The 56780-nt window shown below is 63.9% G+C and carries 51 protein-coding genes (2 of these 51 only partly in view); 27 read left to right on the forward strand and 24 right to left on the reverse strand.

Annotated elements, in window-relative coordinates; genetic code table 11:
* A protein-coding gene (locus tag AC1RUK_RS24850; RefSeq protein WP_436170594.1) for a GFA family protein crosses the window boundary here: on the forward strand, window positions 1-50 show its final stretch. Its footprint begins 367 nt before the window's first position; only the last 50 of its 417 coding nucleotides appear in the window; its start codon lies off the left edge, out of view; the stop codon is at window positions 48-50.
* Between the two features lie 204 nt (window positions 51-254).
* Here the strand turns inward: AC1RUK_RS24850 and AC1RUK_RS24855 are convergent, their stop codons facing one another.
* Window positions 255-2060 carry an IlvD/Edd family dehydratase gene (locus AC1RUK_RS24855; RefSeq protein ID WP_436171854.1) on the reverse strand — a complete coding sequence of 602 codons (1806 nt, stop codon included), beginning with the start codon at window positions 2058-2060 and terminating at the stop codon, window positions 255-257.
* A 149-nt stretch (window positions 2061-2209) separates the two neighbouring features.
* Here AC1RUK_RS24855 and AC1RUK_RS24860 point away from each other — a divergent pair, with 149 nt between their 5' ends.
* Entirely contained in the window at window positions 2210-2659 is a 450-nt protein-coding gene (locus AC1RUK_RS24860; RefSeq protein ID WP_481838538.1) for an SRPBCC family protein, read from the forward strand.
* 12 nt (window positions 2660-2671) lie between these two features.
* Here the strand turns inward: AC1RUK_RS24860 and AC1RUK_RS24865 are convergent, their stop codons facing one another.
* Window positions 2672-3841: an Mrp/NBP35 family ATP-binding protein gene (locus AC1RUK_RS24865; RefSeq protein ID WP_481838537.1), complete on the reverse strand. Its 1170-nt coding sequence runs from the start codon at window positions 3839-3841 to the stop codon at window positions 2672-2674.
* Between the two features lie 197 nt (window positions 3842-4038).
* On the opposite strand from AC1RUK_RS24865, the gene AC1RUK_RS24870 reads away from it, so the two are divergent.
* From AC1RUK_RS24870 to AC1RUK_RS24900, 7 genes are all read left to right on the forward strand, one after another.
* A complete protein-coding gene (locus AC1RUK_RS24870) occupies window positions 4039-4416 on the forward strand; it encodes a VOC family protein (protein ID WP_481838536.1) in 378 nt (125 codons plus the stop codon).
* Window positions 4417-4476: 60 nt separating this feature from the next.
* Window positions 4477-5376, forward strand: a complete 900-nt coding sequence (locus AC1RUK_RS24875; protein WP_481838535.1) for a LysR family transcriptional regulator — start codon at window positions 4477-4479, stop codon at window positions 5374-5376.
* A 134-nt stretch (window positions 5377-5510) separates the two neighbouring features.
* Window positions 5511-5990: a formate dehydrogenase subunit gamma gene (locus AC1RUK_RS24880; RefSeq protein ID WP_481838534.1), complete on the forward strand. Its 480-nt coding sequence runs from the start codon at window positions 5511-5513 to the stop codon at window positions 5988-5990.
* Window positions 5987-7543: a formate dehydrogenase beta subunit gene (locus AC1RUK_RS24885; RefSeq protein WP_481838533.1), complete on the forward strand. Its 1557-nt coding sequence runs from the start codon at window positions 5987-5989 to the stop codon at window positions 7541-7543. The genes AC1RUK_RS24880 and AC1RUK_RS24885 overlap by 4 nt, the downstream gene beginning before the upstream one ends.
* Window positions 7544-7553: 10 nt before the next feature.
* Window positions 7554-10463, forward strand: a complete 2910-nt coding sequence (gene fdhF, locus AC1RUK_RS24890) for a formate dehydrogenase subunit alpha (protein WP_481838532.1) — start codon at window positions 7554-7556, stop codon at window positions 10461-10463.
* A gap of 2 nt (window positions 10464-10465) precedes the next feature.
* Window positions 10466-11296, forward strand: coding sequence for a formate dehydrogenase accessory sulfurtransferase FdhD (gene fdhD, locus AC1RUK_RS24895; RefSeq protein ID WP_481838531.1), 831 nt, complete (start codon window positions 10466-10468; stop codon window positions 11294-11296).
* Window positions 11286-11594 carry a formate dehydrogenase subunit delta gene (locus AC1RUK_RS24900; RefSeq protein ID WP_481838530.1) on the forward strand — a complete coding sequence of 103 codons (309 nt, stop codon included), beginning with the start codon at window positions 11286-11288 and terminating at the stop codon, window positions 11592-11594. Before fdhD ends, AC1RUK_RS24900 begins: the two co-directional genes overlap by 11 nt.
* A 68-nt stretch (window positions 11595-11662) precedes the next feature.
* Here AC1RUK_RS24900 and AC1RUK_RS24905 read toward each other — a convergent pair whose 3' ends face one another.
* The 7 genes from AC1RUK_RS24905 to AC1RUK_RS24935 form a co-directional block, all read right to left on the reverse strand.
* Window positions 11663-13090 carry a gamma-aminobutyraldehyde dehydrogenase gene (locus AC1RUK_RS24905; RefSeq protein ID WP_481838529.1) on the reverse strand — a complete coding sequence of 476 codons (1428 nt, stop codon included), beginning with the start codon at window positions 13088-13090 and terminating at the stop codon, window positions 11663-11665.
* Between the two features lie 26 nt (window positions 13091-13116).
* On the reverse strand, window positions 13117-13932 hold the full coding sequence (locus AC1RUK_RS24910) for an ABC transporter permease (RefSeq protein WP_436170583.1): 816 nt from the start codon (window positions 13930-13932) through the stop codon (window positions 13117-13119).
* Window positions 13922-14827, reverse strand: a complete 906-nt coding sequence (locus tag AC1RUK_RS24915) for an ABC transporter permease (protein ID WP_436171853.1) — start codon at window positions 14825-14827, stop codon at window positions 13922-13924. Before AC1RUK_RS24915 ends, AC1RUK_RS24910 begins: the two co-directional genes overlap by 11 nt.
* Before the next feature lie 59 nt (window positions 14828-14886).
* On the reverse strand, window positions 14887-15885 hold the full coding sequence (locus AC1RUK_RS24920; RefSeq protein ID WP_481838528.1) for an ABC transporter ATP-binding protein: 999 nt from the start codon (window positions 15883-15885) through the stop codon (window positions 14887-14889).
* Between the two features lie 217 nt (window positions 15886-16102).
* Window positions 16103-17257: an ABC transporter substrate-binding protein gene (locus AC1RUK_RS24925; RefSeq protein WP_481839402.1), complete on the reverse strand. Its 1155-nt coding sequence runs from the start codon at window positions 17255-17257 to the stop codon at window positions 16103-16105.
* A 141-nt stretch (window positions 17258-17398) separates the two neighbouring features.
* The gene (locus AC1RUK_RS24930) at window positions 17399-18310 is read right to left on the reverse strand and encodes a LysR family transcriptional regulator (protein WP_481839401.1); all 912 of its coding nucleotides are present in this window, start codon (window positions 18308-18310) and stop codon (window positions 17399-17401) included.
* A gap of 68 nt (window positions 18311-18378) precedes the next feature.
* Window positions 18379-19155 (reverse strand): DeoR/GlpR family DNA-binding transcription regulator, encoded by a 777-nt coding sequence (locus AC1RUK_RS24935; protein WP_481838527.1) that lies wholly within the window; start codon window positions 19153-19155, stop codon window positions 18379-18381.
* Between the two features lie 415 nt (window positions 19156-19570).
* On the opposite strand from AC1RUK_RS24935, the gene AC1RUK_RS24940 reads away from it, so the two are divergent.
* Both AC1RUK_RS24940 and AC1RUK_RS24945 read left to right on the forward strand, forming a co-directional pair.
* Window positions 19571-20455, forward strand: coding sequence for a phosphotransferase (locus AC1RUK_RS24940; protein WP_481838526.1), 885 nt, complete (start codon window positions 19571-19573; stop codon window positions 20453-20455).
* Entirely contained in the window at window positions 20452-22893 is a 2442-nt protein-coding gene (locus AC1RUK_RS24945) for a GcvT family protein (protein WP_481838525.1), read from the forward strand. Before AC1RUK_RS24940 ends, AC1RUK_RS24945 begins: the two co-directional genes overlap by 4 nt.
* Window positions 22894-22910: 17 nt before the next feature.
* Here AC1RUK_RS24945 and AC1RUK_RS24950 read toward each other — a convergent pair whose 3' ends face one another.
* Window positions 22911-23543, reverse strand: coding sequence for a class I SAM-dependent DNA methyltransferase (locus AC1RUK_RS24950; RefSeq protein ID WP_436170578.1), 633 nt, complete (start codon window positions 23541-23543; stop codon window positions 22911-22913).
* Between the two features lie 103 nt (window positions 23544-23646).
* Between AC1RUK_RS24950 and AC1RUK_RS24955 the strand changes: the two genes are divergently transcribed.
* On the forward strand, window positions 23647-24549 hold the full coding sequence (locus AC1RUK_RS24955) for a phosphotransferase (RefSeq protein WP_481838524.1): 903 nt from the start codon (window positions 23647-23649) through the stop codon (window positions 24547-24549).
* 12 nt (window positions 24550-24561) lie between these two features.
* Here AC1RUK_RS24955 and AC1RUK_RS24960 read toward each other — a convergent pair whose 3' ends face one another.
* The 3 genes from AC1RUK_RS24960 to AC1RUK_RS24970 form a co-directional block, all read right to left on the reverse strand.
* Entirely contained in the window at window positions 24562-25485 is a 924-nt protein-coding gene (locus tag AC1RUK_RS24960; protein ID WP_481838523.1) for a DMT family transporter, read from the reverse strand.
* 127 nt (window positions 25486-25612) lie between these two features.
* Entirely contained in the window at window positions 25613-25864 is a 252-nt protein-coding gene (locus AC1RUK_RS24965; RefSeq protein ID WP_481838522.1) for a hypothetical protein, read from the reverse strand.
* Window positions 25865-25980: 116 nt separating this feature from the next.
* Window positions 25981-27273, reverse strand: coding sequence for an amidohydrolase family protein (locus AC1RUK_RS24970; RefSeq protein ID WP_481838521.1), 1293 nt, complete (start codon window positions 27271-27273; stop codon window positions 25981-25983).
* A 177-nt stretch (window positions 27274-27450) separates the two neighbouring features.
* Here AC1RUK_RS24970 and AC1RUK_RS24975 point away from each other — a divergent pair, with 177 nt between their 5' ends.
* Complete coding sequence (locus AC1RUK_RS24975) at window positions 27451-29205, forward strand: ABC transporter ATP-binding protein (RefSeq protein ID WP_481838520.1); 1755 nt, start codon at window positions 27451-27453, stop codon at window positions 29203-29205.
* Window positions 29206-29250: 45 nt separating this feature from the next.
* Here AC1RUK_RS24975 and ilvD read toward each other — a convergent pair whose 3' ends face one another.
* Window positions 29251-31095 carry a dihydroxy-acid dehydratase gene (gene ilvD, locus AC1RUK_RS24980; protein ID WP_481838519.1) on the reverse strand — a complete coding sequence of 615 codons (1845 nt, stop codon included), beginning with the start codon at window positions 31093-31095 and terminating at the stop codon, window positions 29251-29253.
* A 197-nt stretch (window positions 31096-31292) separates the two neighbouring features.
* Between ilvD and AC1RUK_RS24985 the strand changes: the two genes are divergently transcribed.
* From AC1RUK_RS24985 to AC1RUK_RS24995, 3 genes are all read left to right on the forward strand, one after another.
* Window positions 31293-31637 carry an ArsR/SmtB family transcription factor gene (locus tag AC1RUK_RS24985; RefSeq protein ID WP_436170571.1) on the forward strand — a complete coding sequence of 115 codons (345 nt, stop codon included), beginning with the start codon at window positions 31293-31295 and terminating at the stop codon, window positions 31635-31637.
* A gap of 112 nt (window positions 31638-31749) precedes the next feature.
* Window positions 31750-32277, forward strand: a complete 528-nt coding sequence (locus AC1RUK_RS24990) for an SRPBCC family protein (protein WP_481838518.1) — start codon at window positions 31750-31752, stop codon at window positions 32275-32277.
* A gap of 35 nt (window positions 32278-32312) precedes the next feature.
* The gene (locus AC1RUK_RS24995; protein ID WP_481838517.1) at window positions 32313-32783 is read left to right on the forward strand and encodes a VOC family protein; all 471 of its coding nucleotides are present in this window, start codon (window positions 32313-32315) and stop codon (window positions 32781-32783) included.
* Between the two features lie 213 nt (window positions 32784-32996).
* Here the strand turns inward: AC1RUK_RS24995 and AC1RUK_RS25000 are convergent, their stop codons facing one another.
* Entirely contained in the window at window positions 32997-34589 is a 1593-nt protein-coding gene (locus tag AC1RUK_RS25000; protein ID WP_481838516.1) for a peptide chain release factor 3, read from the reverse strand.
* A 141-nt stretch (window positions 34590-34730) separates the two neighbouring features.
* On the opposite strand from AC1RUK_RS25000, the gene AC1RUK_RS25005 reads away from it, so the two are divergent.
* A complete protein-coding gene (locus AC1RUK_RS25005; RefSeq protein ID WP_481838515.1) occupies window positions 34731-35813 on the forward strand; it encodes an NAD(P)/FAD-dependent oxidoreductase in 1083 nt (360 codons plus the stop codon).
* Window positions 35814-36002: 189 nt separating this feature from the next.
* Window positions 36003-37340, forward strand: a complete 1338-nt coding sequence (locus AC1RUK_RS25010; protein ID WP_481838514.1) for a DUF1963 domain-containing protein — start codon at window positions 36003-36005, stop codon at window positions 37338-37340.
* Between the two features lie 85 nt (window positions 37341-37425).
* On the opposite strand, the gene AC1RUK_RS25015 is transcribed toward AC1RUK_RS25010, so the two are convergent.
* The 3 genes from AC1RUK_RS25015 to AC1RUK_RS25025 form a co-directional block, all read right to left on the reverse strand.
* Window positions 37426-38799, reverse strand: a complete 1374-nt coding sequence (locus AC1RUK_RS25015) for an amidase (protein ID WP_481838513.1) — start codon at window positions 38797-38799, stop codon at window positions 37426-37428.
* Window positions 38800-38918: 119 nt separating this feature from the next.
* Complete coding sequence (locus tag AC1RUK_RS25020) at window positions 38919-39719, reverse strand: class II glutamine amidotransferase (protein WP_481838512.1); 801 nt, start codon at window positions 39717-39719, stop codon at window positions 38919-38921.
* 16 nt (window positions 39720-39735) lie between these two features.
* On the reverse strand, window positions 39736-39987 hold the full coding sequence (locus AC1RUK_RS25025; protein ID WP_006206866.1) for a DUF6356 family protein: 252 nt from the start codon (window positions 39985-39987) through the stop codon (window positions 39736-39738).
* A gap of 115 nt (window positions 39988-40102) precedes the next feature.
* Here AC1RUK_RS25025 and AC1RUK_RS25030 point away from each other — a divergent pair, with 115 nt between their 5' ends.
* The 5 genes from AC1RUK_RS25030 to AC1RUK_RS25050 all read left to right on the forward strand — a co-directional run bounded on the left by AC1RUK_RS25030 (window position 40103) and on the right by AC1RUK_RS25050 (window position 43609).
* A complete protein-coding gene (locus AC1RUK_RS25030) occupies window positions 40103-40573 on the forward strand; it encodes an Lrp/AsnC family transcriptional regulator (protein WP_436170563.1) in 471 nt (156 codons plus the stop codon).
* Between the two features lie 84 nt (window positions 40574-40657).
* Window positions 40658-41143, forward strand: coding sequence for a dUTP diphosphatase (dut, locus tag AC1RUK_RS25035; protein WP_481838511.1), 486 nt, complete (start codon window positions 40658-40660; stop codon window positions 41141-41143).
* Entirely contained in the window at window positions 41143-41799 is a 657-nt protein-coding gene (locus AC1RUK_RS25040) for an HAD family hydrolase (RefSeq protein ID WP_481838510.1), read from the forward strand. The genes dut and AC1RUK_RS25040 overlap by 1 nt, the downstream gene beginning before the upstream one ends.
* Window positions 41800-41875: 76 nt before the next feature.
* A complete protein-coding gene (locus AC1RUK_RS25045) occupies window positions 41876-42727 on the forward strand; it encodes a hypothetical protein (RefSeq protein WP_481838509.1) in 852 nt (283 codons plus the stop codon).
* Window positions 42728-42805: 78 nt separating this feature from the next.
* Window positions 42806-43609 (forward strand): isocitrate lyase/PEP mutase family protein, encoded by an 804-nt coding sequence (locus AC1RUK_RS25050; RefSeq protein ID WP_436170559.1) that lies wholly within the window; start codon window positions 42806-42808, stop codon window positions 43607-43609.
* Between the two features lie 41 nt (window positions 43610-43650).
* On the opposite strand, the gene AC1RUK_RS25055 is transcribed toward AC1RUK_RS25050, so the two are convergent.
* Both AC1RUK_RS25055 and AC1RUK_RS25060 read right to left on the reverse strand, forming a co-directional pair.
* Entirely contained in the window at window positions 43651-44349 is a 699-nt protein-coding gene (locus tag AC1RUK_RS25055) for a sulfate transporter family protein (protein WP_481838508.1), read from the reverse strand.
* Between the two features lie 156 nt (window positions 44350-44505).
* Window positions 44506-45402 (reverse strand): DMT family transporter, encoded by an 897-nt coding sequence (locus tag AC1RUK_RS25060; protein WP_481838507.1) that lies wholly within the window; start codon window positions 45400-45402, stop codon window positions 44506-44508.
* A 286-nt stretch (window positions 45403-45688) separates the two neighbouring features.
* On the opposite strand from AC1RUK_RS25060, the gene AC1RUK_RS25065 reads away from it, so the two are divergent.
* The 3 genes from AC1RUK_RS25065 to AC1RUK_RS25075 all read left to right on the forward strand — a co-directional run bounded on the left by AC1RUK_RS25065 (window position 45689) and on the right by AC1RUK_RS25075 (window position 48996).
* Window positions 45689-46681, forward strand: a complete 993-nt coding sequence (locus AC1RUK_RS25065) for an adenosine kinase (RefSeq protein WP_481838506.1) — start codon at window positions 45689-45691, stop codon at window positions 46679-46681.
* A 291-nt stretch (window positions 46682-46972) separates the two neighbouring features.
* Window positions 46973-47590: a hypothetical protein gene (locus AC1RUK_RS25070; RefSeq protein ID WP_481838505.1), complete on the forward strand. Its 618-nt coding sequence runs from the start codon at window positions 46973-46975 to the stop codon at window positions 47588-47590.
* Between the two features lie 323 nt (window positions 47591-47913).
* A complete protein-coding gene (locus AC1RUK_RS25075) occupies window positions 47914-48996 on the forward strand; it encodes a porin (RefSeq protein ID WP_481838504.1) in 1083 nt (360 codons plus the stop codon).
* A 98-nt stretch (window positions 48997-49094) separates the two neighbouring features.
* Here AC1RUK_RS25075 and AC1RUK_RS25080 read toward each other — a convergent pair whose 3' ends face one another.
* Both AC1RUK_RS25080 and AC1RUK_RS25085 read right to left on the reverse strand, forming a co-directional pair.
* On the reverse strand, window positions 49095-50168 hold the full coding sequence (locus AC1RUK_RS25080) for a sensor domain-containing diguanylate cyclase (RefSeq protein ID WP_481838503.1): 1074 nt from the start codon (window positions 50166-50168) through the stop codon (window positions 49095-49097).
* A 192-nt stretch (window positions 50169-50360) separates the two neighbouring features.
* Window positions 50361-52640 (reverse strand): NADP-dependent malic enzyme, encoded by a 2280-nt coding sequence (locus tag AC1RUK_RS25085; RefSeq protein WP_481838502.1) that lies wholly within the window; start codon window positions 52638-52640, stop codon window positions 50361-50363.
* Between the two features lie 239 nt (window positions 52641-52879).
* Here AC1RUK_RS25085 and mutS point away from each other — a divergent pair, with 239 nt between their 5' ends.
* Entirely contained in the window at window positions 52880-55615 is a 2736-nt protein-coding gene (mutS, locus tag AC1RUK_RS25090) for a DNA mismatch repair protein MutS (RefSeq protein ID WP_481838501.1), read from the forward strand.
* A 24-nt stretch (window positions 55616-55639) separates the two neighbouring features.
* Here the strand turns inward: mutS and AC1RUK_RS25095 are convergent, their stop codons facing one another.
* Both AC1RUK_RS25095 and copM read right to left on the reverse strand, forming a co-directional pair.
* Complete coding sequence (locus tag AC1RUK_RS25095; protein ID WP_481838500.1) at window positions 55640-56485, reverse strand: aldo/keto reductase; 846 nt, start codon at window positions 56483-56485, stop codon at window positions 55640-55642.
* A gap of 86 nt (window positions 56486-56571) precedes the next feature.
* A protein-coding gene (gene copM / locus AC1RUK_RS25100) for a CopM family metallochaperone (RefSeq protein ID WP_481838499.1) crosses the window boundary here: on the reverse strand, window positions 56572-56780 show its 3' portion. It continues 184 nt past the right edge of the window; 209 of the gene's 393 nt are visible here — the last part of the coding sequence; its start codon lies beyond the right edge, outside the window; its stop codon occupies window positions 56572-56574.

A 56780-nucleotide genomic window follows, 5' to 3' on the forward strand; every position in this document is an offset into this window, starting at 1 on the left:
GCAAACGCAACCGGCAGGACCAGCCGCCCGAGATCACCGGATATTTGTGAGCGGTCCCGGACCAACCCAGGAGGCCCGTCGTCAGGCTTAGAGCGGTTCAGCTTTTGGTAGAATCGCCGACCCGCTCTAAGTATTTGTTTTTACGCAATTCCGGACGGAAAACCGCCGCGCACTTTTCCTGGAGTTACTCTAGATCAGGCGTAAATGGCGGCTTGATCAGATCAAGCCGCCATTTGTCGTCCGCGATGGGCCGCTCAGTGGTTGTCGCGCGGCACACCCCTGGTGTGCGCCACATCCTGGTATTTCACCGCCGGCTTCAGCACCATTCCGGCCGAGAACTGGTCGACCATGCCGCGCTGGATCTCCTGCCACGGCGTCTGGTGTTGCGGGTAGTGAAAGCCGCCATTGTTCTGCAGCGCCGCACGCCGCTGCGCGATCTCTTCGTCGCTGACGAGGATGTTGGCGGTGCCCTTGTTCAGGTCGATGCGGACACGGTCGCCGGTCTTGAGCAGCGCCAAGCCGCCGCCGATCGCCGCTTCCGGCGAAGCGTTGAGGATCGATGGCGAGCCCGACGTGCCCGACTGGCGGCCGTCGCCGATGCAGGCCAGCGCGTGGATGCCCTTCTTGATGAGATAGGCCGGCGGCTGCATGTTGACGACCTCGGCACCGCCCGGATAGCCGATCGGGCCGGCACCGCGCATGAACAGGATCGTGTGCTCGTCGATGCCTTGCGCCGGATCGTCGATGCGCGCGTGGTAATCCTCCGGTCCGTCGAAAACCATGGCGTTGCCCTCGAAGGCTTCCGGGTCCTTCGGATTGGACAGATAGCGCTCACGGAATTCCGGCGAGATGCCGCTGGTCTTCATGATCGCCGAATCGAACAGATTACCCTTGAGGTTGATGAAGCCGGCATTGGCCTTGAGCGGCTTGGCGACGGTGTGGATGACGTCGGCGTTCTCGTTGGCCACGCTGCGGCAATTGTCGCCGATCGACTTGCCATTGGCGGTCACGGCGTCGGGGTGCGGCAACAGTCCGGCCTTCAGCAGTTCGGCCACCACGGCCGGCACGCCGCCGGCATGGTGATAGTCCTCGCCGAGATATTCGCCCGTCGGCTGCAGATTGACGATCAGCGGCACATTGAGGCCGACCGTCTGCCAGTCGTCATTGTCGAGCGGCACGCCGAGATGGCGGGCGATGGCGTTGAGATGGATCGGCGCGTTGGTCGAGCCGCCGATGGCCGAATTGACGACGATGGCGTTCTCGAACGCCTGCCGCGTCATGATGTCGGACGGCTTCAAATCCTCATGCACCATCTCGACGATGCGCCTGCCCGTCTCGTAGGAAATCTGGCCGCGCTCGCGATAGGGCGCCGGAATGGCGGCCGAACCCGGCAACTGCATACCCAGCGCCTCGGCCAGCGAGTTCATGGTGGTGGCGGTGCCCATGGTGTTGCAATAGCCGGTGGACGGCGCCGAGGAGGCGACGATGTCCATGAACTCGTCATAGTCGATCTCGCCGGCCGACAGGCGCTGGCGCGACTCCCAGACGATGGTGCCGGAGCCGGTGCGCTTGCCCTTGTGCCAGCCATTGAGCATCGGGCCGACCGACAGCGCGATGGCCGGAATGTTGACGGTGGCCGCCGCCATCAGCATTGCGGGCGTGGTCTTGTCGCAGCCGATGGTGAGCACGACGCCGTCGAGCGGATAGCCGTACAGCACCTCGACCAGGCCGAGATAGGCAAGGTTGCGATCGAGTGCCGCGGTCGGGCGCTTGCCGGTCTCCTGGATCGGATGGCACGGGAATTCGAAGGGGATGCCGCCCATCGAGACGATGCCTTCGCGCACGCGCTTGGCCAGTTCGATATGGTGACGGTTGCAAGGCGACAGATCCGACCCGGTCTGAGCGATGCCGATCAGCGGCTTGCCCGACATCAGCTCGGCCCGCGTCAGGCCGTAATTCAGGTAGCGCTCCAGGTACAGCGCCGTCATGCCGGGGTTATCAGGGTTGTCGAACCACTCCTGCGAGCGAAATTTCTTCTTATCTGTGGGGGCGCCGGCCATCATGGTCTCCATATTTGTAGGACAAATCGATATGGCAACGCGCGGAAGCAGGCAAGAGGCATGCGCGATCCGAACCAACACTTTGGTGCGATAGACACAACGGCGCCCCTGCGCTAGGGCTTCGGGCCAATCTTTCCGGGAGGTTTTTGATGGCTTTGGTGATCGAAGGCGAGGAACGCATCGCCGCACCCCTGCAAAAAGTGTGGGAAGCGCTGAACGACCCCGAGATACTGAAGGACACCATCCCCGGCTGCCAGAGCCTCGAAATGAAGTCGGCCACCGAGATGGCGGCGACCGTGGTGCTGAAGATCGGGCCGATCAAGGCGACGTTCAACGGCGAAGTGATGCTGAAAAACCTCAAGCCGCCGCATTCCTACACGATCCAGGGCGAGGGCAAGGGCGGCATCGCCGGCTTCGCCAAGGGCGGCGCCGACGTGACGCTGACTGCCGATGGGCCGGACACGACGGTGCTCAAATACGCTGCCAAGGCCGATGTCGGCGGCAAGATCGCCCAGCTCGGCAGCCGGCTGATCGAATCGACCTCGAAGAAGCTGGCCGGGCAGTTCTTCTCGAGCTTCGGCGAGAAGGTGGGCGGCTGAGCCGCGCCCGCCTTACTCGAACACGATGCTTGGCACCGCAGCCTCGGCAGCGCCGCGCTCCTCATTGACCCTGTCCCAGACCTTCGCCGCGATATCCCGATAGATCTTCGCCTCGGCGCCCTCCGGCTTCGACACCACCACCGGCGTGCCGGCATCCGAGCTTTCGCGGATACCCATTTCGAGCGGCACTTCGCCGAGGAAGGTGACGCCGAGGCGTTCGGCCTCGCGGCGGGCGCCGCCATGGCCGAAAATGTCGTAGCGCTTGCCGGTGTCGGGAGCGAGGAAGTAGCTCATGTTCTCGACGATGCCGAGCAGCGGCACGTCGACCTTCCTGAACATGTTGAGGCCTTTGCGCGCGTCGATCAGCGCCAGGTCCTGCGGCGTCGAGACGATGACGGCGCCGGCCAGCGGCACCTGTTGGGCCATGGTCAGCTGGGCGTCGCCGGTACCGGGCGGCATGTCGACGACGAGCACATCGAGCGCACCCCACTCGACCTCGCGCAGCATCTGCGTCAGCGCCGACATCACCATCGGGCCGCGCCAGATCATCGGCGTCTCCTCGTCGACGAGGAAGCCCATTGACATCACCTTGAGGCCGTAATTCTCCATAGGCTTCAGGATCTTGCCGTCGACGGTCTGCGGCCGGCCATGAATGTTGAGCAGCCGCGGCATGGACGGGCCGTAAATGTCGGCATCGAGCACACCGACCTTCAAACCATTGGCGGCAAGCCCAAGCGCCAGGTTGACGGCGGTGGTCGACTTGCCGACGCCGCCCTTGCCGGAAGCAACCGCGATGATCGCCTCGATGCCGGGCACGCCGCGCTTGCCATGGCTGTGCGAGGCCGGTGCCTGCGGCGCGGGCCGCGCGGGTGCTGCCGGCGGTGCCGGCCGTGGTGCGGGACGCGGCGGAACCGGAGCCTCCATGCCGCCGCCCTTCTTCTCAGCCGTCAGCGCGACGATGGCGCCGGCAACGCCGGGGATCGCCTTGACCACCCGCTCGGCGGCGGCGCGCAGCGGCTCCATCTCCTGCGCACGGGCGGCGGGAACGGTGATCGAGAAGAACACCTTGCCATCGGCGATGAAAATCTCGGAAACCATGCCGAGGTCGACGATGTTGCCGGTGAAGTCCGGCCCGTTGACCGTCTTCAGGCGCTCGATGACGATTTCCTTGGTAACGGACATCAGGTCTTCCTTATGCAAGCTTGCGCCTGAGATAATGCAGTTTCCGGGCAGAACCAAGCCGTGGAGCAATAGCCGGCCTGGTGTGCCTCGAAAAACGACCGGGGCTGTCGGATTTGCCTGATCGATGGTCGCCAACCATCCGCTGCGACCTATCTCAATGACCAGCATGAGCACGATATCAAGGGAAGGTGACGATCATGCTCGCAAACAGCAATGCGACGGCCAATCTGGCGGTGAAAAACCTGGCGAAGGCAAAGGCCTTTTATGAAGGCACGCTGGGCCTCAAGCAGGTGGACGATATGGGCGACGAACTGGTCGTCTACAAAAGCGGCGACACCGTCATCAACGTCTATCATTCCGAGTTCGCCGGAACCAACAAGGCGACGGCCGTGACCTGGACGGTTGGCGACGAGATCGGCAATGTCGTCAAGTCGCTGAAATCGAAGGGTGTCGCTTTCGAGCACTACGAGATGCCCGGCCTGACGCTCGAGGGCGATATCCATGTCGGCTACGGCATGAAGGTCGCCTGGTTCAAGGACCCGGAAGGCAACATCCTGAACCTGGTCGACAAATAGGCAGCTAGGCGGCGCGGGCATGATCTGGCGCAGCTGCCTTGCGCCGGTTAGCTTGCGCCGATGATCGACAAGCTGGAATTCTTCATCGCGCTGGCCAAGGAGGAGCATTTCGGCCGGGCCGCGGAAGTGTGCGGCGTGACGCAACCGACGCTTTCGGCCGGGATCAAACAGCTGGAAGGCCAGCTCGGCGTGATGCTGGTGCTGCGCGGCTCGCGCTTCCAGGGGCTGACACCGGAAGGTAAGCAGGTGCTGGTGTGGGCACGACGCATCGTCGGCGACAGCCGCGCCATGCGCGAGGAAATGCGGGCGGCGCGGCATGGCCTTTCCGGCAGCATCCGCATCGCCGCCATCCCGACGGCACTTGCCATGGTGGCGCGGCTGACGACGCCGTTTCGCGAGAAACACCCGGGCGTCACCTTCTCGGTGCTGTCGCGAACCTCGATCGAGGTGCTGTCGCTGCTCGGCAATTTCGACATCGATGCCGGCATTACCTATCTCGACAACGAGCCGCTGGGGCGGGTGATCAGCGTGCCGCTCTATGACGAGCGCTATCAACTGATAACGGCGGTCGGAAACCCCTATTCCGACCGCGACAAAGTGACATGGGCGGAAATCAGCCGGTTGCCGCTCTGCCTTTTGACGCCGGATATGCAAAACCGCCGCATCATCGACCAGCATCTGGCGGAGGCCGGCGTGCAGGTGCGGCCGACGCTCGAATCCAACTCGATGATCGTCTTGTTTTCGCATATCCACACCGGCAAATGGTCGTCGATCATGCCGCTCAACCTTGCGGAAACATTCGGCTTTTCCGAGCCGATCCGGGCCATTCCGATCGTCGAGCCTGATGCCAGCCATACCGTCGGGCTGGTGGCGACGCCGCGCGAGCCGCACACGCCGCTGGTGCAGGCGCTTCTGGACGAGGCGATGGCGCTGGCGGACGATTTCCACACCCGCCGCTGAGCTAGACAGTGCTGGCTGAGTGAGCTTGATAGAAAATTTCTATCAAGCAACGGATCAGCTTTATTGATTTCAGGGGTTTCCTCTGATTTTGTAAAGACTTAGCGATAAAAGCTATCGACCAGGGAGGGCGCTGCATGACGATGCAGCCTGCAAGTACCGAGATCGCATCGCGCACGGCGGCGATCGTCCAGGAGTTGAAGGACCTCGAAGGTCCGCTGCTGCCGATCCTCCACGGCATCCAGGAAGAGTTCGGCCATGTGCCGCACGACGCGCTGCCGGTCATTGCCGATGGGCTGAACCTCTCCAGGGCCGAAGTGCACGGCGTCGTCACCTTCTATCATGATTTCCGCGCCAAGCCGGCCGGCCGGCACGTGCTCAAGCTCTGCCAGGCGGAAGCCTGCCAGTCGATGGGTTCGGATGCCGTCGCCGCCAAGATCAAGCAATTGCTCGGCATCGATTTTCACGAGACCACCCACGACGGATCGGTTACACTGGAACCGGTCTATTGCCTCGGGCTTTGCGCCTGTTCGCCGTCGGCAATGCTGGACGGCGAGGTGATCGGGCGGCTCGATGACGAGAAGATCGAAGAGATCGTCGCGGAGGTACGCTCATGATCCCGCGCATCCACATTCCTGGTGACTCCGGCGCTCTGGCGCTCGGCGCCGAGAAGGTCGCAAAGACGATCGCCAAGGAATTGGCCGAACGCGGCATCGAGGCCAAGATCGTGCGCAATGGTTCGCGCGGCGCCTATTTCCTCGAACCGATGGTCGAAGTGGCGACCGCCAATGGCCGCGTCGCCTATGGACCGGTCAAGCCTTCCGACGTGAAGAGCCTGTTCGACAGCGGCTTCCTCACCGGCGGCCCCCACAAGCGCTGGCTGGGCGCGCCGGACAAGATTCCGTTCCTGGCCAAGCAGACCAGGTTGACATTCGCGCGCTGCGGCATCAACGACCCGCTGTCGCTCGATGCCTACAAGTCGCTCGGCGGGCTGAAGGGCCTGCAGAACGCGGTGGCCATGGCGCCGGCCGACATCGTCAAGCAGGTCACCGAATCCGGCCTGCGCGGCCGCGGCGGCGCCGGCTTCCCGACCGGTATCAAGTGGAAGACGGTGCTCGATACCGCTGGTGAGCGCAAATACATCGTCTGCAACGCCGACGAAGGCGACAGCGCCACTTTCGCCGACCGCATGATCATGGAGGGCGACCCCTTCGTGCTGATCGAAGGCATGGCGATCGCCGGCATCGCCACCGGCGCGACCAAGGGCTTTGTCTATATCCGCTCGGAATATCCGCATGCGGTGGCGACGATGAACCGGGCTGTCGAGGTCGCCCGCAAGGCAGGCGTGCTCGGCACCAATGTGATGGGTTCGCCCAACGCCTTCGACATGGAAATCCGCGTCGGCGCCGGCGCCTATGTCTGCGGCGAGGAAACCTCGCTGCTGAACAGCCTGGAAGGCAAGCGCGGCGTGGTTCGCGCCAAGCCGCCGCTGCCTGCGATTCAAGGCTTGTTCGGCAAGCCGACGGTGATCAACAACGTCATCTCGCTGGCCTCGGTGCCGATCATCATGGACAAGGGTGCCGCCTTCTACAAGGATTACGGCATGGGCCGCTCGCGTGGCACGATCCCGATCCAGATCGCCGGCAACGTCAAGCATGGCGGCCTGTTCGAGGCGGCCTTCGGCATGACGCTCGGCGAGATCGTCGACGATATCGGCGGCGGTACCGCCACGGGCCGGCCGGTGAAGGCGGTGCAGGTCGGCGGACCGCTCGGCGCTTACTTCCCGCGCGCTTTGTTCGACACGCCGTTCGATTACGAAGCCTTCGCCGCCAAGGACGGGCTGATCGGCCATGCCGGCATCACCGTGTTCGACGACACCGCCGACATGCTGAAGCAGGCGCGCTTCGCCATGGAGTTCTGCGCCATCGAAAGCTGCGGCAAGTGTACGCCCTGCCGCATCGGCTCGACACGTGGCGTCGAGACCATCGACAGGCTCGCTGCCGGCATCGAGCCGGAGAAGAACCTCGCTCTGGTCACCGACCTCTGCAACACGATGAAGTTCGGATCGCTGTGCGCGCTGGGCGGCTTCACGCCTTATCCAGTGATGAGCTCGATCACCCATTTCCCCGAAGATTTCAAGCCGGCGCCGGCGCGCGTGGCGGCTGAATAGGAGCTGGCAGATGAACATCAAGGCCGACTTCCCATCGCTCATCGAAGAGATCGATTTCGGAACCCCGCAATCCATTGCGGAAAAGCAGGTCACGCTGACCGTCGATGGCCGCAGCATCACCGTGCCGGAAGGCACGTCGATCATGCGGGCGGCGATGGAAGGCGGGGTCGAGATACCGAAGCTCTGCGCCACCGACATGCTGGACTCGTTCGGGTCGTGCCGCGTCTGCCTCGTCGAGATCGAGGGCCGCGGCGGCACGCCGGCGTCCTGCACGACGCCGGTTGGCGAAGGCATGGTGGTCAACACGCAGTCCGAACGGCTCGACGCCATTCGCCGCGGCGTCATGGAACTCTACCTTTCCGACCATCCGACCGGCTGGAACGAGAAGGCCGGCACCGGCGCCAGCGAGTTCGACGTTGTGGCGAAGTCGGTCGGCCTGACCGAGAACCGCTTCGGCGTCGAAGGCCGCAACCACGTCAAGGAAAACGGCGTCGCGCCCGGCCACGGCTCGCTGGCTGTCGACTACATCGCCCGCGATGAATCCAACCCCTATTTCACTTATGATCCGGCGCAATGCATCGTCTGCTCGCGCTGCGTGCGGGCTTGCGAGGAGGTGCAGGGCACCTTCGCGCTGACCATCGAGGGCCGCGGTTTCGAATCGCGCATGGTCGCCGGCATGCACGAGGATTTCATCGCCTCCGAATGCGTGTCCTGCGGCGCCTGCGTGCAGGCCTGCCCGACCGACGCGCTGCGCGAGAAAACGGTGCTTGAGAAGGGCATGCCGGAGCGCTCGGCCGTCACCACCTGCGCCTATTGCGGCGTCGGCTGTTCGTTCAAGGCCGAAGTGAAGGGCGACGAGGTCATTCGCATGATGCCCTACAAGGAGGGCAAGGCGAACCACGGCCATTCCTGCGTGAAGGGCCGTTTCGCCTATGGCTACGCCACCCATAAGGACCGCATCCTGTCGCCGATGATCCGGGAAAAGATCTCCGACCCCTGGCGCGAAGTGAGCTGGGAAGAGGCTGTTGCCTATACGGCCAAGGAATTCCGCCGCATTCAGTACCAGTACGGACGCACCGCGATCGGCGGCATCACCTCCTCGCGCTGCACGAACGAGGAGACCTATCTCGTCCAGAAGCTGGTGCGGCAAGGCTTCCGCAACAACAATGTCGACACCTGCGCGCGCGTCTGCCATTCGCCGACCGGCTACGGCCTCGGCCAGACCTACGGCACTTCGGCCGGCACGCAGGATTTCGACTCGGTCGATTTCACCGACGTCGCCGTCGTCATCGGCGCCAATCCGGCATCGGCCCATCCGGTGTTCGCCTCGCGGCTGAAGAAGCGGCTGCGCCAGGGCGCCAAGCTGATCGTGCTCGATCCACGCCGCACCGAGATGGTCAAGTCGGCCCATATCGAAGCGGCCTATCACCTGCCGCTGAAGCCTGGCACCAATGTGGCCGTGCTGACGGCGCTGGCGCATGTCATCGTCACCGAAGGTCTCTTCGACGAAGCCTTCATCCGCGAACGCTGCGACTGGGCGGAATTCCAGGACTGGGCATCTTTCGTCGCCTTGCCGGAAAACAGCCCCGAAACCGTCGGCAAATTGTCCGGCGTCGATCCCGAGTTGATCCGCGGCGCGGCGCGTCTTTACGCCACCGGCGGCAATGGCGCGATCTATTACGGCCTCGGCGTGACGGAACACAGCCAGGGTTCAACCACGGTGATGGCGATCGCCAACCTGGCCATGGCCACCGGCAATATCGGCCGTCCGGGCGTCGGCGTGAACCCGCTGCGCGGCCAGAACAACGTGCAGGGCTCATGCGACATGGGCTCCTTCCCGCACGAACTGCCCGGCTATCGCCATATCTCCGGCGAGGCCGTGCGCGACATCTATGAGAGCCTGTGGGGCGTGAAGCTCGACGACGAGCCGGGCCTGCGCATCCCCAACATGCTGGATGCCGCCGTCGACGGCTCCTTCAAGGGCATCTACATCCAGGGCGAGGACATCCTGCAGTCCGATCCTGATACCAAGCACGTCGCCGCCGGCCTTGCCGCGATGGAGTGCGTCGTCGTGCACGACCTCTTCCTCAACGAGACGGCGAATTACGCGCATGTGTTCCTGCCAGGCTCAACCTTCCTCGAGAAAGACGGCACCTTCACCAATGCCGAGCGCCGCATCAACATGGTGCGCAAGGTCATCGAGCCGAAGGCGCGCTACGCCGATTGGGAGGCGACGCAGGAGCTTGCCCGCGCGATCGGGCTGGACTGGAACTACCGGCATCCCTCCGAGATCATGGACGAGATCGCCAAGACGACGCCGAGCTTCGCCAACGTCTCCTTCGATTTGCTCGACCGTGTCGGGTCGGTGCAGTGGCCCTGCAACGAGAAGGCGCCGCTCGGCACCCCGATCATGCATGTCGACGGTTTCGTGCGCGGCAAGGGCAAGTTTATTCGCACCGAATATGTGGCGACGGACGAAAGAACCGGTCCGCGTTTCCCGCTGCTGCTGACCACCGGGCGGATTCTGTCGCAGTACAATGTCGGCGCGCAGACCAGGCGCACCGAAAATGTGATGTGGCATGCCGAAGACCTATTGGAGATCCATCCGCACGATGCCGAGAACCGCGGAATTCGCGAAGGCGACTGGGTGCGGTTGGCGAGCCGTTCCGGCGAGACGACGCTGCGCGCGTTGATCACCGACCGCGTCTCGCCTGGCGTGGTCTACACGACCTTCCACCATCCGGACACGCAGGCGAATGTGATCACCACCGACTTCTCGGACTGGGCGACCAACTGTCCGGAATACAAGGTCACCGCCGTGCAGGTGGCGCCGTCCAACGGCCCGACCGAGTGGCAGAGGGATTATAACGAGCAGGCGCGCCAGAGCCGCCGCATCGCTCCGCTGGAAGCGGCGGAGTAATCTTGGCCGCGCGCCGCAAAGCGACGACGCAGATATCGCGGCTGGCGCACCGCGCGAGCGGGACGGCGGCCGCCAACCGCATGGTGCCGGAGGAAACGCCGGTGGCGTTCTCCTTCGCCGGCACCACGCACGCGGTGATGATGGCAAGCCCTGCCGATTTCGAGGATTTCGCGCTCGGCTTCTCGCTGACCGAGGGCATCGTTGCCGCTCCTGACGAGATCGAGGCGATCGAGGTCGAAGATCTTGGCGCGGGCATCGACATCCAGATCCGGTTGAAAGACAAGGCCAATACGCGCTTCCAGGCGCGGCGGCGGCGGCTTGCCGGTCCGGTCGGCTGTGGGTTGTGTGGCATCGAGTCTATCGAAGAGGCCATGCGTTCGGTCGATGCGGTCGGTGCGTCAAAGCTTACGCTTTCAGCCGACGATATCGTCCGCTCGGTCAAGCTTTTGTCGAAGGTGCAGCCGTTGCACACCGAGACCGGCGCTGTGCACGCCGCGGGCTTTTATATCCCCGGCAAGGGCATCGTCATGGCGCGCGAGGATGTCGGCCGCCACAATGCGCTGGACAAGCTGGCCGGCGCGCTGGCCAAGGCCGGCATCGACGGCGCGTCAGGCGCCGTCGTCGTGACGTCGCGTGTCTCGGTCGAGATGGTGCAGAAGACGGCGGCCATCGGTGCCGCCATCATCATCGCCGTTTCGGCGCCGACAGCACTTGCCATCCGCACCGCGGAAGACGCGGGCATGACGCTCGTCGCGTTGGTTCGCGGCGACGATTTCGATGTTTTCACCCACCCGGACCGGGTGGCTTCCGGAGTTGCCAAGCATGTCGCGTGACGAAGAACACATCATGAGCACCAAGGAAAAGCTGGTGCGCATGGCCAACCAGATCGCCGATTTCTTCCATTCCAAGCCGCGCGAGGAAGGCATTGCCGGCGTTGCCGAGCACATCAACAAGTTCTGGGAGCCGCGGATGCGGCGGCAGCTGTTCGAGATGCTGGACAGCGGCACCGAGGGCTTCAACGAACTGGTGGTAGCCGCCTCCGCCAAGATCAAGCGGCCCAAGGCTCCAGAACAGGCCGACAAGAACATCGGCTACACCGGGCCTGCCCCGGCCGAGAACGCAGCCCGCTGAAATAGCCCGACAACAGCGCGCCAGTAGGGGCCACCTTCTCCCCGTGAACGGGGAGAAGGGAAGAAGCGCTACCCATGCGCCACCATGACGTGGCGAACGGCTGTGTAATCCTCCAGCGCGTAGAGTGACATGTCCTTGCCGTAGCCGGACTGCTTCAGTCCGCCATGCGGCATCTCGTTGGTCAGCATGAAGTGGGTGTTGATCCAGGTGCAGCCATACTGCAGGCGGGCGGCGGTCGCCATGGCGCGCGAGACGTCCTTGGTCCACACTGACGACGCCAGCCCGTAGTCGCTGTCATTGGCCCAGTTCACGGCTTCGTCGACCTCCGAGAAGCGGGTGATCGAAACGACCGGACCGAACACTTCGCGGCGCACGATCTCGTCTTCCTGCAGCGCGCCGGCAACGACCGTCGGCTGGTAGAAGAAACCCGAGCCCTCGCCCGGCTTGCCGCCGGTGGTGATCTCGATGTGCTTCAGCTCTGAAGCGCGCTCGACGAAGCTCGACACGCGGTCGCGCTGGCGGCGCGATATCAGCGGCCCGATCTCGTTCTCGGTGTCGTCGGGGCGGTTGTATTTGATGGTCGAGACCGCCGAAGAGAGATCGGCGACGAGCTTGTCATAGATCTTCCTGCCGGCATAGATGCGGCAGGCGGCGGTGCAGTCCTGGCCGGCATTGTAGTAGCCGAAGGCGCGCAGACCATTGACCACAGCGCCAAGATCGGCGTCGTCGAAGACGATGACCGGCGCCTTGCCGCCGAGCTCGAGATGCGTGCGCTTGACCGACTTGGCGGCCGCCTGCAGCACCTTCTTGCCTGTGGCGACGTCGCCGGTGATCGAGATCATATTGACCTTGGCATGGTTGATCAGCGTGTTGCCGACGCTGTCGCCACGGCCGAGCACGACATTGACGACGCCCTCGGGAAGCACCTCGGCGAGGATCCTGGCCAGCTTCAGCGCGGTCAGCGGCGTCTGCTCGGACGGTTTGAACACGACTGTGTTGCCGCCGCCGATGGCCGGCGCCAGCTTCCACGCCATCATCATCAGCGGATAGTTCCACGGCGCGATCGAGGCGACAATGCCGATCGGGTCGCGCCTGACCATCGAGGTATGGCCGGGCAGATATTCGCCGGCGACCACGCCTGGCATCGAGCGGACTGCGCCGGCAAAGAAGCGGTAGCAGTCGACGATCGCCGGGATCTCGTCATTGAGCACAGCATTGATCGGCTTGCCGCAGTTCAGCGCCTCGAGCGCGGCGAATTCTTGCGCTTCGGCCTCGATGCGGTCGGCGATCTTCAAGAGATAGCCGGAGCGCTGCGCCGGCGTGGTGCGCGACCAGGTGACGAAGGCCTTTTCCGCCGCAGCCACCGCCGCTTCGATCTGCGCCGGGCTGGCTTCCGGCAGGTTTAGGATGGTCGCCCCGGTTTTGGGATTGAGGATCGGCTCTTCGGTCTCAGTGCCCTTGTCGAAGATCGAGCCGATCAGCATCTGGGTGTCCATGGAAGTCTCTCCCTTATTCTTTGGGGTTATTTGCCCGAACCGGCGATCTGGTCGCCGTCGCGGGTCAGGTAATAGGCAAGCAGGATGGGCAGCAGCGTCACCAGCACGACGACCATGGCGACGACATTGGTGACCGGGCGCTGGCGCGGCCGGATCAGCTCCTCCAGCATCCAGATCGGCACGGTCTGCTGCTGGCCGGCGGTGAAGGTGGTGACGATGACTTCGTCAAAGGACAAAGCGAAGGCGAGCATGCCGCCGGCAAGCAGTGCGGTGGCGATGTTGGGCAGCACCACATGCCGGAACGTCTGGAAGCCGTCGGCGCCGAGATCCATCGAGGCCTCGATCATCGAGCCGGAAGTGCGGCGGAAGCGGGCGACCGCATTGTTGTAGACCACGACGACGCAGAAGGTGGCGTGGCCAAGGACGATCGTCCAGAACGAGAACGGGATGTCGGCCAGCGAAAAAGCCGAGCGCAGCGCAATGCCGGTGATGATGCCGGGTAGCGCGATCGGCAGGATGACCAGCAGCGAGATGGCTTCACGGCCGAAGAAGCGCGTCTGCGAGACAGCGGCGGCGCAGAGCGTACCGAGCACCAGCGCGATGGCCGTCGAGATGGCCGCGACGCGGACCGACAGCGACAGCGCTTCCCAGACATCCGGACGATTCCATGTGACGGCGAACCATTGCGTGGTCAGCCCCGGCGGCGGCCAGACGAAGCTTTTCTCTTCGGTGGTGAAGGCATAGACGAAGATCAGCAGGATCGGCAGATGCAGGAAGAGCAGGCCGCAGGCAGCGGCGATCTTCAGTCCGAGAGGGGCCGACTGGCCGCGGTCAGAGCGCATCGAAGGCCCCCATGCGCTTGGCGCCCAAGAGATAGAACCCCATGATGAGGATCGGCACCACGGTGAAGGCGGCGGCGAGCGGGATGTTGCCGGCGGTGCCTTGCTGCGAATAGACGGCCTGGCCGATGAACAGGCGCGAGGTGCCGATGATCTGCGGGATGATGTAGTCACCCAATGTCAGCGAGAAGGTGAAGATCGAGCCGGCGACGATGCCGGGCAGCGCCAGCGGGAACAGCACGTTGCGGAAGGTCTGGCTGGGTGAGGCGCCGAGATCGGACGAGGCCTCGACCAGATTGCCGGGCACGCGTTCGAGCGCGGCCTGAACGGGGAGGATCATGAAGGGCAGCCAGACATAGACGAAGACGATGAAGGTGCCGGTGAAGGAGACCGACAGCGAATTGCCGCCAACGATGGGCAGCGACAGCCAGCCATCGAGCAGCCACAGGAGGTGCAGCTTGGCGAGCAGCCAGGTGAGGATGCCTTCCTTGGCGAGGATGAGCTTCCAGGCGTAGATCTTGACCAGGTAGCTCGACCACAGTGGCAGCATGACGCCGAGATAGAACAGCGCCTTCCAGCGGCCGCGCGCATAGCGCGCCGCATAATAGGCGATGGGAAAGGCGATGACCGCCGATGCCAGCGTGACCAGGGCCGCCATCGTCACCGTGCGCAGGATGATGTCGAGATTGGCGGCCTGGAACAGGTCGCCATAGGTCTTGAGCGTGAACTCGCGGTTGATCAGGCCGGAGAACTCGTCGATCGAAAAGAAGCTCTGCAGCAAGAGCGCAAACAGCGAGCCGATGTAGACGACGCCGAGCCACAGAACCGGCGGCAGCAGCATGAGCAAAAGCAAGAGCTGCGGCCGGCGCCAAAAGAGATCCGATAGCGCGCCGCGCATGCCGCCGCTGCCTGGCAGGATGGCGGGGGCGGTGGCGCGTGGGATGGCGGCGTTGAGACTCATGCCGGCTCGTCCATCAGATGCAGGTGTTCGCGGTTGAAGGTGAGCATGACGGCCTCACCTTCCTCCGGAATGGCAGTGCCCGCCGGCACGATGGCGTGCAGCCTCAACCCGTCGGCATCGAGCGCCAGCCTTGTCGTGGCGCCGAGATAGTTGGTCGAGACGAGACGGGCGGCAACGCCGTCGCCCTTGGCTCCGCGGCCGACACGGATGGATTCGGGACGCAGGCTGCCCCAGCGGTGCTGGCCGGAATAGCGCTGGACGAAATCCGGCGGCAGCACGTTGGAGGAGCCGACGAAATCGGCGACGAAGCGCGTCTTCGGCCGCTGGTAGATATCCTCCGGCGTGCCGATCTGCATGATCCGGCCGTCGTTGAAGACGGCGACGCGATCGGCCATGGACAGCGCCTCGCCCTGGTCGTGGGTGACGAAGACGAAGGTGATGCCGAGCGCCTTCTGCAGCGACTTCAGCTCCTCCTGCATGTTCTCACGCAGCTTGAGATCGAGTGCGCCGAGCGGCTCGTCGAGCAGTAGCACCTTGGGCTGGTTGACCAGGGCTCGCGCCAGCGCGACGCGCTGGCGCTGGCCGCCGGAAAGCTGGCCCGGGCGGCGGGCGCCATAACCCGGGAGCCGGACCAGCGACAGTGCCTCTTCGGCCGCCCTCTGCCGCTCGGGCTTGCCGACGCCCTTGACCATAAGTCCGTAGGCGACATTGTCGAGCACGTTCAGATGCGGGAACAGCGCGTAGTCCTGGAAGACGGTGTTGACGTTGCGGCGATAGGGCGGGACGCCCTCGGCGCGCTCGTCGAAGATCGAGATCGAGCCGGCGGTTGGCTGCTCGAAGCCGGCGATCAGGCGCAGGCAGGTGGTCTTGCCGGACCCCGACGGACCGAGCATGGCAAAAAACTCGCCCGGCGCGATGTCGAGATCGACCGCGTCGACGGCGCGCACGCTGCCGAAATGGCGGGAGACCCTTTGGAAGGAGACGGCGGAGGTCATGGGCTGTCAGTCTGTTGCTGGTTGATTTGTCGATATCGCCAGCGCCGCCACGGATTGCGGGCGGAGCCAGTGAACTGCGCACCTCTTGTGGGGAGGTCGCGCGAAGTCCCGGGTGGGGGTGATCCGGCAAGACTTGCCGAGCATCCCCCCACCTCGCGGACCCCACCCCAACGTTACGCGTCGACCCTTCCCACAAGGGGGAGGGCAATGGACAAAATCACCGACCGCCGATGACGCCGATATAGTCCGACACCCAGCGGTAGTAAGGCACGCACTGGTTGTTCTCGCTGGCGCATTTCGATACCGGCGTCTTCCAGAACTTGATCTTGTCGAAATTGTCGTAGCCGTTGGTCTTGCAGCCCTCTTCGCCAAGCAATTCATTGCCCTTGCAGGCGGCAGGCACCACGGGCAGCGAACCGAACCAGGCGGAGACGTCGCCCTGCACTTTCGGCGACAGCGAATGCTCGAGCCACATATAGGCGCAGTTCGGATGGGCGGCGTCGGCCTGCATCATGGTGGTGTCGGCCCAGCCGGTGACGCCTTCCTCCGGAACGGTCGAGGCGACCGGCTTCTTGGCGGCGACCAGCGTGTTGACCTGGTAGGGCCACGAGCCCGAGGCGACGACGCCCTCGTTCTGGAAATCGTCGACCTGGATGGCGGCGTCATGCCAGTAGCGGCCAACCAGCGTGCGCTGGACGCGCAGCAGGTCGAGCGCCGCCTTGTACTGGTCCTCGGTCAGCTCGTAAGGATCCTTGATACCGAGTTCCGGCTTGTGGAACATCAGGTAGTTGGCGGCGTCGGCGATGTGGATCGGACCATCATAGGCCTGGACGCGGCCCTTGTTCGGCTTGCCGTCGGGCAGGTCCATCGCCTCGAAGACGACGCTCCAGCTCTTTGGCGCTTCCTTGAAGACTTCGGTGTTGTACATCAGCACATTCGGACCCCACTGGTAGGGAACGCCGTAGTGCACCTTGTCGACCGTGAACCAGGGCGCATCCTTCAGGCGGTCGTCGATCGTCTTCCAGCTCGGGACGAGATCGGTGTTGATCGGCTGCACGCGCTTGCCGGCGACGAGCCGCAGCGAGGCATCGCCCGAGGCGGTAACGAGATCGAAGCCGCCCTCATTCATCAGCGAGACCATCTCGTCCGACGTGTTGGCGGTCTTGACGTTGACCTTGCAGCCGGTGTCCTTCTCGAAGGACGTCACCCAGTCATAGCCCTTGTCAGTTTCGCCGCGCTCGATATAGCCCGGCCAGGCGACGATGTTGACCTCGCCCTCGCCCTTGCCGAGTTCCTTGACCTGGGCGATGGCCTGGCTGGAGAAGGTCAGCGCGACCGTCAATGCAGTGCATGACTTCAGGAATGAATTCATCATGATCTCCCATTTTAGGGGCCGCACTCTCGCGGCGGCTTTGGTCCCTGAAATGAAAGGTGCTGCGAAATTTCCGGTTTCGCAAATTCATTTATCAGAAAGGCGATATCGGTTTTACCGATAGCTAGAAGACGGGCCTTGTCATGACCGCTGGCGGACCGTGCGCTGCGACTGCGCAAGGCCGATGAAGTCGCGCGCCGCCTGCGGCAGGCTGGAGCCGCGGCGCCAGACCATGCCGACCTGGACCACCGGCAGGGTGCCGGAAATATCGCGCGATTCGATACGGTCGCCTTCCAGCGACCACGGCCGGTAGACGAGGTCGGGTAAGAGTGCCACGCCGGCACCTGTGGCAACCAGGCTGCGCACCGCCTCGACCGAGCGGGTGCGAAAGGCGACATGCGGCTTGGCGCCGATCGCAACCAGCAGCTTGCCGGTGTTCTCCTCGATCTCGTCGACGGTGAGCATGATCAGCGGTTCGCCGGCGATGTCGCCGATGCCGATGATGTCGGCGCTGGCCAGCTTGTGGCTGAGTGGCACCCACAAGCGGTAGGCCGAGACCTCGAGGATTTCCGACTGCAGCGCGGTGCGGTCGCGCAGGTTCGAGGTAACCATGACGGCGATGTCGAGCTTGCCGCCGATCAGCAGGTGTTCAAGGTAATCGCCATTGTCCTCGATGGCCGAGACCTCGACGCCCGGATAGGCGCGGCGGTAGCGGGCGAGCAGGTCGGAGAGCACATAGCCGGCGACCAGCGAGGTGACGCCGAGCTGCAGGCGGCCGCCGGCCACCAGCTGGTCGCCGAAGAAAGCACGGCGCGCGTCGGAAACGTCGGCCAGGATCTTGGTCGCGTGGCGCAGGAACTGGTGGCCCTTGTGGGTGATGTTGAGGCCGCGCGGATGGCGCTCGAACAGCTCGACGCCTAGATCGCTCTCAAGCTCCTTGATCGCCTCGGTGACCGAGGATTGCGAGATCGAAAGATTCTGGGCTGCGCCCGACACAGTGCCTTGCTCGGCGACGGCGACGAAGAACTGCAATTGGCGGATGGTGAAGGCCATGGCCGGACTAAACACGGCGAAGGCCACGCTGGGAAGTGGCAACACCAGGTCGCTGATCCTGCGAGGGATCAGAACCCGGCTTCGGCGCTCGCAATGCTCAGCCGCGCGCCGGACTCGGCAAGGGCGGCGGCGATGTCGCGCGGTGGCGGGTGGTCGGTGGCGAGTTCGGAAAAGCCGTCGAAACCGCAGACCTGGACCAGCCCCTGGCGGCCGAACTTCGAGTGGTCGGTGATGACCAGCGAACGCTGGCCGCGCGACAGCACCATGCGGGCGAACTCCGCTTCATCCAGATCATAGTCCATCACACCCGCGACAGCATCGACCGCGCCGATGGAGATCACCGCGTGGCTGACGGAGAAGCGGCTGACGAATTCAATGGCCGAGGCGCCGAAGGCCGCGCCGGAATCGCTGCGCAGTTCGCCGCCGGCCATGTAGACCTTGTTGCCGTTGACGGTGGCCAGCGTGCGGGCGATGTCGGACGAATTGGTGACGACCGTCAGCCGTCGGTGGCCGAGCAGCTCGCGGGCGAGGAACGACGTCGTCGTGCCGGTGTCGAGCATGATCGATTCGCCGTCGCGGATGGTGGCGGCGACCATGCGGGCAATGAGGCGCTTTGCGTCGGCGTTATCACGCATGCGCCGCTCGAACGGCGCCTCGCCGACCAATGACGGCAGGCCGATGGCGCCATGCATCTTGAGGACGGAACCGTCGCCGGTGAGCGGCTTGACGTCGCGGCGCACGGTTTCCAGCGAAACCCCCAAGCGATCGGCCAGACTGGCGATTGTGACGGTGCCTTCCTCCTGCAGAAGGCGCAGGATCTCGCCATGCCGTTTCGAGTGGACCATGAGGTTTTCCCGGGGACTTGCGCTGTTGACCGATTCTAAGGCAATTCAAACGTTTTTAAAGGAATTGCTTATGTTTTCGGGCAAAACACCCAAAAAAAGTCACAGCTCTTTGTTGACAGTCAGGCAGCACTGGCGTGAGATCAAAACGTGACAGGCTCGGAACTGCCACTGGAGGTTGATGGCAGAGCCGCACGCAAACGCACCGGCCAAAGCGTCTGGAACGTGCCTGCGCAAGGAATTTTCAGATCCGCGGGGGCGGATGCCGGGGGTTCGAATACCTGGCCAAGGGGCTCGTCGGTGCGGTGCGGGATAATGACCCGGCGTCCCGCACCGACGAGGTTTTTGCGTATCTTCCCGCCGTCGTTGCGCTGTCCGCGGCGCTATGTCGAACCTCAGCCAAACCAGGGATAATCCCGTGATTGCCGAAGACCGCATCCGCGCCCTGCCCTGCTGGACCGGCAGCATCGAGATTGCGCCGCTGCCGGGCGGCCTCAGCAACGCCAACTATGTGGTCAATGACGCGGCCGGGCGGCATGTCGTGCGCTTCGGCCAGGACTATCCTTTCCATCACGTCTTTCGCGAGCGCGAGGTGATGACATCGCGGGCGGCCCATGCCGCCGGCTTCGCGCCGGCGGTCCGCTATGCCGAGCCGGGCATCATGGTGACGGAATATCTCGGCGCCAGGACCTATACGGCCGAAGACGTGCGCGCCAATATCGGCCGCGTCGCGGCGCTGATGCGGGGGTTCCACCGCGAGATGCCCAACCACATCTCCGGCCCCGGCTTCATGTTCTGGGTGTTCCATGTCATCCGTGACTATGCGCGCACGCTGGAGGAAGGCGGCAGCCGCAAGCGGGGCGACCTGCCCTATCTCCTGACGCTGGCGGACGAACTCGAGCGGGCACAGAAGCTCTTGCCGATCGTCTTCGGTCACAACGATCTTTTGCCGGCCAACATTCTAGACGACGGCAACAGGCTGTGGCTGATCGACTTCGAATATGCCGGCTTCAACACGGCGATGTTCGACCTTGCAGGTGCCGCCTCGAATGCCGGCCTGAGCGACGAGGAATCTTTCGCTCTGCTCACCGCCTATTTCATGAAGGAGCCGGACGAGGCGATCCGCCGCTCGCATGCAGCCATGCAATGCGCCTCGCTGCTGCGCGAGGCGATGTGGAGCATGGTCTCCGAACTCTACCTCGACGCACCGGGCATCGATTACGTCGCCTACACCGAGGAAAACCTGGTGCGGCTGGAAGCGGCGCTGGAAAACTACCGGACAAAATACGGGATACTGACATGACCTTGCCCAGCCATGCCGGGATCGTCGTCATCGGCGGCGGCATCATCGGCTGCTCGACGGCCTACCATCTGGCGCGCGACCACAAGGCCGATGTCGTGCTGCTGGAACAGGGCAAGCTGACCTCGGGCTCGACCTGGCATGCGGCGGGACTGGTCGGGCAGTTGCGCTCGTCGGCTTCGATCACGCGCGTGCTCAAATATTCGGTCGAACTCTACAAGGGGCTGGAGGCCGAAACAGGTCTCGCAACCGGCTGGAAGATGACCGGGTGCCTCAGGCTGGCCACCAATGCCGACCGCTGGACCGAATACAAGCGGTTGGCGACGACGGCGAAAAGCTTCGGCATGGACATGCAATTGCTGTCGCCGGCCGAGGTCAAGGCGATGTGGCCGCTGCTCGAAACCGGTGATCTCGTCGGGGCTTCCTGGCTGCCGACGGACGGCCAGGCAAGCCCGTCCGACATCACCCAGTCGCTGGCCAAGGGCGCACGTATGCATGGTGCGAAACTGTTCGAGGATGTCCGAGTCACCGGCTTCGAGATGACGGACGGCCGCATCACCGCGGTGAAGACCAGCAAGGGCGATATTGGCTGCGACAAGGTGGTGAACTGCGCCGGGCAATGGGCAAGGCAGGTGGGTGCCATGGCCGGCATCAACGTGCCGCTGCAGCCAGTCAAGCACCAGTACATCATTACCGAGAAGATCGAGGGCCTGGCGACCGACGCGCCGACCATCCGCGACCCCGACCGCCGCACCTATTTCAAGGAAGAGGTCGGCGGGCTGGTGATGGGCGGCTATGAACCGAACCCGCAGGCCTGGACGACAGGGGACGTTCCGAACGACTGGGAATTCCGCCTGTTCGACGATGACTACGATCATTTCGAGCAGCATATGAGCCAGGCGATTGCACGGGTTCCGGCGCTCGAGACCGTCGGCGTCAAGCAGATGATCAATGGGCCGGAAAGTTTCACGCCTGATGGCAATTTCATCCTCGGCGTGGCTCCGGAATGCACCAACATGTTCGTCGGCGCCGGCTTCAACGCGTTCGGCATCGCCTCCGGCGGCGGCGCCGGCTGGGTGCTGGCGCAATGGGTGGTCGATGGCGAAGCGCCGCTCGATCTGTGGGTGGTCGACATCAGGCGCTTTTCCGGCCTGCATCGCGATCGGCAATGGGTCTGCGACCGCACGCTGGAAGCCTATGGCAAGCACTACACGATCGGCTTTCCGCATGAGGAATACCTCTCGGGACGACCGCGCATCGTTTCGCCGCTCTATGAGCGGTTGAAAACGCATCGCGCGGTGTTCGGCTCGAAACTCGGCTGGGAACGGCCGAATTGGTTCGCGCCCGAGGGCACCGCGCCCAAAGACATCTATTCGATGGGGAGGCAGAACTGGTTCTCGGCGGTTGGTGAGGAGCACAGGCATGTGCGCGAAAAGGTCGGCATTTTCGACCAGTCGTCCTTCGCCAAATACGAGATGACCGGCGCGGATGCGCAGAAGGCGCTCGACTGGATCTGCGCCAACGACGTCGCCAAGCCGGTCGGCCGGCTGACCTACACGCAGCTTCTCAATACCCGTGGCGGCATCGAGGCCGATTTGACCGTGGCGCGGCTTGGCGAAGAAAAATTCTACACCGTCACCGGCACAGGTTTCCGCACCCATGATTTCGCGTGGATCGGCGACCATGTCGGCAAGGACCTCGACGTCACCTTCAGCGACGTCACCGAGGATTTCGGCACATTGTCACTGATGGGGCCCCGCGCCCGCGACGTGCTTTCAGCAGTGACCGACGCGGATGTGTCGAACGCCGCCTTCCCGTTCGGCCAAGTGCGCGAGTTCGCTATTGCCGGCCATACAATTCGGGCGCTGCGCGTCACCTATGTCGGTGAGCTCGGCTGGGAATTGCATGTGCCGATCGCGGCAACCGGCGAGATCTTCGATGCGCTGATGGCGGCGGGCAAGGCATACGACATCCGCCCCGTCGGCTACCGCGCGCTGGAATCGCTCAGGCTGGAGAAGGGCTATCGCGCCTGGGGCTCAGACATCACGCCCAACGACACACCGCAGGAGGCCGGCCTTGGCTGGGCGGTGAAGCTGAGGAAGAACACCGACTTCGTCGGCCGGCGGGCACTTGAGAAGGTCAATGGCGAAGCGCCGAAGAAAAAGTTTGCCGGCTTTACGGTCGACGATCCGGAGATCGTGCTGGTCGGCCGCGAGACGATCCTGCGCAACGGCGAGCCGGTCGGCTACCTCACCAGCGGCGGCTATGGCTACACGGTGGGCAGGAATGTCGGCTTCGGCTATGTGCGAAATGCCGACGGCATAAGCGACGACTTCCTCACCTCCGGCGATTACGAGCTGGTGGTGGCGATGGAGCGCACGCCGGCAAAAATCCATACCGAGCCGCTCTATGATCCGGCAGGAGAAAAAGTCCGGGCTTAGGCCTTCTCCAGCTTCGATCAGTTGACGCGCAAGACGAGACCGCGACTGGGCACCGTGTCGGCTTCGCCCGGCATCGAGACATACGGCGCTGTCTCCTCGTCGCGCGTGACGACGCCTTGCACTTCCAGCTCGGCGATACGGGCGGCAAAGCCGGCCTCCCACAGCGTGTTCTTGACCGTCAGCACGATCACGCCGCCCGGCCGGCAGATGCGGATCAGCTCGTCCAGTCCTTCGGCGCCGACATGACCCGAAGTGAAGACGCCGGCCGAGACGATCCCGGCATAGGCATTGTCTGCGAAAGGCAGCGGCCCGCCGAGCGCCAGGCAGTGAAGCGCCGAATAGATACCCTTGGCGGCCGCCTTGGCCAGCATGCCCTCGGAAATGTCGAGCGCCTCGACTTCTGGATAGCCGGTGATGGCAAGCCATTCGCCGCTGAGCCCGGTACCGGCGCCGGCATCGAGAAGCGGTGCTGCCCCGCGCGGCAGATGACGGGCCAGCAGAGCGAGACAGATCGTCGGATGGCGGTAGCCGGCCGTTGACATGTCGGCATCGTAGGTCTCGGACCAGCTGTCGTAGAGCGCCGCCACCTCCTCGGGCCGCTTCGCCGCATAGGCCGCGCCGAGCGCAGTGTTCTGCTTGCTGTGTGCCATTGCCGCTCGCCCGACTCTTTGCCTGTCACGGGATGATAGCCAAATGGCGAAAACTGTGGAACCGTCGCCGTGATAATAAAGGCGTGAAGGGGGATCGAAGGCGATGGCGGATGAGATAGCGCGCGCGGCACTGGCAACCATTCCAGTACTGGCCGGCTATGACGGACCGCTGGAACGGCTCGGCGGCCTCACCAATCTTGTCTACAGGGCCGGTGATTTCTGCCTGCGCATCCCCGGCAAAGGCACTGAGGAGTACATCAACCGCTCCAACGAAGCCGTGGCGGCGCGCGAGGCGGCGAAGGCCGGCGTCAGCCCCGAGGTGCTGCATGTCGACGCCGGCACGGGCATGATGGTGAGCCGGTTCGTCACCGGCGCCGAGACGATGTCGCCGGAAAAGTTCAAACTGCGCCCGGGCAGCCCGGCGCGCGCGGGCGAGGTCTTCCGCAAGCTGCACACTTCCGGGGCGGTGTTTCCCTTCCGTTTCGAGCTGTTTGCAATGATCGACGACTATCTGAAGATGCTGTCGACCAAGGACGTGGCCTTGCCGCCCGGCTACCACGATGTCGTGCGCGAGGCCGAAACGGTACGTGCCGCGCTTGCCGCCCATCCGCTGCCGCTTGCCGCCTGCCACTGCGATCCGCTGTGCGAGAACTTTCTCGACAACAGCGAGCGGATGTGGATCGTCGACTGGGAATATTCGGGCATGAACGATCCGCTCTGGGATCTCGGCGATCTCAGCGTCGAAGGCAAGTTCGATACCGCGCAGGATGAAGAACTGATGCGCGCCTATTTCGGCCGCGAACCTAAACCGGCCGAGCGCGGCCGCATCGTCATCTACAAGGCGATGTGCGATCTGTTGTGGACGCTGTGGGGGCTGATCCAGCTCGCCAACAACAATCCGGTCGAGAATTTCCGTGTCTATGCCGACGGCCGCTTCGCCCGCTGCAAGGCGCTGATGGAGACGCCGGAGTTTTCAAGGCACCTGGCGGCGGTGCGCCAGGGTTAAGCCCGGCTCAGTTCAATTCACGCCCTTCGGCACGTTCTCGGGCGGCACCACGGTGTCGACCACTTTCTGGCGGTGGAAGATGAACAGGCCGGCGAGCACGACGATGACCGAGCCGATCAGGATGCGTGGGCCGGGCACGTCGCCGAAGAAGACCAGCCCAAAGACCACCGCCCACAGAAGCAGCGTGTAATGCAGCGGCGCCAGCGTCGAGGCCGGTGCCAGTTTCAGCGCCCTGGTGATCATCAGGTGAGCAGCGCAGGAGACGATGCCGAGCAGCAGCATGGCGCCGAAATCGAGCGCCGACGGCGTCTGCCACGCGCCGATGCTCAGCACGCCGCCGACGACCAGCGTGCCGATGGTCTGCCAGGTGACCAGAGTGGTGTCGCTGGTGCCGCGCAGCCGCCGGTTGAGGATGATGGCGAAAGCGAAGGAGATGCTGCCGACGAGCGCGAATATGGAGGACAACGAGAACGCCGCCGAAGACGGCTTCAGCATGATCAGCACGCCGCAGAAGCCGACAAGGATCGCCGCCCACCGGCGCCAGCCGACCTTTTCGCCGAGCAGAAAGTGCGACAGCGCCGCGACGTAGATCGGCCCGGCCATGTAGAAGCTCATCACGTCGGCGAGCGGCAGATAGACGACGGCAGCGTAAAACAGCGCGGTGTCGAGCGTCGTCATCACCACGCGCAGGACCTGCAGCTCCAGCCGCTCCACGCGGAACAGCTTGCCGGCGCCCTGGTTTGCGATCATCGGGCCGAGCACGAAAAAGGCGCCGACCGAGCGGATCAGCACGACCTGGCCGACGGAGAAGCTGGCGACCAGCCACTTGCCCATCGCGTCGTTGAGCGCAAACAGGAAATCGCCGGCCAGCATCAGCAAAATGCCGGCCAAAAGCACGTTCCTGATCGTAAGATTGCGGGCAAGGGAGGGAGCCATGCCGGCTCCCTAGACGCAAGCGGCCGATTTGACGAGCGGAATTCGAGGGAGTCGATAAGACCAGCAGCGGAAATCGGCTGGTTCTATCCTTCCGCGCGCTTTCGGCAGGCCGCGTCGGCACGGTCCGCTATTTAGGCTGCGGCCGAACGATGATCGGGCGATAGAGGATCAGCCTGTCCCAGGGATCGAAAGCCGAAGCGCTTCTGAGTTCCGCGCGCCGATCGAGATCGATGCGCTGCAGGCATTCGGCGAAGGCGTCGTTCTTCTTGGTGAAGCCGTAGGACCGGCATTTCGCCTCATCGGCGGCGCGGCGGTCCTCCGCCGACATGCAGCCCGCGCAAGCCGCCGCCAGTGCAACCGCCATCATCTTTTGCCACATGGTGATCTTCCTCGAACCAAAGTGGAGGCTTATTGTAGACTTAATTGTGGCCAGACAAAGCGGAGCCTTGATGCAGAGAGGCTGGCGGCCTGTTGGGCCTGAAAGGCTCGGCTCGCCTATGACAGGGAGCCGGCTGCCTTGTGCCGACGGTTCACCTGCGCCGGCCGGCCGGCGATCGACAGCCGCGTCTCCTGCTTCGTCCGCTCGGCAACCACCTTGCCCCTGGCGATGACGCAGAGACGTTCAGGGCGCAAGCGAATGGCCTCGACCGGGTTGCCGGCGTCGAGGACGACGAGGCTGGCGCGCCTGCCGACGGCAAGGCCGAGATGGTCGAGGCCCATGATGGCGGCGTTGACGTTGGTGACCATGTCGAAGCAGCGCGCCATGTCGGCCGGGCTCGACATCTGAGCGACGTGCAAGCCCATGAAGGCGACATCGAGCATGTCGGCCGTGCCCAGCGAATACCAAGGGTCGAGCACGCAATCCTGGCCCCAACCGACGCGGATGCCCATGGCGAGCATTTCCTTGACGCGGGTCAGGCCGCGGCGCTTGGGGAACGTATCGTGGCGGCCCTGCAGCATGATGTTGATCAGCGGGTTGGGGATGGCCGAAACGCCGGCCTCGGCGATCAGCGGCAACAGCTTCGAGACGTAGTAGTTTTCCATCGAGTGCATGGAGGTGAGGTGCGAGCCGGCCACCTTGCCCTGCAGCCCCAGCCGCTGCGTCTCATAGGCAAGCTGCTCGATATGACGGGACAATGGGTCGTCGGTCTCGTCGCAATGCAGGTCGACCATCAGGCCGCGCCTGGCGGCGATTTCGCAGAGCTCCGTCACCGAACGCGTGCCGTCGGTCATGGTGCGCTCGAAATGCGGAATGCCGCCGACGATATCGACGCCCATGTCGAGCGCGCGGATGGTGTTCTCAAGCGCCGTCGGCGAACGGTAGAGCCCATCCTGCGGGAAGGCGACCAGCTGCAGGTCGATATAGGGCGCCACCGCCTTCCTGACGTCGAGCAGGGCTTCGACCGCGAGCAGGCGGTCGTCGCAGACATCGACATGGGTGCGGATGGCGAGCAGGCCCATCGATACGGCCCAGTCGCAATAGGCAAGCGCGCGCTCGCGCACCGCCTCGTGCGTCAAAAGCGGCTTCAGCTCGCCCCACAGGGAAATGCCTTCCAGCAGGGTGCCCGACGCATTGATGCGCGGGATGCCGTAGGAGAGGGTGGCATCCATGTGGAAATGCGGATCAACGAAAGGCGGCGCGACCAGATTGCCATACGCATCGATCACCGTGCCCGCGGCAGCGTTCAGCTCGGGCTCGATCGCTGCGATCGTCTCGCCGATGATGCCGATATCGGCAACCCTGCCGTCAGGCAGCGTGCCGCCGCGCACGATGAGGTCGAAATCCATCTCTCGTCATCCTCTTTCCAGAATCATCGTGCCATCGTGGCGCAAAAGTCACCTTGCCGCAGCCATTTCCTTCCGCGGCGACGAAAGGTTCCCTCCGGCGGCAACTCGCTCTATAAGCCGCCTTTCGCCTCCGTGGCGAATTCGAAATTCGCGTCAGCCAGGCATGGGATCAGCCGTTTGTTTCGCTTCTTCCGCTCGACGGAGAACCAGCGCCTCATCGTAAGGCTGGTCAGGGAATCCTTCCGAGAACATAAGTTCGGCTATGGCGCGGCCATACTGTCGATGCTGGTGGTGGCCGCCATGACAGGCGCCAGCGCCTGGATCCTGCGCGAGATCACGAACGAATTCGTCATCTACAAGCGACTGGACCGCGTCAACCTGATTGCGGCCGCGGTCGCCGCAATCTTCATCTTCAAGGGCGTCGCCAATTTCGTCCAGGCCTATTTCATGAGCCGCGTCGGCAACGCCATCATCGCCGACCGGCAGCGCAAGATCTATGACCGGATCCTCGCTCAAGGCATCGAATTCTACCATTCGACCTCGTCGTCCGACCTGATCACCCGCATGACCAACAATGCACAGGCCGCACGCAGCGTCCTTGACCTCGTTGTGACATCCTATGTGCGGGATCTGGTGACGCTGATCGTGCTGGTGGCGGTGATGGTCTGGCAGCAGCCGGCACTGTCTCTGATCTGCTTCGTCATCGGGCCGGTCGCCATATTCGGCGTCAACCGCATCCTGAAGCGCGTCCGCAAGATTGCCGCGATGGAGTTCCGCTCGCTCGGCCAGATCGTGCATGTGATGCAGGAAACGGCAATTGGCGTGCGTGTCGTCAAATCCTTCAATCTCGAAGGCGCGATGCGCAAGCGCATGTACAAGGCGGTATCGGATGTCGAGAACCGCGCCAACAACATCGCAACGCTGGAGGCCGCCACCAGCCCGGTGATGGAAACGCTTGCCGGGCTGGCGATATCCGGCGCCGTCTTTGTCAGCGGCTTCCTGGTCCTGCAGGGTGGTCAGATGCCGGGCAACATCATGGCCTTCATCGGCGCGCTGCTGCTTGCCTATGAACCGGCGAAGCGCCTGGCGCGCGTGCGCATTTCGCTGGAAACCGGCATCGTCGGCGTGCGCATGATGTTCCAACTGGCCGACCGGCCGCTGACCTTGGCCGAAAAGCCAGACGCCAAGCCGCTCAAGGCCGGGCCGGGCGAGATCAAATTCGACGATGTGAGCTTTGCCTACCCTGAGGGGCAGCCGGTGCTGGAGCGCTTCGACCTCACCTTGGCGCCCGGCAGGATGACGGCGCTGGTCGGACCTTCGGGCAGCGGCAAGTCGACCATACTGAACCTGATCATGCGCATGTACGACCCGCAAAGCGGCAAGGTTCTGTTCGACGGCCAGGACATCTCCTACGCAACGCTGGCTTCGGTCAGGGAAAAGATCGCCTATGTCAGCCAGGACACGTTCCTGTTTGTCGGCACCATCATGCACAACATCCGGCTTGGGCGTCAGGACGCCACCGACGAGGAGGTGATCGCCGCCGCCAAGGCGGCCAATGCCCACGACTTCATCAGCGCCACGCCGAAAGGCTACGAGACGGATGTGGGCGAGAACGGCGCCCTGCTTTCAGGCGGCCAGCGCCAGCGCATCTCGATCGCCCGCGCAATGCTGCGCAACGCCGAGATCCTGCTGCTCGACGAAGCAACCAGCGCGCTCGACGCCGAATCCGAGGCCCTGTTCCGCGACGCACTGCAGCAGCTGACGGTGGGGCGCACGACCATCGTCATAGCCCACCGCCTGTCGACCGTGCACCAGGCCGACACGATCGTCGTGCTGGAAGCTGGCAAGGTGGTGGAGAGCGGCTCGCACAAGACGCTGCTCAAGCAGGGCGGGCTGTACCAGAAGCTTTATGAATATCAGCTGATGCCATAGCGCTCTTCCCCTCTCCCACAAGAAGGAAAGAAGGGAAAGCGGTCCTTACTCCGGCACGAACCTCACCGCGCCCTTGGCCGCGCTGGTTGCCATCGAGGCATAGGCGCGTAGAGCGGCCGTTACCTTGCGCTTGCGCATTTCCTCGGGCTTCCAGGCCGTCGCGCCCTTCGCCTCCATGGCCGCGCGACGAGTGGCTAGTTCGGCCTCGCTCACTGCGAGATGGATCTTGCGGTTCGGAATATCGATCTCGATCGTGTCACCCTCCTGCACCAGGCCAATCAGCCCGCCTTCCGCAGCTTCCGGCGAGACGTGGCCGATCGACAGGCCCGACGTGCCGCCGGAGAAGCGGCCGTCGGTGATCAGCGCGCAGGCTTTGCCGAGGCCTTTCGACTTCAGATAGCTGGTCGGGTAGAGCATTTCCTGCATGCCGGGTCCGCCGCGAGGCCCTTCATATCGGATGACGACGACATCGCCGGCCCTGATCTCGTTGGACAGGATCGCCTTGACCGAGGCGTCCTGGCTTTCGAACACCCGGGCCGGGCCGGTGAATTTCAGGATCGACTCGTCGACGCCGGCCGTCTTCACGATGCAGCCGTCCAGCGCCAGATTGCCCTTCAGCACGGCAAGGCCGCCATCTTTCGAGAAGGGAGCGTCCGCCGAGCGGATGACGCCCTTCTCGCGGTCGAGATCGAGCTCGTCCCAGCGGCGATCCTGACTGAAGGCGACCTGCGTCGGCACGCCGCCGGGTGCGGCCAGGAAGAAATCGCGCACGTTCTGGCTCGAAGTGCGGGAAATATCCCAATGGTCGAGGGCCTCGCCGAGGCTCGCCGTATGCACCGTCGGCAGGTCGCGGTTGATCAGCCCGGCCTGGTCGAGCTGGCCGAGGATGGCCATGATGCCGCCGGCACGGTGAACGTCTTCCATGTGGACGTCGGATTTCGCCGGCGCCACCTTGCACAGCACCGGAACACGTCGCGACAGGCGGTCGATGTCCTCCATGGTGAAGTCGACTTCGCCCTCATGCGCCGCGGCGAGGATGTGCAAGACCGTGTTGGTCGAGCCGCCCATGGCGATGTCGAGCGTCATGGCGTTCTCGAAGGCGCCCTTGGAGGCGATGCTGCGCGGCAGCGCCGTCTCGTCGTCCTGCTCGTAGTAACGCTGGGCGAGATCGACGACGAGATGGCCGGCCTCGACGAACAGGCGCTTTCGGTCGGCATGGGTGGCCAGCGTCGAGCCGTTGCCCGGCAGCGAGAGGCCCAAAGCCTCGGTCAGGCAGTTCATCGAATTGGCGGTGAACATCCCGGAGCAGGAGCCGCAGGTCGGGCAGGCCGAGCGCTCGATGATCTTGACGTCTTCGTCCGAGATCTTGTCGTCGGCGGCAGCGACCATGGCGTCGACCAGGTCAAGCGCCTGCGTCTTGCCGGCCAGCACCACCTTGCCGGCCTCCATCGGCCCGCCGGAGACGAAGACGGTCGGGATGTTGAGGCGTAAGCTGGCCATCAGCATGCCGGGCGTGATCTTGTCGCAATTGGAGATGCAGACCATGGCGTCTGCGCAGTGCGCGTTGACCATGTATTCGACCGAGTCGGCGATCAGCTCACGCGAAGGCAGCGAATAGAGCATGCCGTCATGGCCCATGGCGATGCCGTCGTCGACGGCGATGGTGTTGAACTCCTTGGCGACGCCGCCGGCCTTCTCGATCTCGCGCGCGACCAACTGGCCGAGGTCCTTCAAGTGGACATGGCCCGGCACGAACTGGGTGAAGGAATTGACCACGGCGATGATCGGCTTGCCGAAATCCGAATCCTTCATGCCGGTGGCGCGCCACAGGCCGCGGGCGCCGGCCATGTTGCGGCCATGGGTGGTGGTGCGGGAACGATAGGCGGGCATGCATTTTCCTTGCTGTCTGCGTCGCGCTCGACTGGTGGCGCGGCGGAGCTGAATTCGGGCCGCAGGCGTTATAGACGCCATGGTGTGGTCTGGCCACAATTTTGCGCTGCGCCAGAAATTCGCCCGAACCGGTTGACGAAGGTGTTTCCGCCATATATAGCCGATTGGGTATATACCTTGCTGGCTATGGACATCTGATGGACCATCTGGACGCCACCTTCGCCGCGCTTGCCGACCCGACGCGGCGCGCGATTCTTGCCCGCCTCATCCAGGGTGAGGCTTCTGTGATGGAACTGGCCGAGCCGTTTGCGATGAGCCAGCCTTCGATCTCCAAGCATCTCAAGGTGCTGGAAGCCGCCGGGCTGATTTCGCGTGGCCGCGACGCGCAGCGCCGGCCCTGCCGGCTGGAAGCCAGGCCGCTTGCCGAAGCCAATGACTGGCTGGAACGCTACCGCAAGATCTGGGAGGGCAATTTTCAGCGCCTCGACGCCTTGCTGGGCGCAATGAAGGCCGAAAAGAACCCCGGCGACGCGAACCAATAGAAGGAAGCCGCGCGTATCCGCTCGAACGCTCGTCGAGAGAATAAAGAACCCGTGTCGGATCGCCAACTGGCCGAACGTCCTTGGGCAAACTGGGAAGCACAGGAGGATCATCGTGAGCACCACAATTTTGCCCGGCTCGACCGTCGCGACACTGACCGTGACGACGCCCAGCGACCGCGAAGTCCAGATCACCCGCGTCTTCGATGCGCCCCGTCCCATGGTCTTCGACTGCTGGACCATACCGGAACTTCTGAAAGGCTGGCTGCACGGCCCGGACGGCTGGCGGCTGACGGTCTGCGAAATCGACCTGCGGGTGGGCGGCGCCACACGCTATGTCTGGCAGCACCGCGACGGCCGCAGCATGGGCATGAGCGGCGCCTATCGCGAGATCGTGCGCCCGGCCCGGATCGTCGCCACCGAACTGTTCGATGAGGACTGGACTGGCGGCGAGACGGTCGGAACGGTGATCTTCGCCGAGCAGATCGGAAAGACCCTGCTGACGCAGACGGTGCTTTACGCCTCGCAAGCGGCGCGGGACGGCGCACTCGGCACCGGCATGACCACCGGCATGGACGCAAGCTATGCCCAGCTCGACGCCTATCTTGCTTCCCTCCAGGACGCCGCCAAGGGCGCCGCCTGACCCTTCCCCCAAAGAAAATGCCAAGGAGAGAGACCATGCAAAAGATCACCACCTTCCTGTGGTTCGACGGTCAGGCCGAAGAGGCCATGAACCACTACATCTCCATCTTCAAGAACTCGAAGGTACTGAGCGTGACGCGCTGGCCCAAGGGCCACGCTCTTGAAGGCAGCGTGCTGGTGGCCTCGTTCGAGCTCGACGGCATCCCGTTCCTGGCGCTCAACGGCGGACCGCAATACAAGTTCACCGAAGCGATCTCGCTGTCCATCGACTGCAAGACGCAGGAAGAGGTGGACCATTTCTGGACCAGGCTCACAGAGGGCGGCGGTGAGCCCGGCCCATGCGGCTGGCTGAAGGACAAGTTCGGCGTCTCCTGGCAGGTGGTGCCGGAGCAATTGCCCAGGCTGCTGCAGGACCCTGATCAGGCAAAGGCCGGCCGGGCGATGAATGCGATGATGCAAATGGGCAAGATCGACATCGCCAAGATCGAAGAAGCAGCCAGAGGCTGAGCGAAGGCATCGCTTCGGGCAAATGATCTTTGTCCCATTCATGCCGGAACGATCAATTGCCAATGTCGGCGCTGCCCCTCATCACCCTGCCGGCACTTCTCCCCGTATAGTGACGGGGAGAAGTGGCTGGCCGCAACGCTGGCGTTCCCCTCTCCCCGTTCTTCACCGGGAGAGGGTAACGGTGAGGGGCAGCGCCGCGCTAGATGATCTGGCTCAAGCCGCCTTGTCGCGGACCTGATAGTCCTTCACCGCGGCAAAGCGGATCGCCTTCCAGCGCTCGGCTTCGTAGTTAAGCGAGAAGGCGTGCTGGGCGAGAAACACGGGATCATTGTCGAGATCACGGGCGATGTCGCCGCGATGCGCTTCGATGAAGCGCTGGACCTCGGCCTTGTCGTCGGCCGAGATCCAGCGGCAGACGGAGAAGCGCGACATCTCGAAATCGACCGGCAGCGTGTATTCGAAATTCAGCCGCTCTTTCAGCACGTCGAGCTGCAGCGCGCCGACGACGCCGACGATGGCCGGTGAGCCGTCCTCCGGCGAAAACAGCTGCACGACGCCCTCCTCGGCCATCTGGTGCAGCGCTTCCTTGAGCTTCTTGGCCTTCATCGCATCGCCAAGGCGGACGCGGCGCAGGATTTCCGGGGCGAAGTTCGGGACGCCCCGGAACAGGATCTCCTCGCCTTCGGTCAGCGTGTCGCCGATGCGCAGCGTGCCATGGTTGGGGATGCCGACGACGTCGCCGGCAAAAGCCTCGTCGGCGGTGACGCGCGTGCGGGCGAAGAAGAATTGCGGCGCCGACAGGCTCATCGGCTTGCCGGTGCGCACCAGCCTGGCCTTCATGCCGCGCTCTAGCTTGCCGGAGCAGACGCGGACGAAAGCGATGCGGTCGCGGTGGTTGGGGTCCATGTTGGCCTGGATCTTGAAGACGAAGGAGGTCATCTTGTCCTCGGTCGCCTCGACCTTGCGGCTGTCGGCCTCCTGCGCGCGCGGCGGCGGGCCAAAGGCGCCGAGCGCCTCGATCAGGTCGCGGACGCCATAATTGCGCAGTGCCGAGCCGAAATAGACCGGCGTCAGATGGCCCTCGCGAAAAGCATCTATGTCGAGCGGGCGGCAGGCTTCGCGCGCCAGCTCCAGCTCCTCGATGAAGGCCTCGCGCTCGTTTTCCGGCAAGAGACCGGCGACGCGGTTGGAATCGGGACCGTTGACTGGCGTGCGTTCCTTTTCGGCGTCGCCCTTGCGCACGGCATTCAGCGCCAGGTGATAGGTGCCGGAAAAGGTTTTTCCCCGCCCGATCGGCCAGGTGATCGGGGCGGTGTCCAGCGCCAGCTTCTGCTCGATCTCATCGAGGATCTCGAACGGGTCGCGGCTTTCGCGGTCCATCTTGTTGACAAAAGTGATGATCGGGATGTCGCGCAGGCGACAGACCTCGAACAGTTTCAGCGTGCGCGGCTCGATGCCTTTGGCGGCGTCGATGACCATGACCGCCGAATCCACCGCCGACAGGGTGCGATAAGTATCGTCGGCGAAATCCTCGTGGCCGGGCGTGTCGAGCAGGTTGAAGACATTGTCCTCATATTCGAAGGTCATCACCGAGGTGACGACCGAAATGCCGCGCTCGCGCTCGATCTTCATCCAGTCGGACCGCGTCTGGATGCGGTCCTTCTTAGCCTTGACCTCGCCGGCAAGCTGAATGGCGCCGCCGAACAGCAGCAGCTTTTCGGTGAGCGTGGTCTTGCCGGCGTCGGGGTGGGCGATGATCGCGAAAGTGCGGCGGCGCGATACCGCCTGATCGATGTCTTCAGCCAATTTATGGAATCCTGTCTGTGGCGCGGGCTTCTAGCAGCGCTTTCCCGGCCTGTCGACGGTTTTGGGCGGAAAGGCCCTGACCGCACTTGAGCCTGGACCACCGGGATGGCATCAGGGAGCCCAATTCGGAGAGAGTTCAGCATGAGCAGTGCGAAGGAAGTGATCGTCATCGGCGCCGGCATCATCGGGGCCTCCATCGCCTGGCATCTGGCCAAGGCCGGAGCGCGGGTGACGGTGATCGCAGATAGCGGCGCCGGCGGCGTCGCGACACCGAACTCCTTTGCCTGGATCAATGCCAGCTGGGGCAATCCCGAGATTTACTTCCGGCTGCGCACCCGTGCCATGACTGAATGGACGCGGCTGGCAAAGGACCTGCCCGGTCTGCCGCTGGCCTGGTGCGGCAGCCTGTGCTGGGATATGCCGGTGGACAAGCTGGAAGCCCATGCCGCCGAGCATTCGTCATGGGGCTATGGCGTCGAGCGTATCGGCCGCGAACAAGCGGCGCGCATCGAACCCAATCTGGTCGAGCCTCCTGATTTCGCTCTCCATGTCGCCGAGGAAGGCGTCGCCGAACCGGTCGCCACCGCGAAAGCACTGCTGGCCAATGCCGAACGGCGCGGCGCAACGATGATTACCGGGGCCGTCACCGCCCTGGTGCACGGCAAGGGCAAGGTCTCCGGCGTGGAGATTTCCGGGCAACGGATTACCACCGACGAGGTGGTGATCGCAGCCGGCGCCGGCGCTCCCGCCATCGCCGCGACGGCCGGAATAAAGCTGCCGATCGAGACGCCGGCCGGCCTGATCGTCCACTCGCGCCCGTATAAAAAACTGCTCAACGGCCTGGTGATGGGCGAGCCGCTGCATATGCGCCAGACGCTTGAGGGCCGCATCATCGCCGGTTCCGATTTCGGCGGCGGCGATCCGGGTCTGGACCCCGAAGCGACCGCGCGCGACCTGTTCGCGACGGCGAAGAGCATGCTGCGCGGCGCCGACGGGCTGGAGCTGGATTTCCACACGATCGGTTACCGGCCGACACCTGTCGACGGCTTTCCAATCATCGACCGCGCCGAGGGCGTCAGCGGGCTCTATGTCGCGGTCATGCATTCCGGCATCACGCTGGCGCCGGCCGTCGGCCTGTTCGCCGCCCACGAACTCCTCGACGGCGAGCGCGATGCGCTGCTGGTGCCCTATGGGCTTGGCCGGTTTTCTCAGCCGCCCGAGTAGGCGAATCGCATCCGGCACCCTCTATAGCTGGCGATCGGCTGCTCGTTCGGATTCAATTCGTGAATGACCTAGCTGAAATCGAATGAGATTTGCGTCACTTCTGCTCCACTGCTTCCTATTGACTTTGTCAGGATGTTTACTTGCTAATAGCATCTTTCCCTACATGGTGTGCGGGCAACCAGGCGACAGATGATCATCCGGGTACTTAGAAAAATCTTTGGCAAACGCAAGGCAGACCAGGCGTCGCGCGAATTCGCCGCAGAGCTAGTACCTGGCATCGTGGAGAACGAAGTCGCAACCTTCGAGATGCTGGCTGAAGCGAGAGACAGCAGGGAACCCTATGTCCTGCTCACTCCTGTCGTACCGCTCCCGGCACAGCAGAGCGCCGGCTGGTTTGGCGGCATGCCTTGCTTGCCCGACGACGTTGCGTGGCCAGAGATCGAGGGCGAACCTCTTCGCTTCGTATGTCAGATAGACCTGTCCGCCTTGCCCCAGAATATCTGGTCTGGCCTCGGTCCCAGGAAAGGCTGGCTTGCTGTTTTCCTTCATGCCGAAGAAACGGCTCATGCCAAAGAAACGGCTCCCAAGGTTTTCCACGTCGATGGAGAACTGAAGGGGCGCGACGGACCTGGGCAGGCGGATGCGGTCTGGTTCCGACCGCGATCATCCAAAGGCAGACCGCCAGTGCAAGCCCATTCGCCGAGGTGGCCAATCATGATCAGCGAGCACGTTGGCCAACCTCCTCCGCCCACGGGATGGCGCAAGGGCAAGGCGCCCGGCTTGCCCGATCCTCGCCACGCTCAGCCTCCGGACCTATCCGACGCGGCCTTTCATCCGTTCAACGAAGCGACGCTTAAGGTACTGCTCGATAACCTTCAGAAGCATTTGAATGACCAAACAACGCGAATAGATGGCCTCCTGCGAGGGAAACTCCGTGACAGGGATAAGACAGAACTGGAGACGATGCGGCTGGAAGCGTCCCGATCGGTGGAGCGATTCTCGCACATCGTGGATGCGCTTGTACCTTTCACAAGGGACTTTAAGCTCGGACCAGTCCAAGATCTATTTAAGCAGATCGGCGATATACCTTCCTACTATGTACGCCGTTTGAACGATGATGAAGACGGCTATGTCGTTTTCAGGTCTTCGATCCTGCGATTGTCCGAGAAGCCGGATCCCTCAGTCTGGGCATCGTGGCATTACGGCTATGCCGATCAGCTTTATCGGCATGCCGTCTGCGCTTACACGCACGCTCCCGAGACCCTCCATCCCGAATTGCGCTCTCGCATGGAAATGATCTGGCAATTCGATGCCCTGCACGAACGGGGCGCTATGGGGCGTACCCCGGTTGGCCATGTCTACACGCCTCATGGGCCGGCGACACCGAATGCGGTTTTGTTGGAGCTTCGGACAAGCGATATGGTTGGATGGATCTGGGGCGACATGTATTCCATCGTCCTATTCATCAGTCGGGATGACTTGGCGCGCGGGAATTTCGACAATGTAACATTCGAAATTACGAACTAGGTCCGCTTGATTGGAATTGCGCCGCCGAGGTCGATCGAGATCGGCGCCGGCACGGCGCGACCCGCTGCTTGCTTGGCCGTTTCGCTCAATAGCCAGGCGGGCGGCGGAAGCCGCCGGTGAGCGGCTCGATCGCCCTGGCGATGCCGAGCAGCCGTGCTTCCGACCAGCGCTTGCCGACCAGTTGCAGGCCGATGGGCAGGCCGTCGCGGTCCTGGCCGCAGGGCAACGATAGGGCCGGATGGCCGCTGTAGTTGAAGACCGCGCCATAGGCCGGCAGCATCCAATAGTTTTGCTGCTTGCCATCGACCTCGATCGACCTTCCCGGTTCGCAATGCGGAAAGGCCGTGCACATCGCGACCGGGCACAGCAGCGCGTCGCAGGTTTCGAAGAACCGGTCCCAGGCCAGGATCGAGCGGTCGCGGCGGGCGAGCGCCTCGAACCAGCGGGAGGCAGGTGTCGGCTTCGGAGGCGGTTTCGGTTGCGCGGCCTCCAGCATCATGCCGATCAGTTCGCCGCCCTGTTCCAGATCCTCGTGCAGGTCGAGTTTCGGCAGTTTTGCTTCTTCCACTGCGGCGCCCTCGCTCTCCATCTGGCGAGCAAGGCGCTCGACGGCAGCGCTGATCTCGCCGGCCACCGGAAAGCCGGGAAAGGACGGCGCGACGGCGATGCGCAGCGCCTTGAGGTCCAGCTTGGGCATGGCATCGACCGGTACCGGCGCGAGGTCGGTGTCGGCTCCGTCCGGCCCGGCGATGATCCGGTAGATCAAAGCCAGGTCCTCGACAGTCCGCGCCAGCGGGCCGAGACAAGACATCAGCCGCACGCTGCGCGCAGCGCCGCCGGGATCGGGAAAGGCGCCGGCCAGCGAGATCCGGTGCTCGGTCGGCTTCAGGCCATAGACGCCGCAGAAGCTGGCTGGCAGACGGATCGAATCCTGCATGTCGGTGCCGACCTCGAACGGCGTCATGCCCGTTGCGACCGCGGCGGCCGCGCCGCCGCTGGAGCCACCGGCGGTGCGGCTGAGATCCCAAGGATTGCCGGTGCGGCCGAACAGCGGATTGTCCGACTGCCAGTCGCCCAGCATCATCGCGACATTGGTCTTGGCCATCAGCACGCCACCGGCGGCCTTCAGCCGTGCGACCACGGGGCTATCCGCCTTCGCTACATAGTCGGCAAAGGGTGGAAAGCCGACCGTTGTTCTCATGCCTGCCGTTTGGTGCATGTCCTTTAACGTGAAGGGCACGCCGTGCAGCGGGCCAAGGATTTCGCCGCGCGCCAATGCCGCGTCGGCCTGCCTGGCGCGTTCGCGGGCTCCTTCCCGGTCGAGAATGACGACTGCGTTGACCGCTCTGTTGTGCCTATCGATCTGCGCCAGATGTGCGTCCAGCGCCGCGACTGCTGAGATTTTTCGTGCGGCGATCGCGGCAGCGAGTTCGATGGCGGAGGAAAAGGCGAGGTCCATAACAATGCTCCGGCTTTGCCCGCGCTTGCCTCACCAAATGGAGGATTGCGGTGCGGCTTCAAGCCAAGTTCAGCATTCGAGCATCGATGACGCTTGATCGGGATTGCGCCAATTTGCAATTAGACGACGAGCGCCAGCTTTGCGACGGCCGGCGCGAAAGGACGAATGGCCATGCCATCGCTGCCGATGGTGACAAAGCTCGACGGCGGGATCGCCTGCCAGTCGCCGCCATCGCGGTCGAAGGGCTCCGAGACAATGCACCGCCCTCCGCCATGGCGAAAAACGGAGGTGTAGAGCGTCGGCGCATGGGCGTCGGTCGCATAGCGCACGGCGTAAAGCGCCTGCCCGTCCGAGAAGGCGGCGGTGAGTTTCAAAGCCGGCTCAAGACCTGCGCGGCGGGAGGCTTCGATGACGCGGCTGGTGGCGCGCGAGACTGCCCCCTGCGGATCGGCCGAAAGACCCTCGTCGATCATCAGCAGGAAAAAGAGTTCGGAATCGGTGGTGCCTTCGCGCCGGTCGAAGACGGCATCGGAGAGCGAATTCTCGAGCGCGCGGCGGATCTTTTCGAAGCCACCGATCTGGCCGTTGTGCATGAACGACCAGTTGCCGGAGATGAACGGGTGGCAGTTCATACGGCTGGTGGCGCCGCCGGTCGAGGCGCGCACATGGGCGAGGAACAGGCCGGATTTGATCTGCCGGCACAGGCTCTTCAGATTGGGATCGGACCAGGCCGGCAGGATGTCGCGATAGAGGCCAGGCTCGGGCCGGTCGCCATACCAGGCAAGACCAAAACCGTCGCCATTGGTCGGCGACTTGGCTTCCTGGGCGCAGTGGCTCTGGGCGATCAGCGAGTGGCAGGGCGCCGTGATGATGTCTTCAAGGAAGACCGCTTCACCAAGATAGGCCGCCCACCGGCACATTCGCTTCTACCGTCCGTTATGCGCGATCCATCAGAGCCGCCGGCTCCTTGGTCGCGTGCGAGCCTCTGTTGTGCGTCCGCTCGTAGAGCTCGCGGACGATTCGGCTTGCCGTAGTCTCGAACAGAAACGGCAAGAAAGCGTGAACGAGCGCGGCACCCGCAGCCATCGACAGGCGCGAGCAGAACCACGCGGCGAAGGCCATATGGCTGAAATAGCTCTCGCCCACCTTGGCCGGGTGCGAGGTGAAGAGCTTCGAAAGCTGCGTCATGATGATCCCTCCTGCCGGGATAAGCCCCGATGCTGGGTATCCTGCCACAGGCCGAAGGTTCATTGGTCTCAATTTGTCCTTGTCATGATCTATAATTTGGGACATTCATCCCAATATGGCGCAGGAAATCGATGAAATAGACAGAAGATTGCTGGCCGAGCTGCAACGCGACGGCACGCTGTCGGTCGACCAGCTTTCCGAAAGAGTATCGCTGTCGCGCAATGCCTGCTGGCGGCGGGTCAAGCGGCTGGAGGAGGATGGCGTCATCACCGGGCGGGTGGCGCTGGTCGACGCCGACAGGGTTGGATTGGGGCTATCGGTGTTCATCCTGATCCGCACCTCCAATCACGATCCCGACTGGCTGCACAAGTTCCGTGCGGCTGTGACCGGCTTTCCCGAGATCACCGGCGTCTATCGCATGTCCGGCGATCTCGACTATGTGCTGCGCGCCCGCGTCGCCGACGTCAAAGCCTATGACCGGCTCTACCAGCGGCTGATCGCCAAGGTGCCGCTGTCCGACGTCTCGGCCTCTTTCGTCATGGAGGAGATCAAGGAAACGACGGTCGTGCCGGTGGAACTGCGCTGAAACGGAACCGTCGCAAAAGAAAGCCGTTGATAGCGTGGCCGCCGAGTTGACTGGATCGGCGCTCTTGCCGATAGGATCGGCCTCATGCGCGCAGCTCTTTATCCCACTTCCGTCATCGGCCCTGCCGTCGGTTTCGTTCGCTTGCCACATGGCGAGGGTCTGCCGTCGCCAGCCTATGAAAGCTCGGGAGCCGCCGGCATGGACCTGCGCGCCGCAGTGCCGGACGACCGGCCGCTGCTGATCCTGCCCGGAAAACGCGCGCTGGTGCCGACCGGGCTGATCCTGGAAATCCCGGAAGGCATGGAAGGCCAGGTCCGGCCGCGCTCCGGCCTTGCTTTCAAGCATGGGCTGACCTGCCTCAACACGCCCGGCACCATCGACAGCGACTATCGCGGCGAGGTGAAGGTGCTGCTGATCAACCTCGGCGACGAGGACTTTGCGGTGACGCGCGGCATGCGTATCGCCCAGATCGTCTTTGCGGCGGTAACGCAAGCAGTGGTCGAGGAGCGCACCTTGGCCGGCGGTACGGCGCGCGGCTCGGGCGGATTTGGGTCGACCGGCACCGCCTGATGAGTATACCGAAACTGGTTATCTTTGATTGCGACGGTATCCTGGTCGACACCGAGAATCTCGCCAATCAACGCCTCGCTGAATGGCTGAGCGCCGCCGGCTTTACAACCACGCTCGAATACTGCCGCAAGCATTTCTCCGGCCGCAGCATGGTCTCGGTGCAGAAGGAGATCGAGGCGACCGGCGTCAGCCTGGGCGCCGATTTCGTCGACCGCTGGAACGCCGGCTTGCCGGATCTGTTCGCGCATGGCGTCGAGGCGATCCCATACGTTCGGGAGTTCATCGAGAAAGTCCGTGCGGCCGGCATCCCGTACTGCGTCGCATCGTCGGCGCGGGTGTCGAAGATGCATATCACGCTTGGCCAAACGGGGCTGCTGCCGCTTTTCGAGCACGCCATGTTCTCTTCGACAATGGTTGGGCGCGGCAAACCGTTTCCGGATCTGTTCCTCCATGCCGCGAAGACGATGGGCTTCGCGCCCGCCGATTGCATCGTCATCGAGGACAGCGTCGCCGGGACCGAAGCCGGCATCGCCGCCGGCATGCGGGTGTTTTCCTATCACGCCGATCCGTATTCCGACCCCGACGGCCTAGCGGAGGCCGGCGGCATCCTGTTCGACGACATGCGCGAGCTGGCCGGCCTGGTGCCGATCCACTGAGCTTTCAGCCGGTACACCCCGGCTGCATGCCTCGTTTGTCCGTGCTAGCTTGATGCCCGCCAGCCCGGGGCCACGCATGAACCTTTTGCTTCGCTTTGTCCTTTTCTGCCTGTTGCTGCCTTGCCTTGGGGCGACGGCGGGTGCGCAAGGCGTCAGCTTTCCCGATCTGGGTACTGCCCTGCCCGGTCACCAGGACGTCACCTATCTCGACCTTGCCAGAATGGTCATTCCGGACCTGAAGATGGGCACAGACGGCTTATACGGTGGCACCTTGCCGATCGAGATGCGCCACATCGAGGGTCCGGATAGCGGCGGCTCGCCGCCTGAGACGTCGAGCCTCCCCAACGCCGCCGTGCTCGACATCAAGGCCGGCGGCAAGGACCGGCTGACCATGCTGTTCGACCTCGGCGGCTCTCCCGACAGCGCCGAAGGTTATGCCGTGCTGGCGCTCTACGACATCACCGGCAAGCCGAAACTGCTCGACGCCGTCAATGTCGCCGTCGACAGGAACACGTATTTTCGCGATCCCGGAGAACTGTCGATCGGTCCCGGCGATGACGTCCTCATCACCATGAGCACGCACTTCAATTCGAACCAGGGCTACGTGGCCACGCCGCTGATCATGGTGCGCAACGACCGGTTCGAACTGATCGACATGATCCACACGTTCGATGAAAATGTCTGTGCCTACAGGCGCACGCAGAACCTGGCCTTCCAGACAAGTGGCGGCGATCAGCCTTACGCGACGATCAAGGTGACTGTCACCGACGCCACCGTGCCGAGCGGCGAGAGCTGCGATGAGCCGCCGCCCAAGGCCTCGTCGGACGATATTTCCGTCACCTATCATTGGGACAAGGCGGCGCCACGCTATGCGAAGGACTCCGACGCATTCGAGCGTTTGTCAGCAGACAACGCCAAACGCTTCTGAGCCAAACGCATTCGTTTGCCCGGCGGAAACCGGCGCGATAGACTCCGCCTCACAATTCCGTATCTGAAGGAAGTCTCCATGGACAAGGGCAAGATCTTTCGCGACCTACATGCCTCGACCTTCGTCATGCCCAATCCCTGGGATGTCGGCACGACGAAGCTCCTCGCCTCGTTCGGCTTCAACGCGCTGGCCACGACCAGCGCCGGCTTTGCCTTCTCGCGTGGCCTGCCCGACGGCGCGGTGACGTTCGACGCGATGATCCACCATTGCCGCGAAGTGACGGCGGCGACCAGCCTGCCGGTTTCAGCCGATCTCGAGCGCGGCAAGGGCGACAGCGCCGAGCGTGCCGCCGAAACCATCTTCGCGGCCGAAGCGGCCGGCCTTGCCGGCTGCTCGATCGAGGACCATACCGGCGATCCCGACAAGCCGATCTACGATTTTTCGCACGCGGTCGAGCGCGTCGCGGCCGCTGTCGAGGCGGCGCGCGCCCTGAAGCGCGATTTCGTCTTCACGGCGCGGGCCGAGAATTTCCTGTGGGGCAGGAACGACATCGACGACACGATCAAGCGGTTGCAGGCTTTCGAGAAGGCCGGAGCCGACGTGCTCTACGCACCCGGGCTCGGCGATATCGAGACCGTGCGCACCGTGTGCTCGGCGGTGAGCAAGCCGGTCAATGTCATGGCGCGCCCGGGCTTCACCGTCGCCGACCTTGCCCAGGCAGGCGTCAAGCGCATCTCGCTCGGACCGTGGCTGACCAATTTCGCCTTCGGCATGCTGGAGACGGCGGCGCGCGAGATCCAGCAGGACGGCACGTTCGGCTTCACCCGCTCCGCCATGCCGTTCGGCAAGCTGCAGGCGCTGTTTGGCAAGTCCGGCGAATGAGCCTTACGGTCGTCAATATGGCGGCGAGCCGCTGAGGATCGTCACCGGCGGCTTTCGCGTGCCGAAATCGCCTTGTGCAGATGCACCATCATGGCGGCGGCGAAGAGCGTCGTCACCAGATTGAGCAACGGCACGGCGAGGAAGGCGGCGATGACCAGCCCGGCGAGAAACACCGTGCCGGCATGTTTTCTGCGCAGGCCCTTGGCCTCCTCCTCCGGGCGAAAGCGCATGGCGGCGAATTCGAAGAACTCGCGCCCGAGCAGGTAGCCGTTTACGATGAAGAAGGCGGCTATGTTGATGCCCGGCACCAAAAGCAGCAGCAAGGCGACGATGTTGCCGAGGATGACGACGCCGAAGAACTTTATCGACAGCACCAGCGAACGTAGCGCCGGCACGGCTTGTCCGGCCGGATCGCCGGGATAGTCGGTGCGCTCGACCACTTCGGCGACATCGTCGAGGAACAGGCCGGCGATGATCGCCGTCACCGGTGCGATGAGCAACGCCATCCCGAAGGCGAGAGCGATGGCGGCGACGATGCCGCTCAGCCATCCGGCCCAGGACGGCAGGCCGGGCAACAGCGTCTCGACCCAAGGCAGCGCCAGCCAATCAACAAGGCTGGTCAGACTGAACCACAAAGCCACCAGCGCCAGCAGGGTCAGCCCGAGCGTCTTCAGGAAAACCGCTCGGAATTCGGGAGAGAACAGCTGACTGGCAGCGGCGCGGGCAGCGTCAAGGATCACGGCGTTTCCACCCCCTGGGACAAAACGGACATCTCCGAGATAGGCGGAGACCCGACAGCCCACAAGAGCGACTTACCCAGAGCGGTTCATCGTTTCGAGGAAACGCAGAACCGCTCTATCTGTTTGTTTCGACGCAATTCCGGACGGAAAACCGTTTCACACTTTTCCTGGAATTGCTTTAGCTGCCTTGCGGGCCGGGATGGTCATGGCCGCCACGCCGGCGACGACAAAACCCATGCCGAGCCATGCCGTCGAGCCGAGGGTCTCGCCGAGGAAGAGCGCGCCGATGCCGACGCCGATCGGCACGCGCAGATAGGCCTGCGAGGTCGTGCCGACCGAGCCCAGCGTGTGGATGAGGCGGAAAAAGATCGAGAAGGCGAGCGCGGTGGAGAAGATCGACAGTCCAAGCAGCGCGAGGATCGACGCGGTCGAGGGCGAGAGCGTCCAGGGCCGGTCGAAGACTAGACTCAAAGGGATGAGGATCGCCGTGCCGCAGATCATCGAGCCGGCGGCGGGCAGCATCGGGTCGAGCCCCCTGAAGTTGCGCCCGAAAATAGCGGCACCCGCATAGCTGACGGTGGCGGCGATGACGGCGAGCTGAGCCCAGAGCTGATGGCCAAGGCCGCCGAGCGCCTCGGTCCCGACGATGAGACATATGCCGGCAATGCCGGCGCCGACGCCGACCAGCTTGCGCAGCGTCACCGGCTCGTGGCGGGTGATCAGGGCCGTCAACAGGAAGGTGAAGATCGGCGAGGTCGCGTTGAGGATGGTGGCAAGGCCGGCATCGATGGAGCGTTCGGCGGCGGCAATCAGCGTGAACGGCACGACGCTGTTTAGGCAGGCCTGGAACATGAACCGGCGCCAGGTCACCGCATCCCTCGGCAAAGCGAGGCCGCGCCAGCGGATGAGCGCCAGCAGGATACCGCCGGCGATCAAGGTACGGCCAGCGATGAAAGTCACCGGCGGGATCGTCTCGACGCCGACCTTGATGAAGGAGTAGGACGCACCCCAGAGCACAGCCAGCACGCCGAGCAGGGCCAGTTCGGTGGTCATATCGGGCTTTGCGGGCATTGCTCGTTCGCACTTTCACAATTGATCGGACCGCTTCTAGCTCACGGCGAGGCGGAAATGTTTCGATCGCGATGCAACCATAGCCGTCATCGTTGCGGCCGACATGGTCCAGTTCGATGCGATGGCTGCCGCAGCCCGAACATCATGGCCAACCGAAAGCCGGCTCGGCGGAAATGCCGATTTTCGGGGTAGGCAAAGTGGCCGCAACTCGCTAGACCCGCGCGCGGCCGGCATGGCAGAAGGCCGGTATTTGTTGGCGGAGATATTGATGCCGGACTATGACGTGCTTTGCATCGGCAATGCCATTGTCGACATCATCGCCCAATGCGACGAGGCGTTCCTCGAAACCAACGGCATCATCAAGGGCGCGATGAACCTGATCGATACCAGGCGCGCCGAGCTGCTCTACAGCCGCATGGGCCCGGCGATCGAGGCGTCCGGCGGCAGCGCCGGCAACACGGCGGCGGGCATCGCCAGCTTCGGCGGCCGCGCCGCCTTCTTCGGCAAGGTGTCGAACGACGCGCTCGGCGAAATCTACACCCATGACATCCAGGCCCAGGGCGTCGCCTTCGATACCAAACCCCTCGAAGGCGAGCCGCCGACGGCACGCTCGATGATCTTCGTCACGCCGGACGGCGAGCGCTCGATGAACACCTATCTCGGCGCCTGCGTCGAGCTCGGCCCGGAGGACGTCGAGGCCGACAAGGCCTCGGGTGCTGCGGTCACCTACTTCGAGGGCTATCTGTGGGACCCGCCGCGCGCCAAGGAGGCGATCCGGCAGACCGCGCGGCTGGCGCATGCCGCCGGGCGCGAAGTGTCGATGACGCTGTCGGATTCGTTCTGCGTCGACCGCTACCGCGACGAGTTCCTGGACCTGATGCGATCGGGTACCGTCGACATCGTCTTTGCCAACAGCCACGAGATCAAATCGCTCTACCAGACCGCCTCTTTCGACGAGGCACTGGCCGCCATCCGCAAGGACTGCAAGATCGCCGCCGTCACCCGCTCGGAAAAGGGCTCGGTCATCGTGCGCGGCGACGAGACCGTCACCATCGAGGCGACGACGATCAAGGACCTGGTCGACACGACCGGCGCCGGCGACCTCTACGCCGCCGGTTTCCTCTATGGCTACACGACGGGACGCAGCCTGAAGGACTGCGGCGACCTCGGCTCGCTGGCGGCCGGGCTGGTCATCCAGCAGATCGGCCCGCGGCCAAGGCAGAATTTGCGCCGCGAAGCCGAGCAGGCGGGGCTGCTGTAGTCCCGCTGTTGGGCATCAAAAGACGCCGCCTGTCGCGCGCCTGTCATAGAGCGCACCTAGACGCAATCGAGGCGTTTCGCGACTGACATTTCGGGACGCCCGCAGCCAGTCGGGGTGTCAAAAATGCAAGACAGCAGCCTGTCGGGTCGCTGCATCCGTTGTCGGCTCGATTTCCGCTTTCCGCTGTAGCCGTTCCACAACCGGCCGCAGCTGTGGAGGAGAGCGCGCGGCCAGCAAGACAGATGCATGACCAGATTTCAAAATCCGATGGACGGAACTTCGCAGGAGGCCTTGGCGGGCCTGGTGGCGGAAGCTGTGCAACAGGCCCTGATCCAGCACGGCGTCCTCCTGGACACACAGGCCCTGGCTTCAGCCAGCGTGATCGCCGGCAGCATCGCTGCAGCACTTCCCTTCCTGTCGCAGACGGAGCGGCTTGCGGTCAGCTCCTTCAAGGGCGAATGGACTGCGCTCGCCACCGAATTCCTCCGCGCAATGGCGGACAATATCGCGCGCGGGGGCACGGCAAGCGCCGGCTCGGGCATGGCAAGTGCCGACAGCGCGGATGAGAGCCCTGCGCCGGGAAAGGACATCGAGAGGCTTGCATCCCCGCCCCTCCGCAAGCCGATCGACGATCTTCAGTCGATGCTGATCGAGGACTGGGCAGGCGAGGTCGCCGGATCGACCTATCTGGAGGAGAAGTTTCGCATACCGCGCTCGACGCTGCACCGCCGCGGGGATCAGCGAGGTGCTGGCGGCGATCGCCAATCCGAGGCTTGCCTGGTTCTGGCTGACCCGCCCTTCGCCCGAACTCGACGGCCGCATTCCGATCGAGATGCTGAAGCAGGACATGGTGGGCGACGTCGTGCCGGCCACGCGCGATTTTTCGCCCGATTGACCTTCCGGGTTTGATCCATCGCTCGTGAGCCTCCTTCCCAGATATTAGTCGAATAAGTACCCTTCGAAAAACAGTCAAAATCCGCCTATCTCAAGCCTATTGAAATACAAATCTTGTGTCATTTGTCTCAGACGTGCCGCTTGTGCCATCTTGGCAAATGCATGACGTGACGCGAAAAGTCGTTTTTCGAACACAATCTCTGTTGAATGCCGCCGCCGCTTAGGCCATGTCGGGGGCGGAAGAACGGCGCGATGCGCGGCTTTCAACGTGGGGTGAAGCGGCAGGCTTCAGAGCCATGCCCGACCTGATTTGAACCTTTGACTGGAGATTCAAGAAAATGAGCATCAAGAGCCTTCTTCTCGGCTCCGCTGCGGCCCTGATCGCAGTTTCGGGCGCACGCGCCGCCGACGCGGTCGTCGTCGCCGAGCCGGAACCGGCCGAGTATGTCAAGATCTGCGACGTCTACGGCGCCGGCTATTTCTACATCCCCGGTACCGAAACCTGCCTGCGCATCGGCGGCTACATCCGCTATGACGCCTCGTTCGGCGACGGTGGTCGTGTGCTGGACGGCCGGACAGCCACCGACGTCCAGGACGGCGACGTTCAGGACACCTGGAAAAAGAACGCGCGCTTCGCACTGAAGACCTGGACCGGCCAGGAAACCGAGCTCGGCACCTTGAAGACCTACACCGAGACCCGCTTCAACTACCCGAATGGTGGTCCCTCAAGTGTCTCGCTGAACTTCGCCTGGATCCAGCTCGGCGGGCTGCGGGTCGGCAAGGACGAATCCGTCTATGACTCGTTCATCGGCTATGCCGGCAATGTCGTACAGGACACGATCATTCCCTACGGCATCAAGGACACCAACCTGATCAGCTACTATTTCGACGCGGGCAACGGCTTCTCGGCGGTGGTTTCGCTCGAAGAAGGCTCCGGCGCGATTGGCACGATCGACAGCTATGTCCCGCACGTCGTCGGCGGCGTGAAGTACAAGGGCGACTGGGGTGCGATCACCGGCGTCGTTGCTTATGACAGCAACTATGAAGAGGTGGCCGGCAAGGTTCGCCTCGACGTGAATGCGACAAAGGAACTGACCCTGTTCGTGATGGCCGGCTACGGCACCGACGACAACCTCTCGGACGCCAGCAACGCCATCCCGGCCAACGGCGTCGGCTTCTACAAGCCATGGACCGGCAACTTCGCCGTCTGGGGCGGCGGCACCTACAATTTCAACTCGAAGACGGCCTTCAACGCGCAGGTCTCCTACACCGACGCCAAGGACTTCGCCGTGGCGGCGAACGTCGCCTACACCATCGTTCCGGGCTACACGATCACCGGCGAAGTCGACTATTACGACAATTTCGACGCGGACGACTCCGACGCGATCGGCGGCATCGTCCGCTTCCAGCGCTCGTTCTGAGAAATCCGCAATCTCGACGAAAAGGCCCGCGGCGAACGCTGCGGGCCTTTTTCATGTCGAGGGCCGAGGCCGCCGCGCCGTTGCGATGAGCGCGCCGCTCAGGCAGTCCGGCGATGCTTGCTGGCCGCAGGCTCCAGGGCGTCGGCGGTGACCAGCCGGTCGCGGCCGTTTTTCTTGCCGACATACATCAGCCGGTCGGCCAGCGCGACCAGAGCGTCGCCGTCGCCGGCTTCGGATGGATAGATGGCGACGCCGATGGTGCAGCCGACCTGGATGTCGCCATTCGGCGCTCGAACCTTGATGCGCAGCCGTTCCAGGACGCGTTCGGCGACGCGCACGGCCTTTTGCCTGGCCTGGTCCGATTGCCCCGAGAACAGGAAGGCGAACTCGTCGCCACCGAGCCGCGCCACGAAATCGTCGCTGCGCAGGACGGAGCGAAGGTGGTTTGACACGCGCTGCAGCAGCGCGTCGCCGGCCTCGTGGCCAAGCGTGTCGTTGACCTCCTTGAACCGGTCGAGGTCGATGAACAGAAGGCCGGCCGCCTGGCCGGTGCCGCCGCAGCGGGCGACCACCGATTTGAGCTCGTTGTGGAAGGCGCGCCGGTTGGGCAGGTCGGTCAGCAGATCGTGGTTAGCCGAATGGTCGCTCTGCTGCTTGGCGAGCTCGATCTCGCGCTTTTGCGCGGAGAGTTCCTCGTTGACGACCTTCAGATCCTGCAGCAGCTCAGCGTTGAGGTCCTCGACAACCTTGCGGTCGCTGATGTCGACGACGAACCCTTCCAGGAATTCGAGCTCGCCGGCATAGTCCCAGACACCGCCGCCGATCTCGCGGACCCAGAGCGGTTCGCCGGCCTTCGGCACGATGCGATAGTCGACGTTCCAGTTGCGGCGCGCCTCGAGCGCAGCGTCGACGGCGGCATAGACCGAGGCAAGATCGTCCGGGTGGATGGCCGAGACATAGTCGCGCACGGCGTTGTGCACGAAATCCGTGGGCGGATAGCCGCTGACGGTGAAAATGCCGTCGCTGATATAAAGCATGGTGTAGGATTGATCGTTGCGGCAGCGGTAGAGATAACCGTCCATGCGGCCGGTGATGCTGAGCAACGCATCCAGCCGCTCGTCGTGGTAGACCCCGTGGCCGACCGCGGATACAGAAACCCCGTCATGCTTCATGGCCGCACCCCCATTTGGCGGTCTGAGCGCGCCGCACATGCCGTTACGGCAAGTCGGCAAAGAGGTTCCCTATATCAGCTGGATATTATCAATCTCTTATGGGAGGGGTCCGACGGCGTTTCGGGCGCTGCTTCCCTCGAAAAGCATTCGCTGGCTCACCGTTGGCCTTTCGCCCGCTGCGCGGACCTTTCGTCAAGCCCCCGCGCTATACGCCGCGATGGCCGCCATGTTGACGATGTCCGAGTCCTTGGCGTTCAGCGAGACAATCTGCACCGGCTTGTTGAGGCCAACCAGCAGCGGACCGATGACGGTGGAGCCGCCTAGCTCCTGCAACATTTTGGTCGAGATCGAGGCCGAGTGGAATGCGGGCATGATCAGCACATTGGCCGGGCCAGTGAGCCTTATGAACGGGTATTGCGCCATGGCACGGGCATTCAGCGCCACGTCGGCGGCCATCTCGCCGTCATACTCGAAATCGACGCGGCGCTTGTCGAGGATGCGCACCGCTTCCTGCACGCGCTCGGAGCGTTCGCCCTGAGGATGGCCGAACGTCGAGTAGGCGAGCATGGCGAGCCTCGGCTCGTAGCCCATGCGGCGGGCAAAGCCGGCCGCCTCCTCGGCAATGTCGGCAATCTGCTCGGCATTCGGCATGTCGTGCACGGCGGTGTCGGCGACCAGCACCGTCCGTCCCCGCGCGAGCACAATCGACACGCCGATGACGCGGTGGCCGGGCTTGGCATCGATGATGCGACGGATGTCGTCGAGCGCCGTGGAATAGTTGCGGGTCACGCCTGTGACGATGCCGTCGGCATCGCCCAGCGCCACCATGCAGGCGGCGAAATGGTTGCGATCGTTGTTGATCAGGCGCTGGCAGTCGCGGAACAGGAAGCCCTTGCGCTGCATGCGCTCGTAGAGATAGTCGGTGTAGATGCCGTTGCGGCGCGACAGCCTGGCGTTGATGATCTCGATGCCTTGCTTGTTGAGCTCGATGCCGGCGTGCTTGGCATTCTCCTTGATGACATCGTCGCGGCCGAGCAGGATGGCGGTGCCGAGCTTCTGGTTCACATAGGAGACGGCGGCGCGCATCACCTGCTCTTCCTCGCCCTCGGCGAAGACGATGCGCTTGGGCTGGCGGCGCACGCGGTCGTAGATGCGCTGCAACGTCGAGGCGATCGGGTCGCGGCGGGCCGAAAGCTCCTGCGCGTAGCGATCGAGATCGAGGATCGGCTTGCGGGCGACGCCCGAGTCCATCGCCGCCTTGGCGACCGCAAGCGGGATGGCCGCGATCAGGCGCGGGTCGAACGGCACCGGGATGATGTAGTTGGGGCCGAATTTCGGCCGGTTGCCCTGATAGGCGGCGGCGACGTCGTCGGGCACGTCCTTGCGCGCCAGTTCGGCCAGCGCGTGGGCCGCGGCGATCTTCATCTCGTCATTGATGGTGGTGGCCCTGACATCCAGCGCGCCGCGGAAGATGTAGGGGAAACCGAGCACATTGTTGACCTGGTTCGGATAATCCGAGCGGCCGGTGGCCATGATGGCGTCGGTGCGGATCTCGGCCACTTCCTCCGGCGTGATCTCCGGATCGGGATTGGCCATGGCGAAGATGATCGGGTTCTTGGCCATCGACTGCACCATCTTGGTGGTCAGCGCGCCCTTGGCAGAGAGGCCGAGGAAAACGTCGGCGCCGTCCAGCGCTTCGGCCAGGCTGCGCGCCTCGGTCTTGACCGCATGCGCCGACTTCCACTGGTTCATGCCTTCGGTGCGGCCTTGAAAGACGACGCCCTTGGTGTCGCACAGGATGATGTTTTCCGGCGAAAAACCCATCGCCTTCATCAGCTCGATGCAGGCGATGCCGGCGGCACCGGCGCCGTTGCAGACCATCTTCGTGGTCTTCATGTCGCGGCCGGTGATCTCCAGCGCGTTGATCAGGCCGGCGGCGGAGATGATGGCGGTGCCGTGCTGGTCGTCATGGAAGACCGGAATGTCCATCAATTCGCGCAACCGCTGCTCGATGATGAAGCACTCGGGTGCCTTGATGTCCTCGAGGTTGATGCCGCCGAAGGAGGGCCCGAGGTAGCGCACGCAGTTGATGAACTCGTCGGCATCCTCGGTGTCGACTTCGAGGTCGATGGAATCGACATCGGCGAAGCGCTTGAACAACACCGCCTTGCCTTCCATCACCGGCTTGGAGGCCAGCGCGCCGAGATTGCCGAGACCGAGGATGGCGGTGCCGTTGGAGATGACGGCGACCATGTTGCCGCGCGTCGTATAGTCGAAGGCGAGGCTCGGATCCTCGGCGATGGCGCGCACGGGAACGGCGACACCCGGCGAATAGGCGAGGCTCAGGTCACGCTGCGTCGCCATCGGTTTTGTGGCGACGATCTCCAGCTTGCCCGGGCGGCCCATGGCATGGAATTCCAACGCCTCCTGGGCGCTGACGGAGGGACCGCTGTTTTCGGTTTTCCTGGCCATGATGCTCTTGATTTCCTCGCCGGTGCGGCACCCTTGAGATGGATGCCATGTTTTTGTGAGCTTCCGGATTAAGGCCACACGAGGACGCTGTAAACCGCCAAGCGATCCGGAAATGCGCTTCCAGCATGTCGCGGGCTGTTGGCGGTCCGGCGCTGGCAACAGCAGGAGCGGCCGCTTCTTCCCCTGCTTTTCGAGCCGCCGGCATTAAACCGCGCCATCACATCTGCTAGCGTGCTGGCATGAACATGCACACGCCAACCGAGCCCGACGCCCCAGAGGCGATGACGCCTACGCCCGCCGCCGCGCCAGCCGGCGCCACGCCGATGATGGAGCAGTACATCGAGATCAAGGCGGCGAACCCGGATTCGCTGCTGTTCTACCGCATGGGCGATTTCTACGAGCTGTTCTTCGACGACGCCGAAAAGGCGAGCCGGGCGCTCGGCATCGTCTTGACCAAGCGCGGCAAGCACCAGGGCCACGACATCCCGATGTGCGGCGTGCCGGTGCATGCGGCCGACGACTATCTGCAGAAGCTGATCGGCCAGGGTTTTCGTGTCGCCGTCTGCGAGCAGATCGAGGACCCGGCGGAAGCCAAGAAACGCGGCGGCAAATCGGTGGTGCGCCGCGACGTGGTGCGGCTGGTGACGCCCGGCACCATCACCGAGGACAAATTGCTGGCGCCGTCGGAATCGAGCTTCCTGATGGCGCTGGGGCGGGTGAAGGGCGGGGCCGCCGAGCATTGCTTCGCGCTGGCCTGGATCGAGATCTCGACCGGCGCCTTCCGCGTCGCCGAAACCACCGCCGACCGGCTGCTGGCCGACGTGTTCCGCGTCGATCCGCGCGAGCTGATCGTCGCCGAACCGGTATTCTACGACCCGGAGCTGAAGCCGGTGTTCGACGTCATAGGCCGCGTCGCCAGTCCGCAGCCGCCGTCACTGTTCGATTCGGCATCGGCGGCTGGGCGCATAGCCCGCTTCTTCGAGGTGGCGACGCCGGACAGTTTTGGAACGTTTTCCCGCGCCGAGCTGTCGGCGATCTCCGGCACTATTGCCTATGTCGAGAAGACGCAGAAGGCCGAGCGGCCGCCACTGTCTAGGCCCGAACGCGAGGAAGCCGGCTCGACGCTGTTCATCGACCCCGCGACGCGCGGCAATCTGGAGCTGCTGCGCACTTTGTCGGGCAGCCGCGACGGCTCGCTGTTCAAGGCGATCGACCGCACGGTGACCGGCGGCGGCGCAAGACTGCTGGCCGACCGGCTGATGGCGCCGCTGACCGACCCGGCGGCGATCGGGGCGAGGCTGGATTCGGTGTCGTTCTTCCGTTCCGAGACGCGGCTCTGCCAGGCAGTGCAGACGAACCTGAAGAGCGTCGCCGACATGCCGCGCGCGCTGTCCAGGCTGGCGCTCAACCGCGGCGGTCCGCGCGATCTCGGCGCGCTGCGCGCCGGCTTCGAGGCGGCAGGCACAATTGCCGATATCTTTGCCGCGACAGCCCTGCCCCAGGAATTGGCGGCGGCGCTCACCGCCATCAAGGCGTTGCCGCGCATGCTCTCAGAGCATCTCAGCCAGGCGCTCAGCGAGGAGTTGCCGCTGCTCAAGCGCGACGGCGGCTTCGTGCGCGGCGGCTACCATCCCGAACTCGACGAGATGCGGGCACTGCGCGACGAATCCCGAAAAGTGATCGCCGGGCTGGAGCGCTCGCTGATCGAGGAGACCGGCATCCGCTCGCTGAAGATCCGGCACAACAATGTGCTCGGCTATTACATCGAGGTGACCGCCAATCACCACTCGATCATGACCGGCAGCGACGCCGCCAAGGCGCGCTTCATCCATCGCCAGACCATGGCCAACGCCATGCGGTTTACCACGACGGAGCTCGCCGAACTCGAGACAAAAATCGCCAACGCCGCCGACCGGGCGCTTAGCATCGAACTGGCCACTTTCGACAGGCTGACGGCGGAAGTGGTCGGCGAGGCAGACAGCATCCGCGCCGGCGCCGAGGCGCTTGCCGTGATTGACGTGTCGGCGGCGCTTGCCCTGCTTTCGGAAAGCGAGGCCTGGTGCCGTCCTGTGGTGGATTCCAGCCTTGCCTTCGATATCTCCGGTGGGCGGCATCCGGTGGTCGAACAGGCATTGCGGCGTTCGGGCGAAGGACCGTTCGTCGCCAATGATTGCGACCTGTCGCCGGAAGGCGGCGCGAAGAACGGCGCGATCTGGCTGCTGACCGGCCCCAACATGGGCGGCAAATCAACCTTCCTGCGGCAGAACGCGCTGATCGCCATCCTTGCCCAGACGGGCTCGTTCGTGCCGGCGACATCTGCCCACATCGGCGTCGTCGACCGGCTGTTCTCGCGTGTCGGCGCGTCGGACGATTTGGCGCGCGGCCGTTCGACCTTCATGGTCGAGATGGTCGAGACGGCGGCGATCCTCAACCAGGCCGGCGAACGGGCGCTGGTCATCCTGGATGAAATCGGCCGCGGCACCGCCACCTTCGACGGCCTGTCGATCGCCTGGGCGGCGGTCGAATATCTGCATGAGAAGAACCGCTGCCGGGCGATCTTCGCCACCCATTTCCACGAGATGACGGCGCTGGCGGGCAAGCTGCCGCGGCTGCACAACGTCACCATGCGGGTCAAGGAATGGGAAGGCGACGTGGTCTTCCTGCACGAGGTCGGCAAGGGTGCCGCAGACCGCTCCTACGGCGTCCAGGTGGCGCGGCTCGCCGGCCTGCCGGAAGCCGTGGTCGGGCGGGCGAAGGAGGTGCTGCACCAGCTGGAGGAAGGCGAGGTTTCGGGCAAGGCAAACCGCCTAGTGGACGACCTGCCGCTGTTTTCGGTGGCGGTGAAGCGGGAAGCGTCGAAACCGGTCAAGAACGATGCGCTGGGCGAGGCACTCGGCGCGATCAATCCTGACGAGATGACGCCACGCGAGGCGCTGGAGGCGCTGTACAGGCTGAAGGGGATGGCAGGGAAGTAAGAGCGGCGTCGCCGAAGCTGCCGCTCAAATCATCTCCAGCCCGCGCTTGCGGGTCGGCGGCGGAAAGGCGCGGTCGAGCTCGGCGAGATCCTCTGAACTCAGCCTGATGTCGAGTGCGGCGGCGTTCTGGCGCACATGCTCCTGCTTCGTCGCTTTTGGTATGGCGATGACGTCCGTCTGTGCCATCACCCAGGCAAGCGCGATCTGCGCCGGGGTAGCATTTTGGCGGGCGGCGATGGCCTCGAGCCTGGTGTTGCGCGCCAACGCACCCTGCTCGACCGGCGAATAGGCCATCAGCGGAATGCCGCGTTGCCGGCTCCACGGCGCAAGGTCGAATTCGGGGCCGCGCCGCGACAGATTGTAGAGCACCTGGTTGGTCTGGACACTGCCGCCGTCAGGCAGGCCGACCAGTTCCTCCATCTCGTCGGTGTCGAAATTGCTGACGCCCCAATGACGGATCTTGCCAGCCTTTTTCAGCGCCTCGAACGCCTCGACCGTCTCCGCCAAAGGCACGCTGCCCGGCCAATGCAGAAGATAGAGATCGATGTGGTCGGTCGCGAGGCGTTCCAGGCTGCTCTCGCAGGCCCGCTTCACGCCGGCGCGAGAGGCGTTGGAGGGCAGCACCTTGGAGACCAGGAAGGTCTCGTCGCGACGCCCGGCAATAGCCTCCGCCACCACCTCCTCGGCGCCGCCACTGGCATACATTTCGGCGGTGTCGATCAGCGTGACGCCAAGGTCCAGGCCGAGCTGCAGGGCCTTCACCTCATCGGCACGGCGACGGGCATCCTCGCCCATTTTCCAGGTGCCCTGGCCGAGCACGGGAACGGCTTCGCCGGAGGGCAGCGTGGTGGTTCTGATCGTTGACGGCATGGCATGCTCCACTTGGTGCCGGATCGCAGCACAGGCGACGTGGGAAATCCAGACGAAAGTCCCGTCCGGACGGTCCCGGCCTGCTGCTACTTCACCGGATGAGCGGCGAGCCAGGCCTGCATCTCTTTGATCTCGGCTTCCTGCGCGGCGATGACGCCCTCGGCCAGCTTGCGGATTTCCGGGTCCTTGCCGTTGGCAAGCTCGACCTTGGCCATGTCGATCGCGCCTTGATGATGCGGGATCATGCCGCGGACGAAATCGACGTCGGCATTGCCGGTACTTTCGATCGCCATCA

The organism is Mesorhizobium monacense, assembly GCF_056781675.1.

Excerpts from the sequence above, each read along its gene's own strand:
- AC1RUK_RS24855 (WP_436171854.1), bottom strand. The coding sequence starts at position 2,060 with ATGGCCGGCGCCCCCACAGATAAGAAGAAATTTCGCTCGCAGGAGTGG.
- AC1RUK_RS24860 (WP_481838538.1), top strand. The coding sequence starts at position 2,210 with ATGGCTTTGGTGATCGAAGGCGAGGAACGCATCGCCGCACCCCTGCAA.
- AC1RUK_RS24865 (WP_481838537.1), bottom strand. The coding sequence starts at position 3,841 with ATGTCCGTTACCAAGGAAATCGTCATCGAGCGCCTGAAGACGGTCAAC.
- AC1RUK_RS24870 (WP_481838536.1), top strand. The coding sequence starts at position 4,039 with ATGCTCGCAAACAGCAATGCGACGGCCAATCTGGCGGTGAAAAACCTG.
- AC1RUK_RS24875 (WP_481838535.1), top strand. The coding sequence starts at position 4,477 with ATGATCGACAAGCTGGAATTCTTCATCGCGCTGGCCAAGGAGGAGCAT.
- AC1RUK_RS24880 (WP_481838534.1), top strand. The coding sequence starts at position 5,511 with ATGACGATGCAGCCTGCAAGTACCGAGATCGCATCGCGCACGGCGGCG.
- AC1RUK_RS24885 (WP_481838533.1), top strand. The coding sequence starts at position 5,987 with ATGATCCCGCGCATCCACATTCCTGGTGACTCCGGCGCTCTGGCGCTC.
- fdhF (WP_481838532.1), top strand. The coding sequence starts at position 7,554 with ATGAACATCAAGGCCGACTTCCCATCGCTCATCGAAGAGATCGATTTC.
- AC1RUK_RS24900 (WP_481838530.1), top strand. The coding sequence starts at position 11,286 with ATGTCGCGTGACGAAGAACACATCATGAGCACCAAGGAAAAGCTGGTG.
- AC1RUK_RS24905 (WP_481838529.1), bottom strand. The coding sequence starts at position 13,090 with ATGGACACCCAGATGCTGATCGGCTCGATCTTCGACAAGGGCACTGAG.
- AC1RUK_RS24910 (WP_436170583.1), bottom strand. The coding sequence starts at position 13,932 with ATGCGCTCTGACCGCGGCCAGTCGGCCCCTCTCGGACTGAAGATCGCC.
- AC1RUK_RS24915 (WP_436171853.1), bottom strand. The coding sequence starts at position 14,827 with ATGCGCGGCGCGCTATCGGATCTCTTTTGGCGCCGGCCGCAGCTCTTG.
- AC1RUK_RS24920 (WP_481838528.1), bottom strand. The coding sequence starts at position 15,885 with ATGACCTCCGCCGTCTCCTTCCAAAGGGTCTCCCGCCATTTCGGCAGC.
- AC1RUK_RS24925 (WP_481839402.1), bottom strand. The coding sequence starts at position 17,257 with ATGAATTCATTCCTGAAGTCATGCACTGCATTGACGGTCGCGCTGACC.
- AC1RUK_RS24930 (WP_481839401.1), bottom strand. The coding sequence starts at position 18,310 with ATGGCCTTCACCATCCGCCAATTGCAGTTCTTCGTCGCCGTCGCCGAG.
- AC1RUK_RS24935 (WP_481838527.1), bottom strand. The coding sequence starts at position 19,155 with ATGGTCCACTCGAAACGGCATGGCGAGATCCTGCGCCTTCTGCAGGAG.
- AC1RUK_RS24945 (WP_481838525.1), top strand. The coding sequence starts at position 20,452 with ATGACCTTGCCCAGCCATGCCGGGATCGTCGTCATCGGCGGCGGCATC.
- AC1RUK_RS24950 (WP_436170578.1), bottom strand. The coding sequence starts at position 23,543 with ATGGCACACAGCAAGCAGAACACTGCGCTCGGCGCGGCCTATGCGGCG.
- AC1RUK_RS24955 (WP_481838524.1), top strand. The coding sequence starts at position 23,647 with ATGGCGGATGAGATAGCGCGCGCGGCACTGGCAACCATTCCAGTACTG.
- AC1RUK_RS24960 (WP_481838523.1), bottom strand. The coding sequence starts at position 25,485 with ATGGCTCCCTCCCTTGCCCGCAATCTTACGATCAGGAACGTGCTTTTG.
- AC1RUK_RS24965 (WP_481838522.1), bottom strand. The coding sequence starts at position 25,864 with ATGTGGCAAAAGATGATGGCGGTTGCACTGGCGGCGGCTTGCGCGGGC.
- AC1RUK_RS24970 (WP_481838521.1), bottom strand. The coding sequence starts at position 27,273 with ATGGATTTCGACCTCATCGTGCGCGGCGGCACGCTGCCTGACGGCAGG.
- ilvD (WP_481838519.1), bottom strand. The coding sequence starts at position 31,095 with ATGCCCGCCTATCGTTCCCGCACCACCACCCATGGCCGCAACATGGCC.
- AC1RUK_RS24985 (WP_436170571.1), top strand. The coding sequence starts at position 31,293 with ATGGACCATCTGGACGCCACCTTCGCCGCGCTTGCCGACCCGACGCGG.
- AC1RUK_RS24995 (WP_481838517.1), top strand. The coding sequence starts at position 32,313 with ATGCAAAAGATCACCACCTTCCTGTGGTTCGACGGTCAGGCCGAAGAG.
- AC1RUK_RS25005 (WP_481838515.1), top strand. The coding sequence starts at position 34,731 with ATGAGCAGTGCGAAGGAAGTGATCGTCATCGGCGCCGGCATCATCGGG.
- AC1RUK_RS25010 (WP_481838514.1), top strand. The coding sequence starts at position 36,003 with ATGATCATCCGGGTACTTAGAAAAATCTTTGGCAAACGCAAGGCAGAC.
- AC1RUK_RS25015 (WP_481838513.1), bottom strand. The coding sequence starts at position 38,799 with ATGGACCTCGCCTTTTCCTCCGCCATCGAACTCGCTGCCGCGATCGCC.
- AC1RUK_RS25020 (WP_481838512.1), bottom strand. The coding sequence starts at position 39,719 with ATGTGCCGGTGGGCGGCCTATCTTGGTGAAGCGGTCTTCCTTGAAGAC.
- AC1RUK_RS25025 (WP_006206866.1), bottom strand. The coding sequence starts at position 39,987 with ATGACGCAGCTTTCGAAGCTCTTCACCTCGCACCCGGCCAAGGTGGGC.
- AC1RUK_RS25030 (WP_436170563.1), top strand. The coding sequence starts at position 40,103 with ATGGCGCAGGAAATCGATGAAATAGACAGAAGATTGCTGGCCGAGCTG.
- dut (WP_481838511.1), top strand. The coding sequence starts at position 40,658 with ATGCGCGCAGCTCTTTATCCCACTTCCGTCATCGGCCCTGCCGTCGGT.
- AC1RUK_RS25040 (WP_481838510.1), top strand. The coding sequence starts at position 41,143 with ATGAGTATACCGAAACTGGTTATCTTTGATTGCGACGGTATCCTGGTC.
- AC1RUK_RS25045 (WP_481838509.1), top strand. The coding sequence starts at position 41,876 with ATGAACCTTTTGCTTCGCTTTGTCCTTTTCTGCCTGTTGCTGCCTTGC.
- AC1RUK_RS25050 (WP_436170559.1), top strand. The coding sequence starts at position 42,806 with ATGGACAAGGGCAAGATCTTTCGCGACCTACATGCCTCGACCTTCGTC.
- AC1RUK_RS25060 (WP_481838507.1), bottom strand. The coding sequence starts at position 45,402 with ATGACCACCGAACTGGCCCTGCTCGGCGTGCTGGCTGTGCTCTGGGGT.
- AC1RUK_RS25065 (WP_481838506.1), top strand. The coding sequence starts at position 45,689 with ATGCCGGACTATGACGTGCTTTGCATCGGCAATGCCATTGTCGACATC.
- AC1RUK_RS25075 (WP_481838504.1), top strand. The coding sequence starts at position 47,914 with ATGAGCATCAAGAGCCTTCTTCTCGGCTCCGCTGCGGCCCTGATCGCA.
- AC1RUK_RS25080 (WP_481838503.1), bottom strand. The coding sequence starts at position 50,168 with ATGAAGCATGACGGGGTTTCTGTATCCGCGGTCGGCCACGGGGTCTAC.
- AC1RUK_RS25085 (WP_481838502.1), bottom strand. The coding sequence starts at position 52,640 with ATGGCCAGGAAAACCGAAAACAGCGGTCCCTCCGTCAGCGCCCAGGAG.
- mutS (WP_481838501.1), top strand. The coding sequence starts at position 52,880 with ATGAACATGCACACGCCAACCGAGCCCGACGCCCCAGAGGCGATGACG.
- AC1RUK_RS25095 (WP_481838500.1), bottom strand. The coding sequence starts at position 56,485 with ATGCCGTCAACGATCAGAACCACCACGCTGCCCTCCGGCGAAGCCGTT.